51 protein-coding genes and 2 tRNA genes (2 of these 53 only partly in view) are annotated in these 57,182 nt (G+C 64.4%); 29 read left to right on the forward strand and 24 right to left on the reverse strand.

Features of this window, described 5'->3' with window-relative positions:
* Together clpX and SJY12_RS07815 are read right to left on the reverse strand one after the other, a co-directional pair.
* Positions 1-732 carry the 5' portion of an ATP-dependent Clp protease ATP-binding subunit ClpX gene (gene clpX, locus SJY12_RS07810; RefSeq protein ID WP_050600838.1) on the reverse strand. 540 nt of this gene lie to the left of the window's left edge, so only the first 732 of its 1,272 coding nucleotides appear in the window; its start codon is at positions 730-732; its stop codon lies beyond the left edge, outside the window.
* A 187-nt stretch (positions 733-919) separates the two neighbouring features.
* Positions 920-1,615, reverse strand: coding sequence for an ATP-dependent Clp protease proteolytic subunit (locus tag SJY12_RS07815; protein ID WP_050600839.1), 696 nt, complete (start codon positions 1,613-1,615; stop codon positions 920-922).
* Between the two features lie 298 nt (positions 1,616-1,913).
* On the opposite strand from SJY12_RS07815, the gene SJY12_RS07820 reads away from it, so the two are divergent.
* Both SJY12_RS07820 and SJY12_RS07825 read left to right on the forward strand, forming a co-directional pair.
* The gene (locus tag SJY12_RS07820) at positions 1,914-3,980 is read left to right on the forward strand and encodes a TonB-dependent receptor plug domain-containing protein (RefSeq protein WP_397506670.1); all 2,067 of its coding nucleotides are present in this window, start codon (positions 1,914-1,916) and stop codon (positions 3,978-3,980) included.
* Between the two features lie 53 nt (positions 3,981-4,033).
* The gene (locus SJY12_RS07825) at positions 4,034-5,389 is read left to right on the forward strand and encodes a sodium:proton antiporter (protein WP_348346231.1); all 1,356 of its coding nucleotides are present in this window, start codon (positions 4,034-4,036) and stop codon (positions 5,387-5,389) included.
* Between the two features lie 81 nt (positions 5,390-5,470).
* Here the strand turns inward: SJY12_RS07825 and tig are convergent, their stop codons facing one another.
* Both tig and SJY12_RS07835 read right to left on the reverse strand, forming a co-directional pair.
* Positions 5,471-7,036: a trigger factor gene (gene tig, locus SJY12_RS07830; protein ID WP_397504982.1), complete on the reverse strand. Its 1,566-nt coding sequence runs from the start codon at positions 7,034-7,036 to the stop codon at positions 5,471-5,473.
* Between the two features lie 63 nt (positions 7,037-7,099).
* Positions 7,100-7,184 (reverse strand) — tRNA-Leu (locus SJY12_RS07835).
* 131 nt (positions 7,185-7,315) lie between these two features.
* On the opposite strand from SJY12_RS07835, the gene SJY12_RS07840 reads away from it, so the two are divergent.
* From SJY12_RS07840 to SJY12_RS07850, 3 genes are read left to right on the forward strand one after another with little or no spacing between them, the layout of a single operon-like run.
* A complete protein-coding gene (locus SJY12_RS07840) occupies positions 7,316-7,549 on the forward strand; it encodes a hypothetical protein (protein ID WP_397504983.1) in 234 nt (77 codons plus the stop codon).
* An 11-nt stretch (positions 7,550-7,560) separates the two neighbouring features.
* A complete protein-coding gene (locus SJY12_RS07845; protein WP_050600843.1) occupies positions 7,561-7,740 on the forward strand; it encodes a hypothetical protein in 180 nt (59 codons plus the stop codon).
* 59 nt (positions 7,741-7,799) lie between these two features.
* Positions 7,800-8,084, forward strand: coding sequence for a DUF3297 family protein (locus SJY12_RS07850; protein WP_050600844.1), 285 nt, complete (start codon positions 7,800-7,802; stop codon positions 8,082-8,084).
* Here the strand turns inward: SJY12_RS07850 and SJY12_RS07855 are convergent, their stop codons facing one another.
* Positions 8,085-8,822 (reverse strand): CHAP domain-containing protein, encoded by a 738-nt coding sequence (locus SJY12_RS07855; protein WP_397504984.1) that lies wholly within the window; start codon positions 8,820-8,822, stop codon positions 8,085-8,087.
* On the opposite strand from SJY12_RS07855, the gene der reads away from it, so the two are divergent.
* Both der and SJY12_RS07865 read left to right on the forward strand, forming a co-directional pair.
* A complete protein-coding gene (gene der / locus SJY12_RS07860) occupies positions 8,785-10,185 on the forward strand; it encodes a ribosome biogenesis GTPase Der (RefSeq protein ID WP_397504985.1) in 1,401 nt (466 codons plus the stop codon). The genes SJY12_RS07855 and der overlap by 38 nt on opposite strands.
* Positions 10,186-10,190: 5 nt before the next feature.
* Entirely contained in the window at positions 10,191-10,688 is a 498-nt protein-coding gene (locus tag SJY12_RS07865) for a DUF2721 domain-containing protein (RefSeq protein WP_050600846.1), read from the forward strand.
* A 57-nt stretch (positions 10,689-10,745) separates the two neighbouring features.
* Here SJY12_RS07865 and bfr read toward each other — a convergent pair whose 3' ends face one another.
* The 4 genes from bfr to SJY12_RS07885 all read right to left on the reverse strand — a co-directional run bounded on the left by bfr (position 10,746) and on the right by SJY12_RS07885 (position 14,119).
* The gene (bfr, locus tag SJY12_RS07870; RefSeq protein ID WP_397504986.1) at positions 10,746-11,237 is read right to left on the reverse strand and encodes a bacterioferritin; all 492 of its coding nucleotides are present in this window, start codon (positions 11,235-11,237) and stop codon (positions 10,746-10,748) included.
* A 125-nt stretch (positions 11,238-11,362) separates the two neighbouring features.
* Positions 11,363-11,551, reverse strand: coding sequence for a bacterioferritin-associated ferredoxin (locus SJY12_RS07875; protein ID WP_063511470.1), 189 nt, complete (start codon positions 11,549-11,551; stop codon positions 11,363-11,365).
* Between the two features lie 70 nt (positions 11,552-11,621).
* A complete protein-coding gene (locus SJY12_RS07880) occupies positions 11,622-12,902 on the reverse strand; it encodes a DUF418 domain-containing protein (RefSeq protein WP_397504987.1) in 1,281 nt (426 codons plus the stop codon).
* An 89-nt stretch (positions 12,903-12,991) separates the two neighbouring features.
* On the reverse strand, positions 12,992-14,119 hold the full coding sequence (locus SJY12_RS07885) for an SPOR domain-containing protein (protein ID WP_397504988.1): 1,128 nt from the start codon (positions 14,117-14,119) through the stop codon (positions 12,992-12,994).
* Between the two features lie 258 nt (positions 14,120-14,377).
* Between SJY12_RS07885 and SJY12_RS07890 the strand changes: the two genes are divergently transcribed.
* Genes SJY12_RS07890 through SJY12_RS07900 form a run of 3 tightly spaced genes read left to right on the forward strand, consistent with a single transcriptional unit; the run spans position 14,378 to position 17,001 of the window.
* Complete coding sequence (locus SJY12_RS07890; RefSeq protein ID WP_050600850.1) at positions 14,378-15,094, forward strand: ParA family protein; 717 nt, start codon at positions 14,378-14,380, stop codon at positions 15,092-15,094.
* Positions 15,095-15,115: 21 nt separating this feature from the next.
* Positions 15,116-15,652 (forward strand): hypothetical protein, encoded by a 537-nt coding sequence (locus tag SJY12_RS07895; protein WP_341858531.1) that lies wholly within the window; start codon positions 15,116-15,118, stop codon positions 15,650-15,652.
* Positions 15,653-15,690: 38 nt separating this feature from the next.
* Entirely contained in the window at positions 15,691-17,001 is a 1,311-nt protein-coding gene (locus SJY12_RS07900) for an SPOR domain-containing protein (protein ID WP_397504989.1), read from the forward strand.
* A gap of 66 nt (positions 17,002-17,067) precedes the next feature.
* On the opposite strand, the gene SJY12_RS07905 is transcribed toward SJY12_RS07900, so the two are convergent.
* Positions 17,068-18,297, reverse strand: coding sequence for a dihydroorotase family protein (locus tag SJY12_RS07905; RefSeq protein WP_397504990.1), 1,230 nt, complete (start codon positions 18,295-18,297; stop codon positions 17,068-17,070).
* Positions 18,294-19,319: an aspartate carbamoyltransferase catalytic subunit gene (locus tag SJY12_RS07910; protein WP_397504991.1), complete on the reverse strand. Its 1,026-nt coding sequence runs from the start codon at positions 19,317-19,319 to the stop codon at positions 18,294-18,296. The genes SJY12_RS07905 and SJY12_RS07910 overlap by 4 nt, the downstream gene beginning before the upstream one ends.
* A gap of 103 nt (positions 19,320-19,422) precedes the next feature.
* Here SJY12_RS07910 and sppA point away from each other — a divergent pair, with 103 nt between their 5' ends.
* Positions 19,423-21,303, forward strand: coding sequence for a signal peptide peptidase SppA (gene sppA / locus SJY12_RS07915; RefSeq protein WP_397504992.1), 1,881 nt, complete (start codon positions 19,423-19,425; stop codon positions 21,301-21,303).
* Between the two features lie 79 nt (positions 21,304-21,382).
* Positions 21,383-21,457: transfer RNA gene (locus SJY12_RS07920), tRNA-Val, on the forward strand.
* 44 nt (positions 21,458-21,501) lie between these two features.
* Here SJY12_RS07920 and SJY12_RS07925 read toward each other — a convergent pair.
* The 5 genes from SJY12_RS07925 to SJY12_RS07945 form a co-directional block, all read right to left on the reverse strand.
* Positions 21,502-23,466, reverse strand: a complete 1,965-nt coding sequence (locus SJY12_RS07925; RefSeq protein ID WP_397504993.1) for a sulfotransferase — start codon at positions 23,464-23,466, stop codon at positions 21,502-21,504.
* A 79-nt stretch (positions 23,467-23,545) separates the two neighbouring features.
* Positions 23,546-26,194, reverse strand: coding sequence for a TonB-dependent receptor (locus SJY12_RS07930; protein ID WP_397504995.1), 2,649 nt, complete (start codon positions 26,192-26,194; stop codon positions 23,546-23,548).
* A 375-nt stretch (positions 26,195-26,569) separates the two neighbouring features.
* The gene (locus SJY12_RS07935; RefSeq protein WP_050600858.1) at positions 26,570-28,252 is read right to left on the reverse strand and encodes a BCCT family transporter; all 1,683 of its coding nucleotides are present in this window, start codon (positions 28,250-28,252) and stop codon (positions 26,570-26,572) included.
* A gap of 176 nt (positions 28,253-28,428) precedes the next feature.
* Positions 28,429-28,680 (reverse strand): hypothetical protein, encoded by a 252-nt coding sequence (locus SJY12_RS07940; RefSeq protein WP_063506866.1) that lies wholly within the window; start codon positions 28,678-28,680, stop codon positions 28,429-28,431.
* A 60-nt stretch (positions 28,681-28,740) separates the two neighbouring features.
* Complete coding sequence (locus tag SJY12_RS07945; RefSeq protein WP_156488754.1) at positions 28,741-29,352, reverse strand: TetR/AcrR family transcriptional regulator; 612 nt, start codon at positions 29,350-29,352, stop codon at positions 28,741-28,743.
* 127 nt (positions 29,353-29,479) lie between these two features.
* Between SJY12_RS07945 and SJY12_RS07950 the strand changes: the two genes are divergently transcribed.
* Positions 29,480-31,813, forward strand: a complete 2,334-nt coding sequence (locus tag SJY12_RS07950; RefSeq protein ID WP_397504996.1) for a TonB-dependent receptor — start codon at positions 29,480-29,482, stop codon at positions 31,811-31,813.
* A 54-nt stretch (positions 31,814-31,867) separates the two neighbouring features.
* Here the strand turns inward: SJY12_RS07950 and SJY12_RS07955 are convergent, their stop codons facing one another.
* Positions 31,868-33,169 (reverse strand): sulfotransferase family protein, encoded by a 1,302-nt coding sequence (locus SJY12_RS07955; RefSeq protein WP_397504997.1) that lies wholly within the window; start codon positions 33,167-33,169, stop codon positions 31,868-31,870.
* A 131-nt stretch (positions 33,170-33,300) separates the two neighbouring features.
* On the opposite strand from SJY12_RS07955, the gene serS reads away from it, so the two are divergent.
* The 3 genes from serS to SJY12_RS07970 are packed head-to-tail and all read left to right on the forward strand — an operon-like array spanning position 33,301 to position 36,516.
* The gene (gene serS, locus SJY12_RS07960) at positions 33,301-34,581 is read left to right on the forward strand and encodes a serine--tRNA ligase (protein ID WP_397504998.1); all 1,281 of its coding nucleotides are present in this window, start codon (positions 33,301-33,303) and stop codon (positions 34,579-34,581) included.
* Entirely contained in the window at positions 34,581-35,345 is a 765-nt protein-coding gene (gene surE, locus SJY12_RS07965) for a 5'/3'-nucleotidase SurE (protein WP_063506863.1), read from the forward strand. The genes serS and surE overlap by 1 nt, the downstream gene beginning before the upstream one ends.
* Positions 35,346-35,397: 52 nt before the next feature.
* Entirely contained in the window at positions 35,398-36,516 is a 1,119-nt protein-coding gene (locus tag SJY12_RS07970) for a TrkA family potassium uptake protein (RefSeq protein ID WP_348030764.1), read from the forward strand.
* Positions 36,517-36,519: 3 nt separating this feature from the next.
* Here SJY12_RS07970 and SJY12_RS07975 read toward each other — a convergent pair whose 3' ends face one another.
* Positions 36,520-36,918, reverse strand: coding sequence for a DUF1761 domain-containing protein (locus SJY12_RS07975; protein WP_063511433.1), 399 nt, complete (start codon positions 36,916-36,918; stop codon positions 36,520-36,522).
* A gap of 77 nt (positions 36,919-36,995) precedes the next feature.
* On the opposite strand from SJY12_RS07975, the gene rimO reads away from it, so the two are divergent.
* The 8 genes from rimO to SJY12_RS08015 all read left to right on the forward strand — a co-directional run bounded on the left by rimO (position 36,996) and on the right by SJY12_RS08015 (position 46,919).
* Positions 36,996-38,369: a 30S ribosomal protein S12 methylthiotransferase RimO gene (rimO, locus tag SJY12_RS07980; protein ID WP_397504999.1), complete on the forward strand. Its 1,374-nt coding sequence runs from the start codon at positions 36,996-36,998 to the stop codon at positions 38,367-38,369.
* Between the two features lie 240 nt (positions 38,370-38,609).
* Positions 38,610-39,815, forward strand: a complete 1,206-nt coding sequence (locus tag SJY12_RS07985) for a CHASE2 domain-containing protein (RefSeq protein ID WP_397505000.1) — start codon at positions 38,610-38,612, stop codon at positions 39,813-39,815.
* A gap of 12 nt (positions 39,816-39,827) precedes the next feature.
* Positions 39,828-40,976 carry an EAL domain-containing protein gene (locus SJY12_RS07990; RefSeq protein WP_397505001.1) on the forward strand — a complete coding sequence of 383 codons (1,149 nt, stop codon included), beginning with the start codon at positions 39,828-39,830 and terminating at the stop codon, positions 40,974-40,976.
* Between the two features lie 368 nt (positions 40,977-41,344).
* Entirely contained in the window at positions 41,345-42,787 is a 1,443-nt protein-coding gene (gene zwf / locus SJY12_RS07995) for a glucose-6-phosphate dehydrogenase (RefSeq protein WP_397505002.1), read from the forward strand.
* Complete coding sequence (gene edd / locus SJY12_RS08000; RefSeq protein WP_397505004.1) at positions 42,777-44,600, forward strand: phosphogluconate dehydratase; 1,824 nt, start codon at positions 42,777-42,779, stop codon at positions 44,598-44,600. The genes zwf and edd overlap by 11 nt, the downstream gene beginning before the upstream one ends.
* Complete coding sequence (gene glk / locus SJY12_RS08005) at positions 44,597-45,571, forward strand: glucokinase (RefSeq protein WP_397505005.1); 975 nt, start codon at positions 44,597-44,599, stop codon at positions 45,569-45,571. Before edd ends, glk begins: the two co-directional genes overlap by 4 nt.
* A complete protein-coding gene (gene eda, locus SJY12_RS08010) occupies positions 45,568-46,179 on the forward strand; it encodes a bifunctional 4-hydroxy-2-oxoglutarate aldolase/2-dehydro-3-deoxy-phosphogluconate aldolase (RefSeq protein WP_397505006.1) in 612 nt (203 codons plus the stop codon). Before glk ends, eda begins: the two co-directional genes overlap by 4 nt.
* An 83-nt stretch (positions 46,180-46,262) precedes the next feature.
* Positions 46,263-46,919: a L,D-transpeptidase family protein gene (locus SJY12_RS08015; protein WP_160765919.1), complete on the forward strand. Its 657-nt coding sequence runs from the start codon at positions 46,263-46,265 to the stop codon at positions 46,917-46,919.
* A gap of 5 nt (positions 46,920-46,924) precedes the next feature.
* Here SJY12_RS08015 and tilS read toward each other — a convergent pair whose 3' ends face one another.
* The 5 genes from tilS to SJY12_RS08040 all read right to left on the reverse strand — a co-directional run bounded on the left by tilS (position 46,925) and on the right by SJY12_RS08040 (position 52,355).
* Positions 46,925-47,869, reverse strand: coding sequence for a tRNA lysidine(34) synthetase TilS (gene tilS / locus SJY12_RS08020; protein ID WP_397506672.1), 945 nt, complete (start codon positions 47,867-47,869; stop codon positions 46,925-46,927).
* Positions 47,865-48,776 carry a tol-pal system YbgF family protein gene (locus SJY12_RS08025; RefSeq protein WP_230832532.1) on the reverse strand — a complete coding sequence of 304 codons (912 nt, stop codon included), beginning with the start codon at positions 48,774-48,776 and terminating at the stop codon, positions 47,865-47,867. The genes tilS and SJY12_RS08025 overlap by 5 nt, the downstream gene beginning before the upstream one ends.
* A gap of 104 nt (positions 48,777-48,880) precedes the next feature.
* Positions 48,881-49,717 (reverse strand): helix-turn-helix domain-containing protein, encoded by an 837-nt coding sequence (locus SJY12_RS08030; protein WP_397505007.1) that lies wholly within the window; start codon positions 49,715-49,717, stop codon positions 48,881-48,883.
* A gap of 140 nt (positions 49,718-49,857) precedes the next feature.
* Positions 49,858-52,128: a phosphoenolpyruvate--protein phosphotransferase gene (gene ptsP / locus SJY12_RS08035; RefSeq protein ID WP_050600875.1), complete on the reverse strand. Its 2,271-nt coding sequence runs from the start codon at positions 52,126-52,128 to the stop codon at positions 49,858-49,860.
* A 71-nt stretch (positions 52,129-52,199) separates the two neighbouring features.
* Positions 52,200-52,355: a YdcH family protein gene (locus SJY12_RS08040; RefSeq protein ID WP_082835760.1), complete on the reverse strand. Its 156-nt coding sequence runs from the start codon at positions 52,353-52,355 to the stop codon at positions 52,200-52,202.
* A gap of 165 nt (positions 52,356-52,520) precedes the next feature.
* Between SJY12_RS08040 and SJY12_RS08045 the strand changes: the two genes are divergently transcribed.
* Entirely contained in the window at positions 52,521-52,730 is a 210-nt protein-coding gene (locus tag SJY12_RS08045; protein WP_050601010.1) for a YdcH family protein, read from the forward strand.
* Positions 52,731-52,820: 90 nt separating this feature from the next.
* A complete protein-coding gene (locus tag SJY12_RS08050) occupies positions 52,821-53,273 on the forward strand; it encodes a DUF1465 family protein (RefSeq protein WP_397505008.1) in 453 nt (150 codons plus the stop codon).
* Here the strand turns inward: SJY12_RS08050 and SJY12_RS08055 are convergent, their stop codons facing one another.
* A complete protein-coding gene (locus SJY12_RS08055) occupies positions 53,274-54,737 on the reverse strand; it encodes a glycerol kinase (RefSeq protein ID WP_397505010.1) in 1,464 nt (487 codons plus the stop codon). It abuts the gene before it with no gap.
* A gap of 62 nt (positions 54,738-54,799) precedes the next feature.
* Here SJY12_RS08055 and SJY12_RS08060 point away from each other — a divergent pair, with 62 nt between their 5' ends.
* From SJY12_RS08060 to nadA, 3 genes are all read left to right on the forward strand, one after another.
* On the forward strand, positions 54,800-55,672 hold the full coding sequence (locus tag SJY12_RS08060) for an MBL fold metallo-hydrolase (RefSeq protein WP_397505011.1): 873 nt from the start codon (positions 54,800-54,802) through the stop codon (positions 55,670-55,672).
* Positions 55,657-56,340, forward strand: a complete 684-nt coding sequence (locus SJY12_RS08065; protein ID WP_397505012.1) for a DUF4230 domain-containing protein — start codon at positions 55,657-55,659, stop codon at positions 56,338-56,340. Before SJY12_RS08060 ends, SJY12_RS08065 begins: the two co-directional genes overlap by 16 nt.
* Positions 56,341-56,408: 68 nt before the next feature.
* A protein-coding gene (gene nadA / locus SJY12_RS08070) for a quinolinate synthase NadA (protein ID WP_063505922.1) crosses the window boundary here: on the forward strand, positions 56,409-57,182 show its 5' portion. 213 nt of this gene lie beyond the right edge of the window; only the first 774 of its 987 coding nucleotides appear in the window; it begins with the start codon at positions 56,409-56,411; its stop codon lies off the right edge, out of view.

A 57,182-nucleotide genomic window follows, 5' to 3' on the forward strand; every position in this document is an offset into this window, starting at 1 on the left:
CAGGATATTGGTCGTGTCCACCTGCAGGAATTCCTGCTGAGGGTGCTTGCGCCCGCCCTGCGGCGGGACCGAAGCGGTGGTCCCTTCCATCAGCTTGAGCAGCGCCTGCTGGACACCCTCGCCCGATACGTCGCGCGTGATCGAGGGGTTTTCCGCCTTGCGCGTGATCTTGTCGATCTCGTCGATGTAGACGATGCCGTGCTGGGCTTTCTCGACATTGTAGTCGCTGGCCTGAAGCAGCTTGAGAATGATGTTCTCGACATCTTCGCCCACGTAACCCGCTTCGGTCAGCGTGGTGGCGTCGGCCATGGTGAACGGCACGTCGAAGGTGCGCGCCAGCGTCTGCGCCAGCAGCGTCTTGCCCGAGCCGGTCGGGCCAACCAGCAGGATGTTCGACTTCGCCAGTTCGACATCGCCGGCCTTCGCGCCGTGCTTCAGGCGCTTGTAGTGATTGTGGACCGCGACCGAGAGCACGCGCTTGGCGCGATCCTGCCCGATCACGTAATCGGCGAGCGTGGCGCAGATTTCGGCCGGCGTGGGAACGTCGCCTTCCTTCTTGCCGGTCAGTCCCGCCTTGGTTTCCTCGCGGATGATGTCATTGCACAGTTCGACGCACTCATCGCAGATGAACACCGTCGGGCCCGCGATGAGCTTCCTCACCTCGTGCTGCGACTTGCCGCAAAAGCTGCAATAAAGGGTCGATTTGCTGTCGGTTCCGCTCAACTTGGTCATATCCTAACGTCTTTCCCACGCCCCGCCGGCCGAAGGCCGACTGTAGGGACCATGGGATTTGGGTCAATATCGTAGGTACCACACTGCCCTTGCTACAGGCTGAAGTGTCAGGGTTGCCAAAACCCTACGACATTCTCGCACCATTCCCGCACGCGCATCGTGCCCGTGCGGGGATTTGCCACCCGAATTACTCGGGCGCGCCGCCCGAACCTTCGGCATCGCCGCCGTCGTTTTCGGGCCGGGTTTCGAATACCTTGTCGACGATGCCGAACTTCATCGCTTCATCGGCTTCAAGGAAGGTATCGCGGTCCATCGCCTTCTCGATATCGTCGAGGCTCTGGCCGGTATATTTCACATACAGATCGTTCATGCGCTTCTTGATGCGCAGGATCTCGCGGGCCTGGATCTCGATGTCCGAGGCCATGCCGCGTGCGCCGCCCGAAGGCTGGTGCACCATGATCCGGGCATTCGGCAGCGCGATGCGCATGCCGGGTTCGCCTGCCGCCAGCAGGAAGCTGCCCATCGAGGCGGCCTGGCCCATGCAGACGGTCGAGACGCGCGGCTTGATGTACTGCATCGTGTCGTGGATCGCCATGCCGGCAGTCACCACGCCGCCGGGCGAGTTGATATACATGCTGATCGGCTTCGAGGGATTTTCGCTTTCGAGGAACAGCAGCTGCGCGGTGATCAGCGAAGCCATGCCGTCTTCGACCTGCCCCGTCACGAACACGATGCGTTCGCGCAGCAGGCGGCTGAAGATGTCGAAGCTGCGCTCGCCGCGGCTGGTCTGTTCCACCACGACCGGCACCAGCGCGCCGGTAAGCGGATCGCGGGTGAACTGGCCCTGGGTGCCGTGGGCGTCGCTGCCGAGCAGGTCGATCATGAGTATTCCTCTTGTCGGGTGAATCGGTCGCCTATGTCGCCATGGTGCGAGCGATGTTCAAGGGCCTTAACCCACGAAAGGCACGGATATGTGGCCCTTGCCCAAGAACGGGGCGCTTTCCTCCGCGCTTCCCCCCGCCCCGGCCCAGAGCCGACACGGAAGATTCCGTTTGTCGGCTGCCGAACGACGCCGGTCGAGCGTCCGTTGGCCTGGACGGTTACAAACGTAGACGAAGTGCCGGAAAGCAAGAACAGGACAGTGGGAGGCTGCCGTTTTCAAGTCATCGACATCAAGGCTTCTGGGCGCTTCGCTCGCGGCGTTATGCGCTTGGGTCCATGCCCCGGCGCAGGCGCAGGATGCCGCGGCACCCGCAGCCACACCGCCCGCTGTCACCGCAGGGGCGCAGGTTTTCGAACCACCCTATTTCGCGCAGTTCGCACCCCGCAACGCGCTCGACATGGTCGACCGGATTCCCGGATTCTCGATCAGCGGTGGAAATAACCAGGGCCAGCGCGGACTGGGACAGGCAACGCAGAATGTGATCGTCAATGGCGAACGCCTGTCGAGCAAGTCGGAAAGCGTCAGCGACCAATTGCGGCGTATCCCGGCCACCGATGTCGTGCGGATCGAAATCCTCGATGGCAATGCGACCAGTATTCCTGGCCTCACTGGCCAGGTTGCGAATGTCGTCTACACAAGCACCGGAGCATCCGGCCAGTTCAGTTGGACCGCCGGGTTCCGCCCGCACAATACTGCGGCACAGCTTTATGGCGGCGAGATATCCGTTATCGGCAGCAGCGGCGCACTGGATTACACCGTGTCGCTTTCGAACGACAACGATCGCTTCGGTGCCGATGGGCCCGTGGCGATCGCCAATCGCGAAGGTATTCCGCTCGAGCAGCAGTACAGCAAGTTTTCGGGCAAGTTCGACAACCCGCGCCTGTCGACCGCTTTCGCCTACGATTTCGGCGGGAATGTCGTCGGTAACCTCAATCTCAGCTACGGCGAAGACTTCTACGTCCGCCGCGAACCCGAAACCGCCACGCGGGCGCAGGGCCCGGTGCGGTTTCGTGATGTCCGGGTCGACGAGGACGGCCCCGAATACGAACTGGGCGGTGATATCCAGTTTCCCTTGGGACCAGGCAGGCTCAAGCTGATCGGTCTCGAACGGTTCGAGCGCGACAATTACACGTCCACGCTGATCGACAGCTTTTCCGACCACAGCATTCCGACCGGATCGCGCTTCCAGCAGACCAATGCCGCCGGCGAGCGGATCGGGCGGTTCGAATACGACTGGAAGCTGTGGAATGCCGATTGGCAGCTGTCGGGAGAAGCGGCCTTCAACCGGCTCGAACGGCGCTCGCGCCTGTTCGAGCTCGCGCCCGCGGGCGAGTTCGTCCAGCTGTCCTTCCCGCAGGGCAATGGCGAAGTCCGCGAAGACCGCTACGAAACCAGCCTGAGCATGTCGCGCTCGCTATCGCGCACCCTGTCGCTCCAGCTGATCGGGGCGATGGAATTCTCCACCATCGAGCAGACCGGCTTCGCAGCCAATTCGCGCAGCTTCAAGCGGCCGAAAGGTTCGTTTGCTGCAACCTGGAAACCGCGCGAGGATTTCGACATCTCGATTACCTTCGCCAAACGCGTCAGCCAGCTTTCCTTCGGCAACTTTCTCGCCTCGGTTTCGCTAAACGACGACAACCAGAACGGCGGCAACAACGAACTGGTCCCCTACCAGAGCTGGAACATCGAGCTCGAGGCCAACAAGACCCTGGGACCATGGGGATCGATCCAGCTGCAGGCGAAGCGTGCCTGGTTCGAGGATTTCATCGACTGGTTCCCGCTCGCCAATGGCGGCGAGGCCCGCGGCAATATCGGCGATGCCGAACGGTTGCACCTGCAGGCCAATGCCACGCTCAATCTCGATCCGTTCGGGTTCGCGGGCGCGCGCCTCGACGTGGAAGTGGTCAAGCGGTTCATGGATGTGACCGATCCCTTCACCGGGCTGTCCCGGCCGTTCTCTTACGATTCCGAGGGCAGCTTCGACATCGACTTCCGCCATGACATTCCCGCGACCGACTGGGCCTGGGGCGTCAATCTGAACCATTTCGACCAGGCGCCGTATTCGCGCCGCTACGAGAACGGGCGCGAGTGGGAAGGGACGGTGTTCGGTGCGGTGTTCGTCGAGCACAAGGATCTCTTCGGCCTCACCATCCAGGCACAGGCGAGAAACCTGCTGGGGGCACGCGATTACTTCCGGCGGACGGTCTATGACGGACCGCGCCCCGACGCCGGCATCCGCTTCACCGAATTCCGTGATCGGCGGATCGGGCCGATCTTCCGGTTGGTCGTCAGCGGAGATTTCTGACCCGCGCGGACCCGCACCCGCGCTTGCGCGTTAGGCAAGCGAGGGAGATCACCTTGGAATTCGATCCGCGTATCCTGATGTTCGTCGTCTTCGGCGCGGGGCTGACGCTTGCCGTCACGCTCGAACGCTGGCTGGCCCGCTACTGGCTGTCGCTGCCGATCCTCTATGTGGCCGTCGGTTTTGCCGTTTGGTCGCTGCCGCTGGGCCTGCCGCACTTCAATCCGACCGTCGACGGCTTCGATGCCATCACGCTCGAATATGCCACCGAATTCATTGTCATCGCCTCGTTGATGGCTGCGGGGATTGCGATCGATCGCCCGGTTAGCTGGGCCAATTGGCGGCAGATCTGGCCACTGCTGCTGATCGCCATGCCGCTGACCATCGCCGCAGTCGCGCTGCTCGGCTGGTGGGCTCTGGGTCTCGCACCGGCCAGCGCCATCCTGCTGGGTGCCGCATTGGCTCCGACCGATCCGGTCCTCGCGCGCAGCGTCCAGGTTGGCCCGCCCGGGGAAGACCAGCGACACGACGTGCGCTTCAGCCTGACGGTCGAGGCCGGGCTCAACGACGGCTTCGCCTTTCCCTTCACCTATCTCGCGATCGCCGCGGTCGGGATGACCGCTCTGGGTGACTGGACACTGGAATGGGCGGCGCTGGACCTCGTCTGGCGGATCGTCGCCGGCTGCGCCGTCGGCTATGCGGTTGGCCGCATCGGGGCATGGTATGTCTTCGAACGCGAAGCCGACGCGCCGATCGAGGACATCGATGAGGCCAGCGACGAGGCGGAGAACCCCAGCTATTCGACCAGCGAAGGCCTGATCGTGCTGGGTACGCTGTTGCTCGCGTACGGACTTGCCGAATTGGCCGAGGGCTATGGATTCCTGGCGGTGTTCGTCGGGGCAGTGACCGCGCGGCAACGCGAAAACCGCAGCCGCTATCACAAGATCAGCCACCATTTCATCGATCAGATCGAGCAGATCGTACTGGTGGCGGTCCTGTTCGGCTTCGGCGCGATGCTTGCCAGCGGCGTGCTCTCGGCACTCACCTGGCCGGCGGCGCTGGTGGGACTGGCGCTGATCTTCGTCATCCGCCCGATTTCGGGCTTGCTCGCGGAGGCCAATTGCGACCTGCCGATGATCGGCAAGCTCGCCGTTGCCTTCCTGGGCGTGCGCGGGATGGGATCGATCTATTATCTTGCCTATGGCCAGAACAACGCCGATTTCGCGCAGATCGACCTGCTATGGGCGACCGTGAGTTTCGCGATCCTGGTTTCCATCATCGTGCACGGCGTGGTTTCGGGCCCGCTCATCCGCCATGTCGAAGACCGCCGTGCGCATGTCCACGCCGGGCAGGATACCAGCATGGCCGCGCTATCGCCCGATGCCCCGAGGCGGCGCTCGAAGACGGACTGAAACGCCGCGGAACGGCGCCCCAAACGACAAGGGGCGGCGAACCATAGTCCGCCGCCCCTCATGCGATCCGTATGAACGGACTTACTTCTTGGGCGCGGCCTTCTTGGCAGCAGGCTTCTTGGCTGCCGGCTTCTTCGCCGTAGCCTTGTCGTCGGCCTGCTTGTCATCGGCCTTCTTGGCGGCAGGCTTCTTCGCTGCGGCTTTCTTGGCCGGCGCCTTCTTGGCTGCGGGCTTGTCGTCCGCATCCTTATCGGCCGCCTTCTTGGCAGGAGCCTTTTTCTTGGCTGCCGCCTTCTTCTTCGGCTTTTCCTCGGTGCTTTCTTCCGCCTCGATCGCGGCTTCGAGCTCTTCACGCGTCACTTCGCGGTCGGTAATCTCGGCCTTGTCGAACAGGAAGTCGACGACCTTATCCTCATACAGGGGCGCGCGCAGCTGGGCGGCGGCCATGGGTTCGGACTGGACATACTGGACGAACCGCTCGCGGTCCTCGGCACGATACTGCTGGGCTGCCTGCTGGATGAGCATGTTCATCTCGTTGGCATTGACCTCGACACCGTTCTTCTGGCCGATTTCGGACAGCAGCAGGCCCAAGCGGACGCGGCGTTCGGCGATCTTGCGATAATCGTCCTTCTCGTCGTCCATTTCCTTGAGCATGGCTTCGGCATCGTCCGACTGCGCGGCTTCCTGCTGCAGCTGGCCCCAGATCTGTTCGAACTCGGCATCGACCATGCCCTGCGGCACGGCGAAGTCGTGACCGGCTGCCAGCGTGTCGAGCAGCTGGCGCTTCATCTGCGTGCGGGTCAGGCCCGCGGTTTCCTGCTCGAGCTGGCCGCGCAGCAGTTCCTTGAGCTTGTCGAGGTTCTCGAGGCCGAGATTCTTGGCGAACTCGTCGTCGATCGCGGTGTCGGTGGGGACCTTTACCTGCTGGACCGTGACGTCGAATTCCGCGTCCTTGCCCTTCAGGTTTTCAGCCGGATAATCTTCGGGGAAGGTCACGGTGATGGTCTTTTCATCGCCGGTCTTCACGCCCGTCAGCTGTTCTTCAAAGCCGGGAATGAACTGGCCCGAACCGATGACCAGCGGCGTGTTCTCCGCCTTGCCGCCCTCGAATTCGACGCCGTCGACGCGGCCGACGAAATCGATGATCAGCTGGTCGCCATCGCCAGCCTTCTTGGTCTTGGCGGCGTCCTTGTAGCTCTTGTTGTTCGACGCGATGCGCTCGACCGCTTCGTCCACCTGTTCGTCGGTCACCGGAACGGTCAGGCGTTCGAGCTTGAGGCCCTCCACTTCGGGCGCTTCGATTTCGGGCAGGATCTCGACGTCGACGTTCAGCGTCGCGTCCTTACCTTCTTCATAGCCTTCGTCGAGCTCGACCTTGGGCTGCATCGCAGGACGCAGCTTGTTCTCTGCCATGACCTTGTCGACCAATTCGCGGATCAAGTCGTTGACCGTCTGCGCGTGGACCTGCTCGCCGTGCATCTTGCGCACGAGGTTGGCGGGCACCTTGCCGGGGCGGAAGCCGGGCATTTTCACCTGCGGAGCGATCTTCTTCACTTCGCCGGTAACGCGCTCGTCGATTTCCTTGGCGGGAATCGTGATGGTGTAGGCGCGCTTGAGGCCCTCGTTGGCGGTCTCTTTGATCTGCATGGGTTGAAACTCGTAACTTTCCAAAAGCGATAGGTGCAGGGGGTATCACGACGGCGGCGGCACTGGTGCGGGCGAAGGGACTCGAACCCCCACATCTTTCGATACTGGTACCTAAAACCAGCGCGTCTACCAGTTCCGCCACGCCCGCTAACCCGAACGAAGCTGCGCGAGGCGCTAGTCCTTCGCGTATAGGCGCGTGCCTCTAGTCGGATGCGACCAATTGCGCAAGCGTGGCGACCGATGAAGGAACGCTGCGGGGTGTTGGCCCGTTCAACAGGCATGCGTGACTACGACACCCCGAAGAAACCCGAAGACACTCCGCCCGTGATCAATCCCGGTACCAAACAGGAAAATTCGCACGATTCCGGCCAGGACGACAGCGAGGAAGCACCATCAGGCAACCGGCCGGCCGGCAGCCCGCCCAATGCTGCAGAACAGGCACTGGCGCCGGCACAGGAGGGTGGCCGCGACGGAGCGGGCGAGGCCGCGCTCGATCACCCCTCCCGCGACTGAGGAACATTACCATGGCGACCCAACCCGATCCCAATCCCGATACGATCAATCCCGGTTCTCCCGACGAAATGCCCCCGGCAAGTCCGCCGAACGAGGCGCCGATGGAAGAACCGCCGGGCTTCGAACCGCCGCAGCCCGACATCGACACCCCCGATCGCGGCCCGCTGGAAACGCCGCCTCCTCCCGATTGATCTTGCCCGTAGCCGATTGATCTTGCCCGTGGGCGCGCCGCGCAGTATCGGCGCGCGCCATGAGCGAAGAAACCACCAGCCAGACCCCGCCCGACCATCTTTCGGTCAACCCCAAGAGCGAGCACTTCCAGGTGGATGTGCTCAAGCGCGGAGTGGGTATCCGTTTCAAGGGCAAACAGCGCACCGATATCGAGGAATATTCGATCTCGGGCGGCTGGGTGCGGGTTCAGGCGGGCAAGACCGTCGATCGCAAGGGCAATCCGCTGACCATCAAGCTGAATGGCCCGGTCGAAGCCTGGTACGAAGATCTCGGCGAGGATGCGCCGGTCGCCAAGGCCGACTGATCAGTCGGAGAAATTGGCAAAGGCGCTGAGAAAGCGCTTCGAGGTCTGTTTGCGCGCCGGCGCCATGGCAAGCTGCTGGCGCGCCTGCGGCCGGCGCTCTCCATAGATGAAGCCTGCAACCGGCCAAGCGGTCGTGCCGACTTCCCCGAGCGGGGCGTACCACACGCGCACTGCGCTCCAGTCGTTGGCCGGCGATACGTCAATTGCCAGCACGTCCTTTTCGACCTGCCCCCGGCGCCCGTTGATCGGCAACCAGTTGGCATGATCGAGCAAGACGCGCCGCGTGTCGAGAACGCGGCTCACCGTCGCCACATGACCCAATTGCATGCTGCGATGCGGACGGAAGGCCATGACGGCCCCCGGACGCGGCGCCGTACCGGTGGCATAGCGCCCCTGCGCCTGCTCCCACCAGGTATGGGCATCGCCGTAGATCTGGATCCCCGACACTTCTCGTGCGTAGGGTACGCACTGGAGATAAGCATCCAGTTCGGCACCCCGATTATCGAACGCACCGAAATCGTCCGCCGCGGCGGGCGTGGCACAGGCAAGCAGGGCGAAAGCGGCAAGTTTTTTCCTCATGCCGGCAGAGGTATGCCGCTTATCCTTGCCGACATCCTTCGCGTTAAGGTTAACCGATATTAACCCTCGCCTGCGCCGGAGCTTGCAAAGCGGAGCGCAAAGCGCCACTTCCCGCGCCATCATGGTGCCCAATTCCTCGAAGCCCACGGTGATCATCATCGGGCGGCCCAACGTCGGCAAATCGACTTTGTTCAACCGGTTGGTCGGCAAGCGCCTTGCGCTGGTCGACGACCAGCCCGGAGTCACGCGCGACCGCCGCTTCGGCAACGCGGAGATAGCGGGGCTCGAATTCCAGGTGGTCGATACGGCCGGTTGGGAAGATGAGGACGCGGCCAGCCTGCCCGGCCGGATGCGCATGCAGACAGAAGTCAGCCTCGAGGGCGCCGATGCGGCGATGTTCGTGTTCGACGCACGCGTCGGGCTGACTCCGCTCGATGAGGAAATCGCCCGCTGGCTCCGTGGACAGGCCGTGCCCGTGGTCCTGGTCGCCAACAAGGCCGAAGGCAAACAGGGCGATGCCGGGATCTACGAGAGCTTTTCCCTCGGTTTCGGCGAACCGGCCGGAATCAGCGCCGAACATGGCGAAGGGATCGGCAACCTGTTCGAACGCCTCTGGCCGATCATAGGCGAGAAGGCAGAAGCTGCGGCCGAAACCCTCGAACTGAGCGAGGAAGATGAAGAGGCGCTGCTCGCCGGGCCGCTGAAACTGGCCATTGTCGGCCGGCCAAACGCCGGCAAGTCGACGCTGATCAACCGCATGCTGGGCGAAGACCGGCTGCTGACCGGTCCCGAAGCCGGGATTACACGCGATTCGATCGCGGTCGATTGGGAATGGCGCGACCCGCGCAGCGGGGAAGAGCGGGAAATCCGGCTGATCGACACGGCCGGAATGCGCAAGAAGGCGCAGGTCGTCGACAAGCTCGAACGGCTTTCGGTGGCCGATGCGCGCCGCGCGGTCGATTTCGCCGAAGTCGTGGTGCTCCTGCTGGACGCCACCCGCGGGCTCGAATCGCAGGATCTCAAGATTGCCAGCATGGTGCTCGAGGAAGGGCGCGCGCTGATGATCGCGATCAACAAGTGGGATGTCGCCGAAGGTGCCAGCGCGCTGTTCAACGGTATCCGCGAAGCGCTCAACGAGGGTCTCGCCCAGGTTCGCGGAGTGCCGCTGTTCGCAGTAAGCGCGAAAACCGGCAAGGGGATCGACCAGATGCTGGGGGCGGCGTTCGACCTGCGCGAAGCATGGAGCCGCCGCGTGCCCACCGCCGCGCTCAACCGCTGGTTCGACGATGCGCTCGAAGCCAATCCGCCGCCCGCCCCCAAGGGCAAGCGGATCAAGCTGCGCTATATCACCCAGGCCAGCATCCGTCCGCCGCGTTTCGTGGTGTTCGGCACCCGGCTCGACATGCTGCCCAAGAGCTATGAACGTTATCTGGTGAACGGCATTCGCGACAAGCTGGGGTTCGATGCAGTGCCGGTGCGCGTGGTGCTGAAGAGTCCCAAGAACCCCTTCCAGAAGGAGTAACACCGGTGACGCTCGATCTCCTGGCAGGCATCGGCGCCTTCGACCTCATCGAGCGGACCAGTTCGACCCTGCGCGTGCAGCAGGTCGTCCAGCTCAGCCTCGCCCCGGCCTTCCTGCTTGCGGGGATCGGCGCGGTCATGAATGTCATGACCAACCGGCTGATCTGGGTTGCCAACAAGATCGAGCGTATCCTCAACGCTGGGGAAGATGGCGATGTCAAAGCCATGCGGGCCGAGTTGCCCGCGCTCGAAATGCGGCGCATCTACGCGCAGCGCGCGGTCATGTTCAGTACCGCGTCGGCGCTTGCCATCAGTGTCGTAATCGTACTGCTGTTCATCAGCGCATTTGTCAGGACCGCACTGGGCACTCTGGTCGCGACGACATGGGTGATCTGCATGGGACTGCTGGTCGCAGGGCTCGGTTCGTTTCTGATGGAAACCCGCACCGCGGCAAAGCGCAACCGCGAACGCATGCGCGAACGCCGGAACGCCGCATCGGACTGAAGCCGATCATGCTCGCTTAGCATCGCAGAGCCGCCCGCAGGCGGCTCCACAACGCGGTCAGCCGCCCTCGCCTTCGCCTGCCGGCTTGCTGTTGAGCTGGACATAGTTTTCCAGCCCCATGCGCGCGATCATGTCGAACTGGGTTTCGAGGAAGTCGACATGCTCTTCCTCGCTCGCCAGGATGTCTTCGAAGATCTGCCCGGTGGCGAAGTCGCGAACGCTCTGGCAATATTCCGCGGCTTCCTTGAGCAGAGGGATCGCCTCCATCTCCATCGCCAGGTCGGCCTTGAGGATTTCCTCAACCGTCTCGCCCACCTTCAGCTTGTGGATCGCCTGGAAGTTGGGAAGTCCGTTCAGAAACAGGATGCGCTCGGCGAGGATGTCGGCGTGCTTCATCTCGTCGATCAATTCGTGCCGCTCGTATTCGGCCAGACGGCTGACGCCCCAATCGGCAAGCACCCGGTAATGGAGCCAGTACTGGTTGATTGCGGTCAATTCGTTGGTGAGCGCCTTGTTAAGGAACTCGATGACCTTCGGATCGCCTTTCATGGCGCTGCCTCCTTGCCTGCTGAACGGCGCTTCCTATGCGCCCGAGGCGGGGCTTATGGCAAGGGTAGAAAGGGATAAAATCGGCGGAATTCCGCCAGTTGCAAGCGATTTGCGTTAGCCGGCGATCACGCCGCGGCGGCCACGCATCCCATCTCGCGTTCTTCCTGGAGGATCTCGTCAGCCTCATCGAGGCAGGTGCCGCAGCAAGCCGGCTTGCCAAGCGCGGCATAGCAAGTTTCGGCATCGCCCGAGACATGGCGCGCTGCGCGCCGCAGGTCGCTTTCCCGGATTGCGTTACAGATGCAGACGTACACTCGAACACTCCTGCGATTGACTCGCAGGAGCACCTCTAGTGAGAGTCGTTCTCAGTAGCAACCCCTCTCGTCACCGCCGCAGGGGGAACAGCCGCCAATAGGTCAGGCACCGCCAGAGCCATTCGAGCGGACCGAAGCGGAACCGGTCGAGCCAGGGCTTCGACCAGGCGAGCATGACGAGCCAGCTTGCCGCCATGACGAGGTACAGCTCGGCACGCCCCAGAGCGCCGAACAATCCGCCGCCCCAACCGTGGAAGACAAACAGCATCAGCACCGATGTGCCGAGGTAATTGGTGAAAGCGGCCCGCCCCGCAGCGGAAACCCGCTCCGCCAGCCAGCCCGAGGCACGCGCACCGACCACCGCCAGGACCGCTGCCAGCCCGAGCACCACGGGCAGGCGGGGCAGTGCCGACAGGCTCATGAATGCAGCCAGCGTGCTCCAATAGGAAAATCCCGCATCCCTCACCCACAGCGCCAGCAGCAGGGTAACCCCGCTGGCGATAACAATACCCGCACTGCCCCAGCGCAGCATCCTGCCGGTATCCAAAGCGCCGCTGAACAGGCCGAACCGGTACAGCGCCATGCCGATCAGCATCAGCGGCAGCGTTTCGAACCCGAATACGAAAATATTGAACGGCAGGTCGCCCTTATGGTCGATCACGTTGTGCGCGACGAAATCGCCATAGGAACCCTCGGAGATGATCCGGTATTCGACCATTTCGTGGTCGAGTGCACGGCCCTTGTCGGCTGCCAGCTGTTCGCGCATTTCGGAATAGGCCGGCTGCTCGCCGAATTCTGTCTCGGCGATCACATAGGGCGACAGCATAAAGCTGCCGACCAGCACCATGCCGGCGGCATAGCCGAGCAGCCCAACGACCAGCTGCGTTTTGGCCGCCCAGCGGATCGCGGCGAGGGAGACAAGACCGAACAGTGCATAGAAAGTGAGGATATCTCCGCGCCAGATAAGGAAGAAATGCCCGAGGCCGAACAGCAGCAGCCAGCCCAGCCGGCGCGCCTGCAATGCCCGCCCCTCTCCGCGCGACCAAGCCTTTTCCATGAACAGATACAGGCCGGCGCCGAACAGCAGCGTGAACAGGCCGCGCATCTTGCCGTCGATCAGCACGAATTGCGCGATCCACATCCATTGCTCGGCCTCGCTGTGCGGCACGAGGAAGGCGTCGGGATACATATAGGCGGCGAAAGGCTGGCCGAAGGCGATGATATTGGCGGCGAGAATTCCCATCACCGCGATGCCGCGAATGAAATCGAGGCTGGCGATCCGGTTTCCTGCCATCGCGCGCGGCACCGCCTGGTCGGGCGCAGCGTCGCTGCGAGTGTCGATCGGATCCATGCATTCCCCCTTGGCCGCCCTTAATATGGGCCGTGGGGGCGAGCGTCTATCGCGGTGCGGTGGCCGGGGGAAGCGCGATCACGGAATGGCTAGCGCGTGACGAGACATTCCTGCCCGCTGCGCTTGAGCGAGGCGCAGGCCACGGCGGCGTCGCCGCGCGTGGCATATCCGGCCGCCAGCAGGCGCGTGAGATTGCCCGATTTGAGCAGTATCTGCTCGCGCCCGGCGATCTCCGACCGGCCCGCAAGCTGGCCCCACAAGCGCTGCGCATTGCCGGGTACGCCGAAGGCGCCAAGCTGGACTTTCCACGGGCCCGTTGCGGCCGGCGCGACGCGCGTCGCGCTTGTCAGGGTGGGCGTGGAAGAAGGTACGGCGGCAGGGGCGCTCGATGCTGCGGGCGGCACCGCCGGACTGGCAGCCACCGCCACCGCTTCGCGGGATAGCGCCTCGTCCTCTTGCCGCGCGACCACGGTGGGCGCGGGTGCAGCGGGCAGTGTGTAATCCGCGCCTGCAGTCTGCGAGGCGGGCGCTTCAGCAGTCGCCGGCGGCAGGGGGACCGGACGCGCTGCCGCGGTCTGGGGAACGCTGGCCGTGACCACGGGTCCGCTGGGCGCATCGGTTGCCAGTCCGAGGTCTGCTGCAGCAAGCTGACGCGAACGCGCCGCCTCGGCTTCGGCCTTGAGCGAGGCGGCCAGCGGCTGCGCTGCCTGGCGGTCTTCGATCGAGATATACTGGTCCATCTGCGCCAGGGCGCCGCGCGCCTGCGGCAGGCCCGAGGAATTCGCCAGCGTCAGCAGCGCATAGGCGCGGCGCCAGTCCTTCTTGACCAGATCGCCGTTGAAATGGGCGATTCCCAGCAAGTACTGGGCGCGGGGATCGCCGCGCATCGACGCGGCGGAGATATAGGGCAAGGCTTCCTCGCGGGCGCCGCGCTGGAACAGCAGCAGGCCATAATTGTCCGCCGCCTTCACGTGGCCCTGCGCCGCAGCCTTGGCATAGAGCGCTTCGGCCTGTTCGACATCGGTCTCGACCCCACGGCCAAGCCGGTAGGCCTGCCCCATGTTGAATTGCGCGTCGGGATCACCCTGTGCGGCGGGCCCGGCCCACTCGCGCACGGCCCCGGCAAAGTCTCCTGCGGTCCAGGCATCGACCCCGGCCTTGACGTCGGCATGGGCAGGCACCGCGGCCAGGCCCGCCAGCGTCAGCATTCCGGCCATCCAAGCTGCTTTTGCCGAATGTCGCATCCTATCCCTTTCGCATTGCGGGGCCCGCGAAACGCGCCCGATTGGCGACATCCTATAGTAAATCGACCGTTAGCAAAGTGTTGCCAGGGATTTTGCGGCCTTGGGCCCATGTCAAACCGCCATCCGGTTAACCCAAAATTAGGGGTAGTCTGCGATCTCCATGACAAGATCGCTGCGGACGATTGCAGCACGAGTGAGTAGATTACAGGCGCAACCCAGGGGGACCAAGTCTTGCGTGTACTGGCATTGGCATCGCAGAAGGGCGGATCGGGCAAGACCACCCTCTCGGGACATATGGCCGTTCAGGCGCAGCGCGCCGGTGCGGGTCCTGTCGTCCTGATCGACATCGATCCGCAAGGATCGCTTGCCGATTGGTGGAACGAGCGCGCCGACGAATATCCCGCCTTCGCCCAGACCACCGTTGCACGGCTGGCCACCGATCTGGCGATCCTGCGACAGCAGGGGTTCAAGCTGGCGGTGATCGATACCCCGCCCGCGATCACCATGGCGATCCAGTCGGTGATCTCGGTCGCCGAACTGATTGTCGTCCCGACTCGCCCCAGCCCGCATGACCTGCGCGCCGTGGGCGCCACCGTCGACCTGTGCGAACGTGCGGGCAAGCCGCTGGTCTTCGTCGTCAACGCGGCGACCCCGAAAGCCAAGATCACGTCCGAAGCCGCCGTTGCACTGTCGCAGCACGGCACTGTGGCGCCGATCACGCTGCACCACCGCACCGACTTTGCCGCCTCGATGATCGACGGCCGCACGGTCATGGAAGTGGACCCCGAAAGCCGGTCCGCTGCCGAAGTCACCGCGCTGTGGAAATACATCGCCGACCGACTGGAAAAGAACTTCCGGCGCACGGTCTTCGCCGCGCCCAATTCGCAGTCCGCGATGTCCGGCGTTCATCGTCCCGCCGGCGGCTTCGGCCGCCGTGTGGCCCAGTAGTAGCGGAAGGCGGGCTGCCGAATGTCTGACGCCAACTTCGCCTCTCTTTCGTCCACCCTGCTTGCACGCAAGGGTGGAGCGAAACCGGCCATGCGCCCGCAATCGGGCATCGTCGGACCGGTCGATGGCAAGGAAGCCGCGGCCAATCTCGAGGATCTCGGCTGGAACGACATGGGCGACAGCGCCAGTGATGAAACCGATGCGCGGCCCCGGCCGCGGCTGGAGCCGGTGCCGGAGAACGTCGTGCCGCTATCGCCTCAAGCGGCGAAGGAAACCGATGCACCCAACCAGGTGCGCGCTTCGCTGAACAAGATCCAGGCGCAGCTCGACGAACCCGCTCCGCGCAAGCCGATCGTACGGCGCCCTGCCACAGCGCAGGGCAAGCGGGCCGCATTCACGCTGCGGCTCGACCAGGAACGCCATCTCATGCTGCGCCTTGCCTGTACCGTTCGCGGACGCAGCGCACAGCAACTGGTGACCGACGCGCTCGACGCGTTGCTCGCCGAAATGCCCGAAATCGCAAGCCTCGCTGCCCAGGTGCAGCGCAGCGAAAAATGAACTCGAACGACGCGGAATCGCCTTCAAAGGGGGGAAGAATGAGCATCGAGACGAAAGCCAGGAACAAGCGGTTCGTCCAGCTCGCCGTCACCACGGCGCTGGCGACCACTGCGCTTACGGCGTGTACGGGCAAGACTGCCCCCAGCCATTCCTATTCGGCCGCGCATGCCGAACAGGCGCTGACCAAGGGGAACGCTTCGAAAGCCGTGCGCCATGCCGAAGCCGCCGTACTGGCCAGCCCGCGCGACGCTTATACGCGCACGCTGCTCGCCAACGCCTATCTGACCGATGGGCGTTTCGCGTCAGCCGCGACGACCTTTGCCGAAGCGATCGAACTGGGTGATACCGCCCCGCGAACAGTGATCAGCCATGCCCTCGCGCAGGTAGCGATAGGCGACCAGATGGGCGCGCTGGGCACGCTCAGCCGCTTCGAAGACAAGCTCGATGCAGCCGATTACGGGCTCGCCGTGGCGCTGGCCGGCCGGCCCGACCACGGCGTCAATGTCCTCGGCAACGCGCTGCGCGGCGGGCAGAACACGCCCAAGGTGCGGCAGAACCTCGCCTATGCCTATGCCATGCAGGGCAACTGGCGCGCCGCTCGCCTCATGGCCGCGGAAGATGTCCCCGCGGGCGAGGTCGGCGACCGCATGGCCGAATGGGCGGCCCTGGCGCGCCCCGAAGCCTTCACCGGACGCGTCGCCACCGTTCTGGGGGTCCAGCCGCAGGCCGATCCCGGCCAGCCGCAGATGCTGGCCCTGTCCAATCATCCCAGTGTCGATATGCTTGCAGCGAGCGGCGAAGCCGAACCGGTCGCAGCACCGCGCGGCGACTTTGCTTTCGCCGAAGAACTGCCGCCGGTCAAAGCCGCGCCCGCGGTAGACGATGGCGCCGATGTCGCATTGGCCGACGCCGGGCTTGCCCCGGCAGGCGGCATCCGCTTCGTCGGTCGCGAAGTGGTGCAGGATACGCCGATCCAGGCTGCCAGGCCGGCTGCTCCGCGCAACGCCCGCGCAGCCGCTCCGGCGAGCGCCGCTCCGCGCAGCAGCAGCGGCGATTACAATGTCCAGCTCGGCTCGTTCTTCTCGATGTCGGATGCCAATGAGGCGTGGAAGCAGTTCCAGAAACGCTATCCCGAACTCGCCAGTTCCGAGCGCGTGATCACCAAGGCCCGCGTCAATGGCAAGATCTATTATCGCGTTGCGGCTGCCGGCTTCGCCAAGGCCTCGGCCAATTCGATGTGCCGGACGGTCAAGGGCCGCGGCGACGGCTGCATAGCCTACGCTGCCAGCCGCAAGCTTCCGGGAGCAATCGCCGTGGTCGATGCGGGCGTTCGGGTCGCTTCCCGCTAATCCATCAGTTTACCAAACCACCGAGAGGCCCCGTCCGGACAAGATCCGGGCGGGGTTTTCGCTGACCTAGTGCCTGATCGGCACACCGCCCTTGTAGAGATGCAGCACCCGCCCCTGCGTCGGCTGGCCGTCGAACGGCGTATTGCCCGCAGTGGCTTCCATCTTCGCGCTCTGGATGATCCACGGCCTGTCCGGATCGATGATGGCGACATCGGCTTCGAGCCCGGGAGCAATCGCGCCCGCCGGGACGCCCAGGATTTCAGCGGGCTTCGTCGCGACCAGTTCGAACGCGCGCCCGATGTCGATGACCTCGTCGCGCACCAGCGACAGGGTCATCGCGAGCAGCGTTTCCGCCCCCGCCATGCCCGGTTCCGCATCGGAGAAGGGGAGCCGCTTGTCTTCGGGCCCGCGTGGATCGTGGCCGCTCGCGATCACGTCCACAGTGCCGTCGCCGATCGCCTCGCGGACCGCCTGGCGGTCGTCTTCGCTGCGCAGCGGCGGCGACAGGCGGGCAAAGGTGCGAAAATCGACCGTGGCCAGATCGGACAGCATGAAATGGGCCGGAGTCACCCCGCAGGTCACCGACACGCCGCGCGCCTTGGCCCGGCGCACAATATCGAGCCCGGCGCGGGTGGTCACCTGACGGAAGTGGATCCGCGCGCCGGCCATTTCCGCCAGTGCGATATCGCGGGTCAGCGCGATGGATTCGGCTTCGGCAGGGGCGCTGGGCAAGCCGCGGCGGGTGGCCACTTCGCCTGCCGTGGCGACAGCGTTGCCGACCAGCGCGGCGTCCTCGGGATGCGCGACCACCACCAGGTCGAGCATGGCGGCATATTGCAGCAATCGCAGCATGGTGCCCGAATTCGCGATCCACTGCCGGCCGGTTGCCACGCCGCGCGCCCCGGCTTCGCGCATCAGGCCCAGTTCGGCGATTTCGGCCCCGGCCAGATCACGCGTGGCGGCGGCGAGCGGGTGGACCCAGAAATCGGGCTTGCCGCTCTTGGCAATATAGGAAACGCGGCTCGGCAGATCGAGGCGCGGTGATTGATCGGGCATCAACGCAGCGCGGGTAATCCCGCCGAAATGAAAGGCCGGCTTGTCGATCGCAAAGACGCCGAGATCGACCAGCCCGGGAGCGACCAGTGCGCCCCCCGCATCGATCACTTCGTCACCGTCCTGCGCGGCCGTGCCGATGCCGTCGATGCAACCGTCGACCAGCCGCAGCGCGCCGCCCTGCACGCCAGCGGGCGTGACCAGCTGGCCACCTTCTATCGTCAGCGGTCGTTGCTGCTTCATGCCGCGTCTCCCCACCCGGTGACACCGCGTGAACGGCGTGTCAGCACGTCGAGCGCAGCCATGCGGATCGCGACACCCATTTCCACCTGCCGGGTGATGATCGAGCGGTCGATCATGTCGGCCACCTCGCTGTCGATCTCCACCCCGCGGTTCATCGGCCCCGGATGCATGACCAGCGCGTCTTGCGATGCCTGCCTGAGCCGGGTCTTCGTTAGCCCGTAGAGATGGTGGTATTCGCGCGCGGAAGGAATGAACTGGCCGCTCATCCTTTCGTTCTGGAGGCGCAGCATCATGACCACATCGGCACCGTCCAGCGCCGCATCGAAATCGTGATACACCTCGGCGCCCATCGCTTCGATGCCGGCGGGCATGAGCGCCGGCGGGGCGCATAGCCGCACGGTGGCCCCCAGCGCCTGCAGGCACAGCAGGTTGGAGCGCGCGACCCGGCTGTGCAGGATGTTGCCGCAGATCACGATCTTCAGTCCGGTGAAATCGTCCGCCGCCTCGCCCCTGTCGCGCAGCGCATGGCGCAGCGCCAGCGCATCGAGCAACGCCTGGGTCGGATGCTCGTGCTGCCCGTCGCCCGCGTTGAGCACGGGGCAGCCGACCTTGTCGGCGATCAGTTGGGTCGCCCCGCTCGAACCGTGGCGGATGACGATCGCGTCGGCGCGCATCGCGTTGAGCGTGATCGCGGTATCGATCAGCGTCTCGCCCTTTTTCACCGACGACTGGGCAGCGTGCATGTTGACGACATCCGCCCCCAGCCGCTTGCCCGCGATCTCGAAGCTCAGCAGCGTGCGCGTGGAATTCTCGAAGAAGGCGTTGATCACCGTCAGCCCGGCCAGCCGGTTCTCGCGCTTGGTCGCCTGCCGGTTGAGCGCGACCCACTGCTCCGCCTCGTCGAGCAGGAACAGGATCTCGTGCCGTTCGAGCTGGCCGATCCCGATCAGGTCGCGATGCGGGAAAGCGAGCCCGCCCGCGGGATAGCGGGCGGCGTGAGGCGAGGTTTCCATCGATGTCATTGAGACCACGCCCTTAGTCGAGCTGCGTGGGGCGCTCAAGCGCTTTCCAGTGGCGTTGGCCGCAGCGCTGCCCTAGTTCGATTTCCAACAGGAGATTTGACGCATGCAGTTTGCTGGTAAGGTCTGGCGGCTTTTGGTTGGCATCAAGGACGGGCTGGTGCTCGTCTTCATGCTGCTGTTCTTTACCGCCCTGTTTGCCGTGCTGACTGCGCGCCCCAGCCCGGCCGCCGTGCGCGATGGCGCCTTGCTGCTCGATCTGAGCGGCGTCGTCGTCGAGGAGCGGACCGAGATCGACCCGATCGCCGCCCTGCTTTCGGGCACCGCGCCGGTCGGCGAATACCAGGCCCGCGACGTGATCCACGCGCTTGACGAAGCTGCCGGAGACGAACGCATTTCGGCCGTGGTGCTCGATCTCGACCGTTTCCTCGGCGGCGGACAGGTGCATATGCAGGCGATCGGCGAAGCGCTCGACCGGGTGCGCGCCGCGGAAAAGCCAGTGCTGGCCTATGCCACCGCCTATACCGACGACGGCATGCTGCTCGCTGCGCATGCCAGCGAGGTTTGGGTCAACCCTCTGGGCGGCGCAGTGATTGCCGGCCCCGGGGGCGAGCGGCTCTATTATGCGGGCCTGCTTGACAAGCTCAAGGTGAACGCACGCGTCTACAAGGTCGGCGAATACAAGAGCGCGGTCGAACCCTACAGCCGGGCCGGCATGTCCGACCCCGCGCGCGAGAATGCCCGAGCGCTGTATGAGACGCTGTGGGAAGAATACCGCGCCAATCTCAAGAAGGCCCGCCCCGCCGCCGATGTCGCGCGGATCACCGACCAGCCGGTCGCGTGGATCGAAGCGGCGGGCGGCGATCTGGCTACCGCCGCCTTGCAGGCGGGGCTTGTCGACAAACTTGGCACTCGCGCCGATTTCGAACAACGTGTGGTCGAACTCGTCGGCGAAGACGACTGGGCGGAGGGTCCCAACGCCTACCCCCACACCGAACTCAACGCCTGGCTCGAGGACAATCCGCTGCCCGATGCCGGGCGGCCCATCGGGGTGATCACGGTGGCGGGCGAAATCGTCGATGGCGATGCAGGACCTGGCACCGCGGGCGGCGACCGGATCGCCGGGCTGCTCGACGACGCGCTCGAGCAGGAGCTTGCCGGGCTGGTCGTGCGGGTCGATTCGCCGGGCGGTTCGGTGCTCGCCAGCGAGCTGATCCGCGATGCGATCCTGCGGCACAAGGCGCGCGACATTCCCATCGCGGTGTCGATGGCCAATGTGGCAGCCAGCGGCGGTTACTGGGTGTCCACGCCCGCCGATCGCATTTTCGCCGAACCCGAGACCATTACCGGTTCGATCGGCATTTTCGCAGTGATCCCGACGTTCGAGGAAACCGCTGCAATGGCGGGTGTCACCAGCGATGGCGTGCGCACCACGCCGCTGTCGGGCCAGCCCGATCTGATCGCCGGGTTCACCCCTGAAACCGATGCTATCCTGCAGGCCTTCATCGAAGACGGTTACGAGGATTTCCTCGACCGCGTGGGCGAGGCGCGCGGCCTGACGCGCGAACAGGCCGATGCGGTCGGCCAGGGCCGGGTATGGGATGGCGGTACCGCCCGGCAGCTACGGCTGGTCGACGAATATGGCGGCATCGAGGAAGCACTGGCATGGACCGCCGAACGCGCCGAACTCGGCAGCGACTGGCACGTGCTCTATCTTGGCGAAGCGCCGTCGACCTACGACACGCTGCTCCGGCAATGGCTGATCGGCGACGGGGAAGAGGCCGGCTCGGGCGGCGATGTGATTGCCCGCATGACGCAGAGGCGGTCGGCGTTTGTCGCCCACATCGCGGCGGATGCGGATCGCTTGCTGGGAACGCGGGGCGTCCAGGCCTATTGCCTTGCCTGCCCCGCCCCGCAGCCCGCTGCAGCGCAGGACAGGGCCGCCACCGGCTGGCTCGCGCGGATTGTGCAGCTGGTGATCGGCTAGGGCGCTTGCCACGCGGCGATTCGCACAGTAAAGGCGCGCCCCTGCCCTTCCGCTGCGAACGCCGCGGACAGGACCGGGCGGGCGCGTAGCTCAGTGGTAGAGCACACCCTTCACACGGGTGGGGTCGCAAGTTCAATCCTTGCCGCGCCCACCATTTCCGCCAGACGCTCTCGGATCGATCCCCGCCGCAAATCCGGCTCAGCCGTGCTGGCCCAGCGCTTCGCGTAGCGGTGCGAGCCATGGATCGTAGGGCTTCCAGGCGTCCTGCCCGCTGCGGTTGATGGGTCGGCGGACCTGTTCGCTGCTTGCAGTGCGCACTGCCCGGCGGGTCTTGTGGAACTCGAGACACTGCTCCTCGAACGGCAGGCCGAGGTAATCGAGCATCCGCCTTGTCTGGCCTTCGAGGTCATCGAGCACGTCTTCGTGCTGCACCCTCAGCACCTTTCCCGGCAGCACCGTGTCCCAGTGATCCATCAGATCGACATAATCGGCGTAATAGCGTCCCACCTCGGCGAGGCCGTAGGTGAACTCCTGCCCCTCGGCGAAGAGTTGCTTGAAGCCCGAGAAACAGCAGTCGAGCGGCGCGCGGCGCGCGTCGATGATCTTGGCATTGGGGAGGATCAGATGGATCAGGCCGATGTGGCGGAAATTGTTCGGCATCTTGTCGATGAAGAACGGCGCGTTCTGCCGGTGAACCTGCGTATCCTCGATGAACTTCGCGCCAAAGGCAGCGAGCTGGTCGCTGCCGAGCTCATGCAGGATTTCGGGATAGCGTGACTGGCCGGCCTTGCGCCCGCGCAGGCGGTGCGCCAGCGCGAGGATATTGGGCAGTTCCAGCGTACCGTCCACCTGGCTGTGACTGGCGAGGATCTGTTCGAGCAAGGTCGATCCCGCGCGTGGAAGACCCACGATGAAGATCGGATCGGGCGCATCGTGCCCACTGCCGGCATGCCTGGCGAAGAGATCGGCAGTGCACAGCTCGCGCTGCTTCGCCAGCTCCGCTGTCATGGCGTCGGCGCTGTACCGGGTCTGCGCCCGTTTCAGCGTATTGCCGCGTTCATAATGCGCGAAACTGTCGGCGTAGTCGGCACGATCTTCCAGCGCCTTGCCCAGCGCGAAAGACAGGTGGACGCGGTCCATGAAGGCAAGGTCGGGTCGCCCGGCCTGTTCGCGCATGCGCACGATTTCATCGTCGGTGAAGCGATAGGTCTTGAGGTTCGCCAGTGCGTACCACGCATCGCCATGGTCGGGCTTGGCAGCAATGGCGGCCTGATAGCTGGCCACCGCGTCATCCTGCGCCCCGGTGGTCTTGAGCGCGTGGCCCTTGCTGGTGAGCGTCGCCGGATCGCCGGGTAGCTTGGCAAGGATGGCATCGAACAATTCGAAGGCCCGGTCGTAGTCGCTCGTCTGCATGCTCTCGATCGCCAGATGCGACTGGAACAGCGGGTTTTCGGGATCGCGCGCATGAAGGGCTTCGGCCTCGGTCCGCGCCTGGGCAAATTTCTGGCGGCGCCGCAGCGCGTCGATATAGTCGAGCCGGACCTGGATGTTGTCGGGCTCGAAAGCCCTGGCGCTGTCGAGCAGGAATTCGGCGTCATCGAGAATGCCCAGCTTGATGCCGATCTGGGCTAGCAATCGCATGCCTTCGACATTGCGCGGATTGGCGCGCAGGAAATGGCGGCAGATCTCCTCCGCGCGCAGCAATCGGCCCTCGTGAAGATGGTGCATCACCGCGACCAGTTCGCGCGGCAGGCGGGCGACACGCTCGGCCTGTGCGCGCGCCGCTTCGGCGGCGGTTGGGCGACCGGCCGCCTGTTCCAGCTCGGCCAGCGCGCGCCAGCTGGCTTCGAGCGCGGGATTGAACCGTGTGGCACGGCCGAAGGCCGCAATTGCAGCGGCCCTGTCGCCCTGCGCACGGGCGAGATGCCCTGCCTCCTGCCATGCGCGCCCGTATTCGGGCATCGCCGCGTGCAACGCCGCAAGGTGCCGTTCGGCCTCGACGAAGCGCTTGAGATAGCGCGCAGCGACGGCGGCCATGTAGAGCGCTTCGCTGTCGCCCGGATCCTCGTCCACCAGCGCGGCAGCGAGCGCCATTCCTTTCTCGAAGTCGCCGGCCTGCAGCGCCTTCTGCGCCTGCGCCAATCTGTCGTCGCGTGTCGTCATTGCCTGCGACCCTTACAAAGAGAAACGGCGGAGGCGAACCCGTGTTCGCCCCCGCCGTCCTGTTTCCCGGTGAACCGGATCAGTAGTCGTAGCCGACCCGGAAACCGACCGTCAGCGGACGGTTGGTGGTGATCCGCGCACGGTCGTTGACGTAATTGCCCGAGATCTGCGCGCGCTCGTCGAACAGATTGTCGCCGAAGACTTCGAACTTCCAGTTGTTCGACATGACACCGGCCGCGAAATCCACGACGGTGTAGCTGTCGAGCTCGAGCTTGTTGATTTCGACCACATCGGTGAATTTCGACGCCGAATAGCTGACCTGCGGCTGGACATAGGCTTCCAGCGTATCGGACAGGTCCCATTCGTAGCGTACGCGCAAATTGCCCTGGAAGGACGGGGCGAATGCGAGGTCCGAACCCGCGACGACGTCGTTGGTCGGGATCAGCACTTCGGTGATCTCGGTGTCGAGGATCGAGAATGCCCCTGCAACGGTCAGACCCGGCGCCGAATAGGGCGCGAAGGTGAAGTCCGCTTCCACGCCCTTGATCTCTGCATCCGCGGCGTTGGCCGAGAAGAACAGATTGGTGATCGAGGGGTCGAAGATGGTGGTCTGCAGTCGGCTGATGTCGACATAGAAGGCGCTGCCGTTGAAACGCACCTGACCATCGGCGAGATCGAGCTTCCAGCCCAGTTCGTAGTTCTTGACCTCGTCGGTCTCGAGTTCGAACGGGACGGTGAAGCCGGCACCATTGGTCGCGCCGCCCGGACGGTTGAGCAGGCCCGGACGGAAACCTTCCGAATAGGTCGCGTAGAACAGCAGGTCCTGCGTCGGGGTCACGGTAACCGTGCCCTTGTAGATGAACCCGTCGGTCTTCGCCGCATCGGGAGCGCGCACTGCGTTGAAGACCTGCTGCGCCTGCATGGGGGTCAAGCCCGCAGCCTGGATATCGGCCAGGCTGTCGTTCAGGTCAAAGGTCTGGCGCAGCGAAGCGTCGCACGAACCGATAAAGGTGTATTCGCCGTCACCGTCGTACAGATCGTTGAGATCGGTACCGAAGGCGTTGGCATCGGTAGCCGCGCCGCTGTTGCAGAAGCTGCCGTTCGCGCTGCCTTCGAAATCGACTTCGATGTCGTAATACCGCGCGCCGAGCGTGACTGTCAGCAAGTCGGGTACGATGTCGAAGCTGGCTTCGCCGAAAATGCCGAACTGTTCATCGGTACGACGGATGTCGTTGCGGAAGATCGTGTCGGCCGGGAACGGACCCGGGGCGCTGGTGAAGCCGTCCTGCGGGAAGTTCGGCGCAAACGGGCCGAAGGGCTGCGCGAGGACATTGCCCGGATAAGCGAAGTCGTTGCGTTCCTGCAGTTCGAGATCCGAGTAGAAGCCGCCTGCGGTCACGCGCCAGCGGTTTTCCGCCGGCGTGCTGAAGCGCAGTTCCTGCGTGAACACGGTCGTCTTGCTGGCCGAGGTCACATAGAGATTGGGTGCCTGGCAGGTGCCGCTGGGATCGTTGCCGGCACCCGGATAGCTGACGCTGCCGTCGCAGATGTAATACGGCAGGTACTGGCCGACGAAGAGATAGTCGGAATAGTCGACGCGCTGTTCGGTCTCGCGATCGGTGTAGGCGCCGGTATAGACGACATCGAGCATCGCCAGGCGGCCTTCGACCGTCCAGCTGGTGTTCGAGAAATCGTCTTCGAGGCGGTCTTCCTCGTAGCGCTGGATCTCTAGGTCATCGAGGCCACCGAGTTCGGGATCGGCGAAGAACACGCCGTCGCTTTCGACGCTCTGGCGCGAATGCGCGACGGTCACCGTCCAGTCGGGCGTGACTTCCCACAGCGCGGTCGCACGGAAGCCGGCATATTGCGTGTCGTTGAAATCGTCTTCGACCATGCCGGCGTTGTCGGCATTGATGAAGTTCACGTTCGACAGGTCGGCGCCGGCCTGGAAGCCGCCGCGCAGCGGGCTGACGGGCACGCCGTTCGAACGGACGGTCCCGGCCGGGCGGAAGCGCGCGCTTTCGCTGGCGTTGCGGGTGCCGGCGACATTGTCGATGTAACCGCCCTGGTCGTCGAGATAGAAGACCCCGCGCAGACCGAATGTGTCGGTGACCGGCACGTTGATCATCGCATCGGCCTTGTAGCTGGTTTCGCCGCCCTTGGTGAAGGACACGCCGGCATTCACGCCCGCATCGAAGCCGCCGAGATCGGGCTTGTTGGTGATCAGGCGAACGACGCCCGCTTGCGAACTGGCACCGAACAGCGTACCCTGCGGTCCCGACAGCACTTCGATCCGCGCAAGGTCGGCGGCATAGACGTCGAGGTTGCGGCCCGGCTGTGCGAGCGGCTGTTCGTCGAGATACATCGCGACGTTGGGCGCGAGGCCGGCGACACCGGCGGTGGTTAGATTGGGCGTGGTCGAGGCCAGGCCGCGGATGTAGATGGTGTTCTGGCCCGGCCCGCTGCCGCCTGCTGTCACGGTCGGCAGCTGTTCGAGGTAATCCTCGAAGGTGTCGATGGCGAGCTCTTCGAGCCCTTCTTCACCGATCGCCGAAACCGACACGGGAACATCCTGCAGGTCTTCGCTGCGCTTTTGCGCGGTCACGATGATGACGTTGACGCCGCCCTGCCGCTGTTCGGCTGCAGGAGCCACGTCCTGCGCGGCCACGGGCGCTGCGGTTGCGATAGCCAGCGCGCCAAGCGACGCGCCGCTGACGAGATATTTCATGTCGGGGATTCCCTCATTCTCGATTAATGCTCGGGTGCCGGCTCACAGACCAGGGTCCGGCTGGCAAAAAGACGGGCGCGAATTCACTGGAGAACCGTCGCCTCGGGAGCCAATAACAAGGCAAAGGAAAGGCGGCCACCGTCCAGCGGGCCGCTGCGCAAGATCAACCGCAGGGCTGTTGCATCAAAACAACATTCAAATCTTCGTCCCGCGTTACTTTGAGAACAGTCCATGTATGAAGCAAATATTCATTTTTTGGACTTGTTCTATTCAAATGCAGTTCTCACGGTACTATTGGATGACCAAGTGCAATTCAAATGACGGCCAGACTGCACTGCTGGGCTCCGCCAAGAAGGCGGCGCATTAGTGCTCGCGTTACTTGCCCTCGGCCGCTTCCGCGCATCCCTGGGCCGTGGTCGGCACGCCATGGTGCTTGCGGAACAGGTCGTAAATCACCGCCTTGAGGATCGCGACCCCCATGATGGCGACGACAAAGCTGAATGGCAGCGCCCCGATGATCATTGTTATGCGGATCGCATCGATGCCCCCGAGGATCAGCATGCTGCCGACGACGAAGGCCAGCGCCACGCCCCAAAACAGGATGTGATGGTTGCGTTCGCTTTCGCTTTCCCCCGCCCCATTGATCGTGTTGACGATGAGGATCGCGCTGTCGGCGGAGGTGATGAGATAGGTCATCAACAGAAGGACGACGAGGCCCGACACGACTGCGGCGACAGCCGGATCGAGCAGGACTGCCAGCGTCGCGAAGAGCTGGTCCGACATCGCTGCGTTGACGATGCTCCCCTGCGCTGCGCCGCTTAGCTCGAGATCGATCGCGGTTCCCCCGACCATGGCCATCCAGAAGAAACACATCAGCGACGGCACCAGCACCACGCCGAACACATATTCGCGGATGGTGCGCCCGCGCGAAATGCGCGCGATGAACATGCCGACGAAGGGGGCGAAGGCAATCCACCAAGCCCAGTAGAACACCGACCAGTCGAGCTGCCATTGCACCAGCGCATCCCCGAATTCGCCGCCTGCGTCGAACAGCGTCAGCGAGTTGGGCACCAGCGTGCGCAGGTAATCCCACACGCCCACACCCAGCAACTTGAGGCCGCCGAACGCCGAGCCGACGATTGCGAACAGGGCAAGCAAGGCGAAAGACAGCCCCATATTTAGGTTCGAGAGCCATTTGATCCCGCGGCCCACGCCCGAAAGCGCGCTTATCGTCGAAGCCCCGACGAGAACCAGCAGCGACAGGATGACCGCCGCGATCGAGGAAGAACCGTCCGGATCCAGCAGCCAGTCGCCCACACCCAGCCGGGCGAGACCCATGACGAACTGCTCCACGCCGATCCCCATGGTAACCGCGACGCCCAGGATCGTCGCCACTACGGCCACGATATCGACCAGATGTCCCCAGACGCCCGACAGGCGCAGGCCGAACAGCGGCGCGAGCGCCGAACGGATCGTCAGCGGCAGATTGCGGCGATAGGCGACATAGCCAATCGCCAGGCCGACCAGCGCATAGGTGCCCCAGGCTGCAAAGCCCCAGTGGAGAAAGGTGTAGATATAGGCCGGACGCACCGCTTCGGCGGTCCGCGCGTCCACCAAGCCGCGGATGATGTCCGGATTGTTCGAGAAGTGCGCCAGCGGTTCGCCGGTCGAATAGGTGAGCATGCCGATCCCGATGCCCGCGCCGAACAGCATGGCAAACCAGGAGAAGCGACCGAACTCGGGCTTTTCACCCGGATTGCCTATCCGCAGCGTACCCGATTGAGGGAACAGCGCGAGCACGAAGCAGGTGAACATCAGGAAAGCGACGAGGTAAACGTACCAGCCGGAGAAGGTGGCGATGATGCTCGAATTGGCCGCAGACAGCGTTTCGCTGGCGCTGACCGGGAAGAAGATCGCCCACATGATCAGCAGGGAGACGATCACCTTCGACGGGATCGTGACCTCGCGGCTGAAGCCGTCGTAAAAGCCGCGCGACGCGGTCTTGATGGGTAAGTCTATCAGCGGAGGATCGATTGGGTGATCGGGCTCTGCTGGCATGTCGTCTCCTGCGCAAGCGCACCGGGGTGCGGCGCGATTTTGTCTGACTTTTTTGGGGGAATCCCTGGACCGACCATAGAAAGGGTTCGGCGATATGCAAACCCGTTGTTCCCCTGATAGCAAAAGGGCTGCCCCTTGCGGGACAGCCCTTTTGCGCGCTTCGCTGCGACCTTGGCCTAGGCGGCCTTGGTCGCCGGAGCCGTCGAAGTCTTAGGCGGGGAAGCACTGTCGCTGCCCTCCTCGCGCTTGTCGAGGACGCGCTTGGCGACATAGCCGCCGACGCCCAGGGCCAGCATTGCGGGCAGGCTCATGCGCCGCAGAACTGTCGTGGCGACGACACCCAGTGCCGCGCCGCTGGCGCCGCCAATGCCGCCGGTCTGCTTGGCGAGCCTGTCGCCGACGAATGCTCCGATTACCTTGCCGATCATATTGTATCTCCTTTGCCAGACCAACGGCCCCGCACGCCCGCGGTTCCGCGATCGCAGGAGCTAGCTGGCGATGCCCCGGGTCAGCAACATGTTGGCCCGGCGCGCGATTTCTTCGAAGTCCGGATCGCCTTCGCGGCCCCAGATGACGTAGCGCAGGCCCAGGAAAACGTTCATGCCCATCACGGCCCAGGCCTCGGGCGCCCCCAGCCCCGGCGCGAACTCGCCGCTCTCACCGCCCAGCTTCAGGCGCTCTTCGATCCTCGAGCCAATGGTCTCGTAATGCGCGCGGTAGCTGTCCGGATCGACGAATTCGGCCTCGTCGATAATCCGGTAGATCTCCTTATGCTCGGCAGCGAACTCGAGAAAGGCGCGCAGTGCCACTCGCTCGATCTCCAGCGCCCCCATCGATGGGTCGAGCGCCTCGCGCGCAGCCTTCCCGACACCCGCGCTCATATCCGATACGAGCGCACGGAAGACTGCATCCTTGCTGTCGAAATAGGTATAGAAAGTGCCAAGGGCGACGCCTGCACTGCGGGTTATTCCGCTGATCGAGGCTTCGTGAAATCCCTTCTCGGCGAATTCGGTCGCAGCCGCATCGAGCAGTTTGCGCAAGGTCTTTCGGCCCCGCTCGGTACGCGGCGTCTTGTCGCCCTGGCTGTGCGTTGCGGCCACTGTTCGCCCCCTTCGAATAGACTGCCTGCCTAGCAAATTGCATCCTCCGCGCAACAACAAACTTGAAAGGTGGTTCAGGTTTCAGTATCAGCTTGCTGCATAAGACAATCGGGAGGGAGAAAGCGAAATGCGTCCGACACAGATTCTTACCGCCAGCCTGCTGTGCGGCGCGGCGACCGCGGCACTTGCCGCGGCTCCTGCGCAGGCTCAGTCCGCCGACACGGAGCCGCTGGAGGCTGCGCCGACGACGGCTGCAGAGGATGTCATCATCGTCACCGCACGCCGGCGTGAGGAGCGACTGGTCGAGGTGCCGGTGGCGGTCACCGCGATCAGCGGCGAAGAGCTTTCACGGCGCGGCGCGCTCGACATCACCGATGTCGGGCAGAGCGTACCCAACGTTACGCTGGAAGCCAGCCGAGCCACCAATTCGACGCTGTCGGCCTTTATCCGCGGCATCGGCCAACAGGACCCCGTTTCGGGGTTCGAGCAGGGCGTCGGCATCTATCTCGACGACGTCTATCTCAACCGGCCGCAGGCTGCGGTGCTGGATATCTACGATGTCGAGCGCATCGAGGTGCTGCGCGGGCCGCAGGGCACGCTCTATGGCCGCAACACGATCGGCGGGGCCGTAAAATACGTCACGCGCCGCCTGCCGCAGGATCCCTCGGTGCGCGTTCGCGCTACCTACGGCACTTACGACCAGGCGGAAGGCGTGATCACCGCTTCGGCACCGATCAGCGACCTGGTCCGCGTCGGCGGCTCGGTTGCGCGGCTTTCGCGGGGCGGTTTCGGCGACAATCTCACCACGGGCCTCGAAAACTACAACAAGGATATCTGGGGCGGCCGCATGAGCCTGGAGGTGGGCGGCTATGGCGAACCTGCCTTCGTCCGGATCCAGGGGGACTATACCAAGGACAGCAGCGATCCGCGTGGTGGCCATCGGTTGATCCCCGGGCTGGTATCCGGCGCGCCCGTGCTCGACAATGTCTTCGACACGCGCGGAGCGCTCAACGATCCCGAACAGGAAGTGGAATCCTACGGCCTGGCGATGCACGCAGAAGTCGAGCTGAGCAGCGCGCTGACGCTGCGATCGATATCCGCCTGGCGCAAGGACGACAGCTATTCGCCGATTGATTTCGATGCGCTTCCGGCGGTCGATCTCGATGTGCCCGGCGCTTACCTCAACGAGCAGATCAGCCAAGAATTTCAGCTGCTGTGGGACGATGGCGGCGCGTTCGCCGGCCTGCTCGGATTCTACTATCTCGACGCGAAGGCGGACACTCTGTTCGATGTCCGCATCTTCACCACTTTCGCCGGGCTGACCGCGTTCACACAGGCGAATGTCGACACCGAAACCTACGCCATTTTCGGCGATCTCACCTACGATCTGACCGATCGGCTCAGCCTGTCTCTCGGCGGTCGTTACACTTGGGATGAACGCAGCGCCGAAATCCTGCGGCAGAACTATCTCGGCGGCGGTTCGCCCGAATTCGGCGGCGCGGGTGTGCCCTTCGGAGCGGCGAGCACCGATTTTCAGGGTAGCCGGCAGTTCAAGAAATTCACCCCGCGGGCTTCGCTCAGTTTCATGCCGACGCCCGACCACAATATCTACGCCAGCTATTCGAAGGGCTTCAAGGGCGGCGGCTTCGACCCCCGCGGGGTCGGCACCAACGCCCCGGCAGCCACACCGGGCGCACCAACCGATGCGGAAGTCGCCGCCTTCCTCAGCTTCGCCCCCGAAGAGGTCGACAGCTACGAGATCGGCTACAAGGGCAATCTCGGCATTTTCAACATCGCTGCCGCAGCCTTCTATGCCGACTACACCGACGTACAGATTCCGGGTTCCGTCGCGTGCGAAGTGGGCGGCCTGCCCAGCTTCTGCGGCGTGGTGTCGAATGCCGGCAAGGCGACGTTCAAGGGGCTCGAACTGGAAGCCAGCGCCCGTTTCGGCGGCGGCTTCGGCCTTGCCGGTTCGCTGGGCTATATCGATGCGCAATACGACGAATACATCACCAATATCGGCAACACCCCGACCGATGTCGCCGCATTCCGCGTCGTCCAGAACACGCCAGAGGTAACCGGCAGCATCACGGCCAGCTACGATACGCCCGTGGGACCGGGCGATCTCTATCTGGGAACGACGCTGTCCTATCGCAGCAAGACCAGCCAGTTCGAAATCCCCAACCCCTATCTCGACCAGGGCGGCTACGCGCTGCTCGATGCGAGCATCGTCTACAGTGCCCCCGGCGATCGCTGGAGCGTGGGCGTTTACGGGAAGAACCTGCTCGACAAGGAATACAAGACCAGCGGCTATACCTTCGTCGCGACCGACCCGGTCACCGGCGACATCGTCAATGGCGCCAACGGTTTTCCCGTCCCGACGCTCGGGCCAGAAGGCACGCTGACGGCATTCTACGGCAACCCGCGGCAGGTCTTCGCCACGCTCACCTTCAGCTACTGAGCGGCCGCAATTCCAAGAGGGGCGGGGTCTGCGTACCCCGCCCCTTTCGCATGGCTATTTGGCGAGCCGCGTGCGCGCCGCCGCGGTGGGTGCGCCGACCGGTATGCCGAAGGTTTCCGTGTAATCGGCGAACCGTTCGTTCACCTCGTCTTCGCGCAGGCCGAACTCGGCCAGGCTGTAGCGATGCGGGTGCCGCTTGAGCCGGGCCGAACGGTCGAGATAGTCTTCCATCCCCGCGACCGCGGGCTCCATCTCGAGATCGAGGAAGCGGTAGACGCGCTCCATCGTGCCGCGCCAGTCGGTTTCCATGTCTTCGTACTGGACATCGATCATCCTCTCGCGCGGGATCGCGTCGCGCGCCGCGCGCATCCGGGCGATCATGGTCGCGGTCTTGCCCAGCCAGTCGCGGCCGGTCTGCGCGGGATCGTTGTGATCCGAATAGATAATGGTCTGGTTCCAGGCGAGCGAGGCAGCGCTGCCGACCACCTGCTTGGGATCGCGGTGGGTGAAGATCAGCCGCGCGTCAGGAAAGACTTCGAGCAGCGCGGGCAGGTCGAGCATGTGCTGCGGCGTCTTGAGGATCCACGGGCGCAGCGAACTTTCCTGCTGCGACCAGCCGATCAGGCGCAGCAGGTTGGCCATGTGCCGATAGGCGGGAATGGCGCTCTCCTCGTGGCACCATTCGGCGTAGGACGGCACATTCCACTGCGCTTCCCACTTCATGCCGTACATCGACGCGGCAACGAGGCCGAGTTCCTCCTCCGGTTCGTAGGCGCCGGTCGGATGGATCGACAGCGTGCGCGGATTGGCCAGCCGCGCGACCTTGAGGATGCGCGCGGCCAGCTTGGGCCGGAAGTCCTCCGCCTCGCCGGCTAGGACCTGCTCGAACTCGGGCCGCGGCACCGGGCTGATGGTTTCGAAACTGCGCAGGTGGGCAAAGCGCTGGTCGGCCGCGAGCAGGCGGTGAAGCCGCGTGGTACCCGACCGCATCGGGCCGACGATAACCACCGGGTTCTTGAGCGGCCGGGCGAGAATTTCCGGGTGCCGGCCGAACCACATCTGCGTGTAGAGCCGGTCGCGCAGCACGTGGTGAAACATCTTCGTGGCGGAAAATTCGCCCGCCGCGTTGAGCTGCGCTTCGTGCTTCACGCTGTCGAGCAGCACCTCGAAGGGCTTTTCGAACCAGCGGTCGCCGAAATCGTTGAGCCCCGTGGCCGCTGCCGCTTCTTCCAGCAGGGCATCCTTGTCGAGGCGCGGAGGGCCGAACACCCCCAGCTTGCGTCCGCCCCGGATCGCCCCGTCCGCAATATCGATAAAGCGCGTGCGGCGCGGCGGCTGGATCAGCTGGTCGTTCAAGCTGGCAGCCCTTTCAAGCTCTTCGATGTCCCCCTGAACGTCCGGGGCCTAATGCGGTGCCCGCAAAAGGACAAGGTCGCCCCGCGGGAAGTGGCTGGCCAAGCGGGAAGCGAAAAGGCATAGGCCGCGCCATGCACGACATCGCTTACATCCGCAGCAATCCGCAGGAATTCGACGCCGCCCTCGCCCGCCGCGGGGCCGAACCGGTGGCCGACCGCATCGTTGCGCTCGACGCGCACAAGCGCGAGGCGACGACCAGGGTCCAGCAGGCGCAGAGCCGCCGCAACGAAGCGTCCAAAGCGATCGGCCAGGCGATGGGTCAGGGCGACAAGGACAAGGCCGAAGCGCTTAAGGCCGAAGTCGCCGAGATCAAAGCGTCGATGCCCGAGTGGGAAGAGGCCGAACGCGCTGCGGCGGCAGAGCTCGACCATCTGCTGGCCACTTTACCCAACCTTCCCGCGGAGGATGTGCCCGACGGCGCGGACGAGAACGACAATGTCGAATTGGCGCAATGGGGCGAGAAGCGCAGCTTCGATTTCGAACCCCGCGAACACGCCGATATCGGCCCCGCGCTGGGAATGGATTTCGAGACCGGCACCAAGCTGTCTGGCGCGCGCTTCACCTTCCTGCGCGGCGACATCGCGCGGCTGCATCGCGCACTGGCGCAGTTCATGCTCGACAAGCAGACGCGCGAGAACGGCTATACCGAATGCAACCCGCCCGTGCTGGTGGGTGACGAGGCGATGTACGGCACCGACAAGCTGCCGAAGTTCGCCGAGGACAGTTTCCGTACCACCGATGATCGCTGGCTGGTCCCGACCTCCGAAGTCCCGCTGACCTATTCGGTCGCAGGCGACATCCTGCCCGACCTCGCGCAGCCGATCCGGCTGACCGCGCATACGCTGTGCTTTCGCTCCGAAGCGGGATCGGCGGGCCGCGACACGCGCGGCTTTATCCGCCAGCACCAGTTCGAGAAGGTCGAGATGGTCAGCATCTGCCGCCCCGAGGACAGCGATGCGGAGCATGAGCGCATGACCAAATGCGCCGAGGGCATCCTCGAGGCGCTGGACCTGCCCTATCGCCGCATGCTGCTGTGCACGGGCGACATGGGCTTCGGCGCGCGCAAGACCTACGACCTCGAAGTCTGGCTGCCCGGCCAGGGTGCCTATCGCGAGATTTCCTCCTGCTCTAACACGGGCGATTTCCAGGCCCGCCGGATGAATGCGCGCTATCGCCCCGAAGGTGAGAAGAAGACCGCCTTCGTCCATACGCTCAACGGCTCCGGGCTCGCGGTCGGCCGGACGCTGGTGGCGGTGATGGAAAACTACCAGCAGGCCGATGGCAGCGTCGCCGTGCCCGAAGCGCTGGCCCCCTATATGGGCGGTGTCACCAAACTGGAGCCTGCAGCCTGATGCGTATCCTTCTGACCAATGACGACGGCATCCACGCGCCGGGTCTCGCGGTGCTCGAGAAAATCGCGCGGCAGTTCTCCGACGACATCTGGATCTGCGCGCCCGACGAGGAACAGTCGGGCATGGGCCATGCGCTCACCCTCACCCGCCCGGTGCGGCTGCGCAAACATGGCGAACGCCGCTTCTCGGTGACCGGCACGCCGACCGATGCAGTAACCATGGGCCTGCGCAAGGTGATCGAGGCGCAGCCCGACGTGATCCTGTCCGGCGTCAATCGCGGCGCGAACCTGGCCGACGACATTACCTATTCGGGCACGGTCTCGGCGGCGATCGAGGGTGCGTTGGCGGGGGTGCGCTCGATCGCGATGAGCCAGGTCTATACCAAGGAAACCCGCAACAGCGACTCCGCCTTCGCCGCTGCGACCGAATGGGGCGCCAAGGTGCTGGGCCCGCTGCTCGACACGCCGCTGCCCAAGCGCACGCTGGTCAATGTGAACTTCCCCCCGATCGCGCCCGATGCGGTCAAGGGTATCCGCGCGGTGCGGCAGGGCTTTCACGACTATTCGCGCGGCACGGTCGTCGAAGGCCGCGACCCGCGCGGCTTCCAGTATTACTGGTTCGGGCTCGAGGCGATCGAACATACGCTCGACCATGGCACCGATCTCGAAGCGATCGACGATGGCTATATCGCAGTGACCCCACTCCAGCTCGACCTGACCCACCATTCGTCGCTGGGCGCGCTGGCAGCCCGGTACGAGAGCTGAGTGCACGCTATGCTATTGACCCTGCGGATTTCCGCGCGCACCTAGGCCGGGCATGAGGAGCGACAAACAGGTCGACCGGATCGCCGCAAGCACGCGGGTGCGGACTTATCGGGGGCCCCGTTTCCAGCCCCTTCGCCGTGCAGTGAAACTGCCCGTATGGGGCGATCTCGGCATCCGGCTGGGCGCGGCGCTGTTCCTCATCTTCATCGTGATCATGGTCCATTGGTGGGACCGCGAAGGGCTGGTCGACAATCTCGACGGCGAGGTCAGCTTCCTCGACGTGGTCTATTTCACCATGATCTCGATCACCACCACGGGGTTCGGCGACATCGCCCCGATTTCGGATCGCGCACGGCTGGTCGAAGCAGTGATCGTGACACCGATCCGGTTTGCGGTGTTCTTCATTTTCGTCGGCACGGCCTATAACTTCATCATCAAGCGCAGCTGGGAGAAATGGCGGATGGCCCGCATCCAGGAACAGCTATCGGATCACATCGTGGTCCTCGGCTACGGCATCTCCGGCTCGGAAGCGGTCGGCGAGCTGATCGAACGCGGCACCGACCCGAGCTGCATCGTCGTGATCGACCCCAGCGAGGACCGGTTGCACGAGGCCGAAGCGCTCGGCTGCAACATCATGGCCGCGGACGCCACCCGCGACCAGACGCTGAAGGCGGTTCGCATCGCCAAGGCACAGAACGTGCTGGTGTCCGCAGGACGCGACGATACCACGATCCTGATCACGCTGACCGTGCGCGCGCTCGCACCGCATGTTCCGATCAGCGCGGTGGTCCGCGCCGACGACAACGAATCGCTCGCGCGGCAGGCGGGCGCGAACAATGTCATCAACCCGGTCCGCTTTACCGGGCTGCTGCTTGCCGGCAGCGCCAAGGGCGAACATATCGCCGACTACCTCGCCGACCTTGCCAGCGTATCGGGCCGCGTCCAGCTGGTCGAGCGCGAGGTCACCGCGGCCGAGTGCGGTAAGGCGATCGGCGAGCTGAACACGGGCGGGCGCGGCCTGCGCGTCTATCGCGACGGCAAGGCGCTGGGGTTCTGGGAAGCCGAATGCCAGAAACTGCAGACCGGCGACATCGTGGTAGAAATCGTGCCGACCACCAATGGCGAAACCAAGGGCGATGGCCACGACCGGGACGACCAGAGCGACGACTGAGCCCTAGCGGAAGAGCAGGAACACCCCGCCCATCGCTGCCATCCCGACGATGAAATGGCCCGCGTCGATCAGGAAGTGGCGCAGCGTCTTGCGCAAGTAGAGGTAATTGATCCCCAGCGCCGGGGCCATGACCGTGGCGCCGAAGCCGATCGCCATCATCATCACGGCCCGGTCGCTTGCGCCGCTGCGCGCGATCCCGTGCCACAGCGTCAATGCTATCACCAGTTCGGCAAGGAAGGTCAGCCCGAAGATCAGCGGGAGATTGCCGCTGCGGATCTTTTCGTCGCTGAGGCCGGCAGCCTTTTGCCAGGCCTTGGCGAACAGCACCCCGTACCAGAGCGCGCCGACCGCGAAGAATGCGAGCGTCCCAAGCAGAACCGCCAACCAGTTGATTTCGCCCATGTCCCGTACCCCTCGCGCCTTTCGATGCGCAGGAAGCTAGCGTAAATCGCCTTACGCGTGTAGGGGCGCGCGCAATCATGAACACGACCACCACCGCAATCCCTGACCAGAAGAAGGTCGGCATGGTATCCCTCGGCTGTCCCAAGGCACTGGTCGACAGCGAACGCATCCTCACGCGGTTGCGCGCCGACGGCTATGCGATGAGCGCCGATTATGCCGGGGCCGACGTGGTGCTGGTCAACACCTGCGGCTTCCTCGATTCCGCCAAGGAAGAGAGCCTGCAGGCGATCGGCGAGGCGATCGCGGAGAACGGCCGCGTCATCGTGACCGGCTGCATGGGCGAAGAAGCCGACGCGATCCGCGCCGCGCATCCGCAGGTGCTGGCAGTGACCGGCGCGCATCAGTACGAACAGGTCGTCGATGCAGTGCATACGCACGCCCCGCCCAGCCAGGGGCCCTATGTCGACCTGATCCCGCAGCCCGACATCAAGCTGACCCCGCGCCACTACAGCTATCTGAAGATTTCGGAGGGCTGCAACCATTCCTGCGCCTTCTGCATCATTCCCGATCTGCGCGGAAAGCTGGCCAGCCGCCGGATCGACGCAGTGCTGCGCGAAGCCGAGAAACTCGTTGCCGCGGGCACGAAGGAACTGCTGGTCATCAGCCAGGACACCAGCGCCTACGGTGTCGATACGCGGCACGAGGAACGGCTGTGGAAGGGCCACCCCGTCCGCGCGCATATGACCGACCTCGCGCGCGAACTGGGCCAGCTCGACATCGGCGGCGGCACCCCGCCCTGGGTGCGGCTGCACTATGTCTATCCCTATCCGCATGTCGACGCGGTCATCCCGTTGATGGCAGAAGGCCTGCTGACGCCCTATCTCGACATTCCCTTCCAGCACGCGAGCCCCAAGGTGCTGCGCGCGATGCGGCGCCCCGCAAACGAAGCCAAGGTGCTCGAACGGCTGAAGGGCTGGCGCGAGATCTGTCCCGAGATCGCGATCCGCTCCAGCTTCGTAGTCGGCTTCCCCGGCGAGACCGAGGACGATTTCAAATATCTGCTCGACTGGCTCGAAGAGGCGCAGCTCGACCGGGTTGGCGCGTTCCGCTTCGAACCGGTCGAAGGCGCGCGGGCCAACACCCTGCCCGACCCGGTGCCCGAGGCCGTCAAGGAAGAGCGTTACGCAAGGGTAATGGAAGTTACCGAGCGGATCAGCGCTGCCAAGCTGGCCGCCAAGGTCGGGACGCGCATTCCCGTGATTATCGACGAAGTCGGCGAACCCGACGAGGATGGCGATATCGGGGCAACCGGCCGCAGCCAGGCGGACGCCCCCGAGATCGATGGCGCGGTCTATTTGCGCAACGTCCCGCAGAGCCTCGCGGCTGGCGATATTGCAACTGTCTCAATTGAGGACAGTGACGCGCACGACCTGTTCGGCGCGGTAGCCTGATAACGCGGCGGCGCCGCTAGACGCGCGTGCTTCTGCGCGGCGGCAAGCGCGGAAACCTTTCGGATTAAACGATAAGTTCTGCGCGCGCGGGCTGACGACGGCTTATTGCCCCGCCAAGCGTTAACGGCGCTCGTTCGAGTTTCATTTACTTTCGCAACCGGCTGGCAAGCTGGCTTGCCGTGGTTTCGCGGCTGCGGCATCAAATCTTTCTTAAACCTAAGAGCGGCATAAGGGCGCTCAATGGGTGAAACACGCATCTCAAGACTGGCAGCGCCAGTGCTCGTCCGCGGACGATCGCTTTTCAGCGGTCGCTTGTTCGAGCGCTTGCGTCACGTCCTGTGGGCGGCGCTGATCAGTCTGGCGCTCTACGCTGTGTTTCTGCTCCAACCAATCGACCAGTTTTTATGGCTTTTCCAATCTCGCGTAGCGGACCGGAACCCAACTGGCGACGTTGTCTTCGTTTCTTCGAATGAAGCCCTGAACGATACCGACAACCCGCAGACGCGTTTTCGGGTCGCAGCAGCTTTGGACGAACTCGATCGCCAGGGCGTGGGGAAAGTCTTTCTCGACATTCCATTCTCCACTTCAGAAAACGCGGCCGCCGACGCTCGCTTGGCTCGAGCGATTGCAGATTTGGGTCCTCGGATATCCCTCGTCGATCGGATACTAGAGGGCCCGACCGGCGAGAGAATTCGTCGTACTACTTCACCGACAATCGCTGGCCCCGCGACCCGAGTAGTCTCTGACCAAACCGATCGCGACTGGTACGGTTTCGCATGGCGACTGCATTATGCGTATCAAAACGACGGGCGGGTAACACGATCCCTTGGGGCCGCTATCGCAGGGGTGGAAGGCAACCCGAATGAAACATTCTCGGTGGACTACGGGTTCGCTGTCGATCGCATCCCCACGCTTCAACTCGATGAGCTGTCGGGTAACGCTAGAAGCCTGTCAGAGCTCGCCGCAGAAGTTACTGGAAAAACTGTCGTAATCGGACACTCAGGCTTGGTGGCTGGTAGCCAGCAGCCAATGCCCCGCAAGATGGATGCGGCCGTCAGTTACGTTGACATATACGCGGGCGAATCGCTTAAGGCAGGACATACCGGAAGCTTGAGAGGGCCTATCGTACTCTCTTTCTTCGCGGCACTTCTATTGATTTCAATAGTCTTTAGCCGAGCTCGGAGACAGCGTTGGGTCGCCTATTCCGCGACCGTGCTCGTTGCCCCAGCCCTTTTGTACGCGGCAGCGAAGATCGGCATTCGTCTCGAGCTTTCGTACGCGCTGACTTTTCTGGCGATCTATGCAGCTTTGCGCTCGAGAATGCGATGGAAACGTCGGGTCGAAATGGTCAATCAGGAAACCGGGCTGGCGAAGCTGCGCGCTTTGGAAGCCCGGCTCATTCGTGACTCGGTGACCAATGGCCACATCGTCATCGCCAAGATTTAGAACTACGAGCGCGTGCTTAAGACACTGAGGGCCGATGACAAGGGCAGCTACGTGCTCAAACTCGTCGATCGGCTGCGCGCTGCCGATAGCAATTTGGTCGTTTACAGCGACGGCCACCATCTCGGCTGGCATGTCGCAAACGACGACACCGATGCAGTGGTCGAGCACCTCGAAGGGCTTCGCGCCATATTTGCCGCCCCGATCCAGGTAGGTGGATTTTCCGTCGATGTCGGCATCACATTCGGCATCGCCGGTGTCGAAGGCGACCCTTCTGCCCGATTGGCGGCTGCGGTTGCTGCAGCAGAGGAAACCTCCGAAGCGCACAATCCGATTGCGATTGCCGAAACCGGTTCGCAAACCGACCTGCTGTGGGACATTTCGCTGCGGGCGCGCATCGACGATGCGATGGAAGCAGGCGAGATTTACTGCGTCTATCAGCCCAAGATCGACCTTCAGTCAAACGCAGTCGTCGGGGTGGAGGCACTGGTCCGCTGGCACGATCCGGCACGCGGCTTTATCTCGCCAATGCATTTCATTCAGCAGTGCGAAAAAGCTGGACGGATGGAACATCTCACGCGCTACGTGCTGCAGAGCGCATGTTCCGCCGGACAACTCCTGCATTTCCGCGGGCATATGATTTCCATGTCGGTCAATATTTCGGCCACCCTGCTCAGCGACATGCGAGTGGTCGGCCTCGTGCGAAATGTGCTGCAGGCCACCCGTTTCGATCCCTGTTTCCTGACATTGGAAATTACCGAGACCGCGCGTATTTCGGACCATGAAGTAGCTGCGACCATTCTCAACGAATTGCGCTCTATCGGCGTGCGGATCTCGATGGATGATTTTGGCGTTGGAGCCGCGAATTACGAAGCCTTTTACGAGTTGCCGTTCGACGAGATCAAGATCGACCGCATGTTCGTCGCGAATATTGCGAAGGATCCCAAGGCCCGCGCTATCGTGGCCAGTATCGCTGCCATGGGGCGCGGAGCCCGAATCACTGTCGTCGCCGAAGGGCTCGAGAACCCGCAGGATATCCCAATGTTGCAGGAAGCCGGTTGCCAACAGGTTCAGGGGTTCGCGTTCTCGCGCCCCCTCTCATTATCCAATTTGCTTGAATATCAGGAGCTTGCCCCCGAGCAAACGTTATCAAACATAGTTTAGACTTTACAAACATACATGGTTAATGGCACTTAACTCTTGAGCAATCAGGAGTTGTGATCATGTGGAATATCTGGGAATGGCTGTTCGACGGTTGATCGAACACGACTAGAATTACGAAGGGCCCCTTTCCGGGGCCCTTTTTCGTGGTCGCGCCGCAGCGGCTTGCTCGTGGAAACGAAGCTCCCGGCAGCTCGTTGATTGATAATGCCGCCGCCAATCCGCCCCTGTGCTTCGCTGTTCTGCCTTGGTGGAAACACTCGTACGATCTTTACTCCGAAGAATAGGAATGCAGCCGACTGGCATGCCGGCTCCTGCGCTGATAACCGCTGCAGCCATGGATATCGCTGCATGATCCCCCGGTCCTTCGCATGAACCTGCCTGCAGATCGCTTGCTGCTCTTCGGCGCCACCGGGGACCTCGCCCAGCGCATGCTGCTCCCCTCGCTCTGTGCGCTCGACGCTGACGGCTTGCTCGACAACGATCTCAAGATCGTCGCCACGGCACGTTCCGAAATGTCGACACGCGACTATCGCGACTTTGCGCGCGCCGCGCTGGAGAAATACCTTCCCGATCACCGCCGCGGCGGGGTTGCCGAATTCCTCAACCGCCTGAGCTATGTCCCCGTCGATGCCACCACGCGCGAGGGATACGATGCCCTGGCGACCGAAGTCGGCGCATATGACAAGGGACTGGCCATCTTCCTTTCGACCGCGCCCAGCCTGTTCGAACCCACGATCGAGGGTCTCGTCCACGCTGGCCTGACGCAGGGCAATGTTCGCATCGGGCTCGAAAAACCGCTGGGAACCGACCTCGCCTCGAGCGAGGAGATCAACGACGCCGTCGCCAAGGCGTTCAGCGAAGACCGCATTTTCCGTATCGACCATTACCTCGGCAAGGAAACGGTCCAGAACCTGCTCGCCCTGCGCTTTGCCAACATGCTGTTCGAGCCGGTCTGGAATGCGACCTATATCGATCATGTGCAGATCACCGTTGCCGAGACGGTCGGCCTGGAATCGCGGGTGGCCTATTACGACGACAGCGGCGCGCTGCGTGACATGGTGCAGAACCACATGCTGCAACTGCTGGCGCTTGTCGCGATGGAACCGCCGACCAGCTTCGATGCAACGGCGGTCCGCGACGAGAAGGTAAAGGTGCTGCGCGCGCTGCGCCCGATCGCACGGGAAGAGACCGTTACCGGGCAATACCGCGCCGGTGCCGTCGAAGGCTCTGCCGTGCCCGGCTACGACCAGGAACTTGGCAAGGACAGCGATACCGAGACCTTTGTGGCCTTGAAGGTGCATGTCGACAACTGGCGCTGGAAGGGCGTTCCCTTCTACCTGCGGACGGGCAAACGGCTGCCCGAGCGCGTGACCGAAATCGTCGTCCAGTTCCGCTGCGTTCCGCATTCCATATTCGAAGGACGCGGCGCCAGCACCAAGCCCAATCGGCTGGTGATCGGGATTCAGCCCGAAGAGAATGTCCAGCTGTCGATGATGGCCAAGGTCCCCGGGCTGGACCGCGACGGGATCCGGCTGCGGCAGATCCCTCTCGATATCGCCATGCCCGACGCGTTTTCGGGTACGGTCCGCAGGATCGCCTACGAACGGTTGCTGCTCGACCTGATCGAGGGCGACCAGACGCTGTTCGTGCGCCGCGACGAGGTCGAAGCGCAATGGGAATGGATCGACGCCATTCGCACCCTGTGGGAGCGCGAGGACATCAAGCCGAAAGCCTATGGTGCGGGCAGCTGGGGGCCCAGCGCCGCCATCGCCCTTGCCGAACGCGACGGAGTAAGCTGGCATGACGAATAAGCCGCTCAACGACACGATCCACCGCGTGACCCAGCGCGTCATCGCAAATTCGCGCGACAGCCGCGCCGCCTATCTCGACCTGATGGACCGCGAGAGCGAGCGGCAGGTCGACCGGACGTCGCTGTCCTGCTCCAACCTCGCCCACGCATTTGCCGGGGCCGAGGAAGACCAGGCGGCCATCATGGCAGCCAAGGGCCCGAACCTGGGTATTGTCACCGCCTACAACGACATGCTGTCGGCGCATCAGCCCTATCACCGCTATCCCGAACGCATGAAGATCTGGGCGCGCGAAGTCGGCGCCACAGCGCAGGTCGCCGGCGGCACGCCGGCCATGTGCGACGGCGTGACGCAGGGCGAAGCCGGCATGGAATTGTCGCTGTTCAGCCGCGACACGATTGCCCTGTCGACCACTGTAGCGCTCAGCCATGCGATGTACGATGGGGTCGCGCTGCTCGGCATCTGCGACAAGATCGTCCCCGGCCTGCTGATGGGCGCGCTGCGCTTTGGCCACCTGCCGGCCATTTTCGTGCCCTCGGGCCCGATGGGGACGGGTATCTCGAACAAGGAAAAGCAGCGCGTGCGCCAGCTTTATGCCGAGGGCAAGGCGACGCGCGAGGAATTGCTTGCCAGCGAAATGGGCAGCTACCATTCGCCCGGCACATGCACTTTCTACGGCACTGCCAATTCCAACCAGATGATGATGGAGATGATGGGTCTCCATGTCCCTGGAGCGGCGTTCGTCCAGCCGGGAGCGAAACTGCGGCAGCAACTCAGCCGCGCTGCCACGCATCGGCTGGCCGCCATCGGCCAGGCGGGCGATGATTTTCGTCCGCTGAGCCGCGTGGTCGATGAAAAGGCGATCGTGAATGCGGCGGTCGGCTTGCTGGCCACGGGCGGGTCGACCAATCACGCGATCCACATCCCGGCCATGGCGCGGGCGGCGGGCATTCGTTTCGACTGGACCGACCTGTCGGAACTGTCGTCTGCAGTCCCGCTGGTTGCGCGCGTCTATCCCAATGGCGCGGGCGATGTGAATCACTTCCACGAAGCCGGGGGGATGGGTTTCGTCGTCGGCACGCTGCTCGAGGAAGGACTGGCGCATGCGGATATCCTCACCGTGTGGGATGGCGGATTCGAAAGCTACAGCCGCGAACCGGGCGTTGATGGCGACGGCAACACACTGGTCTGGCGCGACCCCGGGCCGTCCGGCGACAGCGACATGCTTCGCCCGGCCTCGGCACCGTTCCAGGCCGACGGCGGGATGCGGCTGGTCGAAGGCACGCTGGGCCGCGCCTGTTTCAAGTCCTCGGCCGTCGAACGCGAACGGTGGACCATCGAGGCGCCGTGCCGCGTGTTCGACACCCAGCGCGCCGTCAATGAGGCCTTCACGAGAGGTGAACTCGATCGCGACGTGATCGTCGTGGTCCGCTTCCAGGGGCCGCGCGCCAATGGCATGCCCGAGCTGCACAAGCTGACCCCCGCGCTCGGCGTGTTGCAGGATCGCGGCTACCGCGTCGCCCTGGTCACCGATGGCCGCATGTCGGGGGCATCGGGCAAGGTGCCGGCGGCCATCCATTGCACTCCCGAAGCGCTTGGCGGCGAGCCGCTCGCCAAATTGCGGGACGAAGATGTCATCCGCATCTGCGCCGCTACCGGCGAGCTGTCGACCACCGCCGATCTCTCCAGCCGCGAGCCTGCCGAGGCACCGCCGCCCGAGACCGGTATGGGCCGCGAATTGTTCGCCATGTTCCGTGCCGGCGCCGACGGCGCCGAACAGGGGGCTTCGGCCATGCTGGCGATGGCGGGCCTGTGAGCACCGACCTCGTCACTGTCGATATCGGCGGAACGCATGCGCGCTTCGCTATCGCCACGATCGGGGAAGATGGCGCGATCACGCTGGGCGAGCCCGAGACGCTGCACACCGATGACCATGCCAGCTTCCAGACCGCGTGGGAGGACTTTCGCAAGCGGATGGGCGGGACGCTGCCGCCGCGCATCGCCATGGCGATTGCCGGCCCGGTCGGTGATGATGTCATTCGGTTCACCAACAATCCATGGATCATCCGCCCGGCGCTGGTCCGCCAGAAACTGGGCGTGGACGATTACTGCATCGTCAACGATTTCGAAGCGGTGGCCCATGCAGTCGCGCGCGCGCCCGAGGACCAGTTCCTTCACCTCGCGGGCCCCGACCAGCCATTGACGGACGACGGCACGATCAGCGTCATGGGCCCGGGTACCGGGCTCGGCGTCGCGCATCTCTGGCGGTCATCTGGCGAATACCGCGTCCAGGCGACCGAGGGCGGCCATATCGATTTCGCCCCGCTCGACACTATCGAGGACGCGATCCTCGCGCGGCTGCGCAAACGCCACCGGCGGGTGTCGGTCGAACGCGTCGTTTCTGGTCCGGCCATTGTCGACATCTACGAAACGCTTGCGGCGATGGAAAATCGCAAGACGCGCGAAGAGGACGACATTGCGATCTGGACCCGCGCCCTGGAGGATGGCGAAGGTCTGGCCGCAGCGGCGCTCGACCGGTTCTGCCTGTCGCTGGGTAGCGTGGCCGGCGATATCGCGCTGGCACAGGGCGGTTTCGGGGGCGTCGTGATCGCCGGCGGTCTTGGGTATCGCCTGCGCGACCATCTGCCCAAATCCGGCTTCGCCCAGCGGTTTCGCGCCAAGGGCCGGTTCGGAGAACTCATGGCGACCATTCCCGTAAAATTGATCACCCACCCCCAGCCGGGCCTGTTTGGCGCGGCAGCTGCCTTTGCCAGGAACCTGCGATGACCATTGCCGAAATCATGCAGACTGCACCGGTCATTCCGGTGATCGTCGTCGACGAAATCGAGCAGGCACAACCGCTTGCGCGCGCGCTTGTCGCGGGCGGGCTGCGCGTGCTCGAAGTCACGCTGCGCACCCCGGCAGCGCTCGACGCTATCAGCGCCATGCGCGAAGTCGACGGCGCGATCGTCGGCGCCGGTACGGTGACCAACCAGCAGGAGCTGGCCGACGCGATCGCGGCAGGGAGCGAATTCATCGTATCGCCCGGACTGACCGAACCGCTGGGCAAGGCCGCGATTCGCGAAGACATTCCCTTCCTGCCCGGCGTAGCGACTGCGGGCGACGTCATGCGCGGGCTCGATCTCGGCCTGACCCACTTCAAGTTCTTTCCCGCGATGGCCGCTGGCGGCCTGCCCGCGCTCAAGGCGCTGGCAGCTCCCTTCGGCCAGTGCCGCTTCTGCCCGACCGGAGGGATCACACTCGCCAATGCGCCCGAATGGCTGGCGTTCGATCCGGTGCTGTGTGTCGGGGGCAGCTGGGTCGCCCCGCGGGGGCCGGTGGACGAAACGAATGTATCCCACCTCGCCCGCGAAGCTGCCGACCTCTCGCGTTAAGGGTTCGGTGCCGAGTGTGCGAAAACGGCACGCGGCGGCAGGCATAGGTGGAAAATTCACCTCTTTATGCGCATAAGGTGCGCATGGATGTCATTCTGAAATGGATCGGCGGGGGCACAGTCGCGGCTGCGCTGGTGCTCTCCGGCATCGCCATCGGCGGCAGCGCGACCGCGGAGAGCGAGGTCGTGACGACCGAACGGGCTGCGCCGCAGCCTGTCGCCAAGCCGCTTGCCCCGCATGGCGCGATTGCAGCCAAGGCGGTCGCCGATGCGAAACGCCTCTACACCGTGCGCCGGGTGCTGCCGATCGACGGTCCGATCCGCTATGGCGAGTGGCACTGGGACGACGAAGGCGTGCCCGAAGGCCCGCTGCTGGTGACGGTCGACCTGCAGGCGCGGGTTATTTCGATCTTCCGTGGCGGCTACGAAATCGGTGCCGCCGCCGTGCTGCTGGGTACCGATGAACATCCCACGCCCACCGGTGTCTTCCCGATCCTGTGGAAGCAGCGCCACAACGTGTCGGAGAAATACGGCAACGCACCGATGCCCTGGAGCATGTTCCTGACGAGCGACGGCGTGGCTATCCACGGCGGCAGCGAAGTCGAGAACGGATACGCCAGCCACGGATGCATCGGCGTGCCCGATCCCATCGCCGAGCGGCTTTTCGCGATTGCGAAAGAGGGCGACAAGATCGTGATCACCGACGGCGCACGGCTGGGCCTGGGCGACGCCATCATCTGATCGCGCTACCCGCCGCGACGCGGCGGCTCGGGGGTACAGACGTACCGGCCCGAGCGTCGTTCGATCAGCACGCCGCCGATGTTGCCGCGCGTACCCATCGTTTTGAGGAACGCCTGCGCCTCCCCCTTGGAAACCGTCCCGCCCAGGGTCCGCACTGCCCTTGCGATCAGCCTCGCGGCAAGATCGGGCTGTGACGGGACTCGAATTTCGACCTTCTGCCCGCTTTCGACAGCCGCGGCATTCCAGAGTTCTTCGGCCAGTGACTCCAGGGTCTGCTCCGCTTCGGACAGGTGTGCGGCGCTGCGGGCAAATGCCTTGCAGTCGATCCAGTCCACTCCGGCGATCTGTTGCCGGATCCGCACCCGGTCGTATCGGTCATCGCGATTGCTCGGGTCCTGAACCACGGGCAGGCTTAGACAGCCTACGACGGTTTGCAGCTCACCCTTCGTGAAGCCCAGCAGTGGGCGCAAGACGGGGACGGGACAGCCCTCGATTTCCGCTCGCGCGCGAATGCCCGCGAGCCCGGCCAGCCCGCTACCCCGGTTGAGCCGCATCAACAGCGTTTCGACCTGGTCGTCTGCATGATGCGCGGTCGCGATGGCAGCAAGGCCGCGTTGGCCCGCCCAGCGGCCCAGCGCTGCGTAACGCGCCGCGCGCGCGCGGTCCTGGCGATTGCCTTCTGCCACAGTGATTCGCAGCGTCGTGCACGGGATCGACCGCTCTGCGCATACGCGCTCGACCAGCGCACACTCCTCGGCAGCCTCTTTCCGCAGGCCGTGATCCACGGTCGCGACCTCGACCGCCCCATCGAAGCTCGCGGCTGCAAGACCCAGCAAGGCCATGCTGTCGGGACCACCGGACACCGCCAGCCCCAGTTTGCCTTCCGGGCGAATGGCGGCAAGATCGGCCCTGAAGCGCGCTAGCAGTGGTGGGTCGATCGCCGGGTCAATCGCAGGTCACCTTGGCGCGATTGGCTTCGTACTGCCCCTGCAGCCGTCCGGCGGCCAGTGCAGGATAGGTTTCGGAAAATTCGGCCAGCGCGATGCAGGCCCGGCGGGTGTCGTCGAGCGCGATCATCGCCTCGGCCAGATACAGCAGGCTGTCACCGGCACGGGCGCCCGTCTTGTCTTCCTGATAGTTCTTGAGGAACCAGGGCGCGGCTTCCTTGGCCTTGCCGTCGTCCAGATAGGCGCGCCCGAGCAGGTTGCGGCCATAGGTCGTGCGCCAGTGATCCGGGTGCTGTTCGACGAACATGGTCAGCTGCTGCTGCGCTTCGGGGAAGAAGCCGGCATCCCACAGACGGAAACCGTAGGAGTATTCGTCGTCTGCCGGATCCTCGGTCTGCGGCTTGGCAATCGCCTGCACTGCGGCCAGCCGTTCCGCACTGGGGCCCGACGCCTGTGTCGCCGCGACCGTTCGCGCGGCGCCAGCGCTGCCCGTCGTCGCGGACATGCCACCGGCCGGTGCGCTTGCCGTGGTACGGGTACCCGAGGCTTCCAGAGCGTCGATGCGTTCGGTCAACTGACGCAGCGCATTGGAGTTTTCCTCGTTCTGCGCGGTCTGCCGCTGGAGCTGCGCTTCGAGCGCGTCGAGCCGGGCGAGGATATCGGTCACTGCAGTGGTCGATGCCCCGGTGGTGCTTGGGCGGGTCGCCGGCTGGGCGCTGATCTCGGGTTCGAAGAAACGGCCGTCGCCGCCCGGGAATACCGTGCGCTGCAGGGCGCGCACTTCGGCTTCCAGCCGGCGCAGGCGCGCTTCGTCGTTGCCGTCCTGCGGCAAGGCGGGTGTGGCCGTGGCAAGCAGGGCGAAACCGGCGCCGAAGAACGACAGGTTACGGGCGAGCGATGCGAAAGTCATCGAGGGCTCCTGGTGGAAAATCGGTAGCGGAAGAAAACTGCCCTAGCGCCGCGTCGCTGTCGAGGGCGCGAGGCGCGCTTATCCCCTTAACAAAGCAGGGTTCGTTAACCCTCGCCAGCCGCGGCTGCGGCGGGCTGCGCGGGTGCAGCACCGTCTGGGCCACGTGCCAGCAGCGCTTCGGCGGTGATCGGTGCGTCCTTGATCACTTCGTCCTCTTCGGAAAGCTTGGGCACCGACCGGCCGCCGACCGTGATCGCCAGGGCATAGGGACGCCCCGTCCACACTTGCGGCCCTTCGGCATCGCTGGGCACCGTGAAGCTGTCGCCGGCATCCATCTGCGCTTCGTAGAGACGTTCTCCGTTGGCATCGTAGAACTTGACCCAGGTCCCGTCCATTTCGCTGGTGAAGACGACCGGGCCCGATGCAGCGGGCGCTGCCGCTTGGCGCGGCGCAGCATCATTCTCTTGTGCGGCCGATGCTGTGCGGTCTTCGGGCGCCTCGAGGGGTGCCGGGCCGAGGCCCGGAGCGAAATAACTGCTGTAGAAGGCGTATATCCCGCCAATCAGCAGGATCCCCGCGAACAGCGCGAACCACGCCAGCCCCCGGCCCGGCACCCGTGCCGGATCGCCCGGCTCGAACTTGTCTGGCGAAGCGGTGCGTTCTTCGTCTTCGGCGAGTTCCATGCGCGCCTGATCGACGATCTCGCGTTCATCGAGCCCGACGAGCCGCGCATAAGTGCGCGAAAAACCGACGGCGTAGGTGCGCGCGGGCAAGTCCGACAGCGCACCATTTTCGATGGTGAGCAGGTGGCGTTGCGGAATCCGGGTCTCCGCGGCAACCTGCGTCAGATCGAGCCCCCGCTCTTCGCGCGCGGCCTTGAGCCGTGCGCCGACACCGGTGTGCGTAACCACTTCCTCTTCAAGGTATTCTTCGTCGCTCATGCGATCCCCGATAATGCGAACCTGCGGTTTACCCGCATGTTGTCTTGACGCAGGCAAAGCGAAGCGCGGGCAGCCCTGTCAAGCACGCATCATAGCACAGATGCGCACGACCGACGAAAAGAGCCGCTTTCGCGGTGAAATCATTCAACCTCGATATCCCGTTCACCGGCCCATTGCTGCAAGGCGCCGCGCATATCCGGCGGCGGGGCGGCAAGCCAGCGGCTCATCTGCGCAGTAAGCTCGCCCAGATCGACCTTGCGCACCAGTTCCTTGATCGGACCGACCGCGGCCGGAGTGATCGAAAGCCGGCGATAGCCGATACCCAGCAGCGCCAGCGCTTCGAGCCGGCGTCCGCCCATCTCGCCGCACACGCCAAGCTGGACATCGTGGCCGACGAAGGATCGCGACACCCGGGCAAGAAAGCGCAGGATCGCCGGACTCAGCCAGTCGTAACGCTCCGCCAGCTTGGGATTGGCGCGATCCGCCGCAAAGAGGAACTGCGTCAGGTCGTTGGTGCCCACCGACACGAAGGACAGCTTCGGCAGCAGCACGTCGAGCATATCGGCCAGCGCCGGCACCTCGAGCATGCAGCCATAGCGAATCGTTTCGGGGACCTGCCTGCGCCTGTCGCGCTGGAACGCGAGCTGGTCTTCGAACACTTTCTTGCCCGCATCGAATTCCCACGGTTCGCTGACCATCGGGAACATCACCGACAGCGACCGCCCCGCCGCAGCTTCGAGCAGCGCGCGGGCCTGGGCCTTGAGCAGGCCCTCGCGCTCGAGCGACAGGCGCAGCGCGCGCCAGCCCATCGCGGGGTTCTCGTCGCGTTCGGCCACCGCCGTGTCGAGATAGGGGACCGCCTTGTCGCCGCCGATATCGACGGTGCGGAAGATCACCGGCTTGTCTCCCGCCGCGTCGAGCACGTCGCGGTAGAGCCGCATCTGGCGGTCGCGCTGCGGCAGCGTGGAGGACACCAGGAACTGGAACTCGGTCCGGAACAGGCCGACCCCGTCGGCCCCGCTCATCGCGAGCGCGCTCATGTCGTCGCGCAGCCCCGCATTCATCATCACAGTGATCCGGGTTCCATCGCGCGTGAAGGGTTCGACATCGCGCAATTCGGCATAGGCGGCCTGCTTCTCGCGCGAGCGGGCGAAGCGCGTTTCGAACGCCTCGAGCACCTGCTGGTTGGGCCTCAGCGTGACCGTCCCGTGATCGGCATCGAGGATCACCTCGTCGCCTTCGGCCACGCGGGTGCGCAGTCCCGATACGCGGCCGAGCACGGGCACCCCCATCGCACGCGCCACGATCACGACATGCGCGGTGAGCGAACCTTCCTCCAGCACCACGCCCTTGAGCCGGCGCCGGTCATATTCGAGCAGTTCCGCAGGCCCCAGATTGCGTGCGAACAGCACCGTGTCGCGCCGCAGACCCTGCGTCGCCGCCGTGCCCAGCTGTCCCGAGACGATCCGCAGCAACCGGTTGGACAGATCCTCGAGATCGTGCATGCGATCGGCCAGCAGCGGATCGTCGATCTCGCGCATGCGCATCCGCGTACGCTGCTGTACCCGTTCGATTGCCGCCTCGGCTGTCAGCCCGCTGTCGATCGCCTCGTTGATGCGCCGGCTCCAACCCTCGTCATAGGCGAACATCTTGTAGGTCTCGAGCACCTCGACATGTTCGCCGCCCTTGCCGAATTCGGGCTCGCGCGCCAGCGCATCGATCTGGTCGCGCATCTTGTCGAAGGCGCGGTACACACGCTGGCGTTCCGCCTCGACATCTTCCGCCACGACCTGGTCGATCTCGATCCGCGGCTGGTGAAACACCGCCTGCCCCGCCGCGAGCCCTTTGACCAGCGGCAGTCCTTCGAGGATGTCGTTTTCGACATGCGAGATCTCGAGGTCGATCACGCTTTCGCCGTCGACCAGTTCCTTGTGTGCGATCAGTTCCGACAGCACCATTGCGGTGGTCTGCAGAGCTTCGATCTCGACATCTTCATAGCGCCGCGGATCGACATGCTGGACGCACAGGACACCGACCGCCCGTTCGCGGTAGACGATCGGGACACCCGCGAAGGAGTGGAACTGTTCCTCGCCCGTTTCGGGGCGGTAGGCGAAATCGGGATGCGCCTTGGCCTCGGCCAGGTTGAGCGTCTCGATATTGTTCGCGATCGTGCCGGTAAGCCCCTCGCCCACGGCCAGCCGCGTCACATGCACTGCTTCGGGATTGAGGCCCTGCGTCGCATAGAGCTCCAGCGCACCTTCGCGCAGCAGGTAGATCGAGCAGACCTCGCTCGACAGGCTTTCGGCGATGATCTCGACCACCCGGTCGAGCTTGTACTGCGCATGCGTGCGCCCGGCCATCACCTCGTGCAGGCGGGTAAGGATCTGGCGGGCGGAGGCTGCAGCTGTCATGGCTGCAGCCTATAGCAAATTGATGGGAGGGCGGAAGCGGGATGCCAATCCCCGCTTCCCGAAAGATCCGATCAGCTCGACGCGATCTCTTCCTTGATCCGCAGCTTCTGCTTCTTGATCTGGCGGATCATCGCAATGTCAGGCGCAGGCCGGATTTCTTCTTCGTGCAGGCGAGCCTCGAGCCCGGCATGCTTGGCTTTGAGCGCGTCGACATGGGATGAGTGCATCGAATTGTCTCCTAGACGGTTGTGCGACCTCTGGAGCAACTCGTGCGCTTGCGCGGCACGCGCCGCAGGGGAGTATCAAACCACAGGATTGCCGATTTACAAAACGCAGAGTTGGGGCCATGCGGCGAAACGGTCGCGAAGGGCGATCATCCGGGAAAGGTTCGCGTGAACGAACAGGAACTGCGCAAACGGCTGGCCCTGCTCCGCAGCGAGCACCGCGATCTCGACGTCGCGATTGCGGCGCTGATCCAGACCGGCGCGCAGAGCGGCTTCGTCGACCAGCTGCAAATGGCCCGCCTTAAAAAGCGCAAACTGGCTCTGAGGGACCGCATCGCGGCGATCGAGGACGTGCTGATCCCCGATATAATCGCCTGATCACAACGACTTCGCCGCAAGGCGTCCCATCGCAGGACTGCCATGGTAAACGCAGTGGCGAGCCCCCCGGCCGGGGCGTAGAGTGCATCCATGCCCACACGCGACATCAACTGTGAAATTATCGAAGAACTGTATTCGCAAGCGCTCGTGCTTGCCGATGACGCGCGCACCGTGTTCGATCTGCGGCGGACCGACACCGCGGTCCAGCCCGACGATCTGACGCGCGTCGCGCTGTCGATCGAGGGCCTGCGCACGACCACGCGGTTGATGCATGTGCTTGCCTGGCTGCTCAACCAGCGGGCCTATCGCTCGGGCGAACTGTCTGCAGGCCAGCTGGCCCGCAGCGGGCGGCTGCCCGACGAGCCCCCTGCCGATGCGGACAATCTCGCGCTGCTAGAGCCCGCCACGCGGGCGCTGATCGAAGAGGGCGAGGCGCTGCATGCACGCGTTGCCCAACTCGACCGCGAATGGCGCGCAAACGCCGGGGAGCCGCCAGTGGAAGAACTGCGCGGCCGCATCACCGCGGCCTTCGCGCGCGGCTGATCAGGCCGCGGCCAACGCCTTGGCATAGCGCGCCAGCCGCGCTTCGCGCACATCCTTCGCCATTTCGGCAGCAAAGCACCGCGTGCCGCCGCGCATCGCCGGCGCCGCATCATCGAGCGTGGCGAACAATCCGCAGCCGACCGCTGCAAGGATCGCCGCGCCAAGCGCCGTGGTCTCGACGAAATCGGGCCGTTCGACGGGCAGGTCGAGGATATTCGCCAGGTCCTGCGCCATCCAGTCGTTGACGCTCATGCCGCCATCGATGTTGAGCCGGCACCAGGGCGCCCCATCGGCCGCAAAGGCGCTTGCCAAGTCATGCGTCTGGTGCGCCATCGCCTCGAGCGCCGCGCGCGCGATCTGCGCCCGCCCGCTGGCAAAGCTGAGCCCCGAAATCACGCCGCGCGCATCGGGCTTCCAGTGCGGAGCGCCCAGCCCGGCCAGAGCGGGCACGATCACAACCTCGCCGCTATCCTCGATCGAACGGGCCAGCTCCTCTGTTTCCGCAGCGCTGCCGATCAGCCCGAGCTGGTCGCGCAGGTACTGGACCAGACTGCCCGCGACGAAACACGACCCCTCGATCGCATAGGTCCTTACGCCATCCTGCTGGTAGAGCACGGTACCCAGCAGGCGGTGGTCCGACCGCGGAATCGCCTGCCCCATATTGGTCAGTACGAAAGCGCCGGTGCCGTAGGTAGCCTTGGTTTCGCCGAAACCGAGGCAGCCTTGCCCGATCGTGGCCGCTTGCTGATCGCCCGCCAGGCCGCAGATGGGTATCGCCCTGCCGAGCCATTCGGGCTCGCTCGTCGCCAATGATCCGTGCGTATCGACGACCTCGGGCAGCGCCGCACGCGGCACGCCGAACAGTTCGCACAGATCCTCGTCGAACTGCGCCCCGTCGAGCGCCAGCAACTGCGTGCGGCTGGCATTGCTTGCATCGCTCAGATGCGCGCCGCCCGACAGTTTGTAGACCAGCCAGCTTTCTACCGTGCCGAAGGCGAGCGCCCCGTTCTGCGCCGCGGCCTGGACGGTTTCGTCATGGTCGAGCATCCAGCGCATCTTGGTGCCCGAAAAATAGGGGTCGAGCAGCAGCCCGGTGCGCTGCTGCACGGCAGCTTCATGGCCATAGTCTTTCATGTCGGCGCAGAACTGCGCGGTCCGGCGGTCCTGCCACACGATGGCGCGGGCCAGCGGCTTGCCCGTATGGCGGTCCCACGCAACGACCGTTTCGCGCTGGTTGGTGATTCCGATCGCTGCGATCGCACCGGCCGCCTCGCCAGTGACTTGCCGCGCGCAGGCAAGCGTCTTGGTCCATATCTCGGACGCATCGTGTTCGACCCATGCGGGGCGCGGATAATGCTGGGTCAGCTCCTCCTGGGCGACCGCTTCCATCGTCCCGTCGGGTGCGAAAATCATCGCGCGGGTGGAGGTGGTCCCCGCGTCGAGGACGAGAATGCGATCGGCCATGCTCTCTCCCTTGCGAATGGCGGGTGGTGACATGGCGCAAGCAAACCCCCATATGCAAGGCCATGGCAGGACCTCCTCCCAAACCGTGGCCGACCGGCAAGGCGATGCAACTCGAGCCGCTGGTGCGGCGCGTGCTGGCGCCGAACCCCTCGCCCTATACCTACACTGGGACGCAGTCCTACATCGTCGGTATCGGCGATGGCTGCGCAGTGATCGATCCCGGCCCGGACGAGACCGAGCACTTGCTCGCGCTCGATGCCGCGATCGGCGAGGAACACGTCTGCGCGATCATGTGCACGCATACGCACCGCGACCATTCGCCCGCAGCGAAGACGCTGGCCGCGCGCACGGGTGCGCCGATCGTCGGCTGCGCGCCGCTGGTGCTCGACGATAGCGGCCCGCGCGCCGATGCCTCGTTCGACCGCACCTATGAACCCGACAGGGTCATGGAAGATGGCGAACAGATGACCGGCCCCGGCTGGACGCTGACCGCGGTTGCCACGCCCGGACACGTGTCGAACCACCTCTGCTTCGCGCTGGAGGAAAGCGGCGCGCTGTTCACCGGCGACCATATCATGGGCTGGTCGACCAGCGTCGTGATCCCGCCCGATGGGGACATGGGCGATTACATGAAGAGCCTCGAGCGGCTTTATGCGCGCGAGGACCGGGTGTTCTACCCTGCCCATGGCGAGGCAGTCGACAAGCCGCGCCAGCTCGTGCGCGGGATGATCGGGCACCGCCGCCAGCGCGAGAACCAGATCGTCCGCCTGCTGGGTGAAGGCCCGCACGAAGCCCCCGATTTCGTCGGCAAGATGTACAAGGGTCTCGACCCCAAGCTCCACAAGGCAGCCGAAATGTCGGTAACCGCGCATCTGATCGATCTGGAACAGCGCGGCCTCGTCGCCCGTTCGGGCAAGACATGGCAGACGATCTGAAACGAAGCGAGCGCACGGTCGCACCTGAAGTCCAGCAGGACCGCCCGCTCGCGCGCGTCCAGGCGGTGCCGTGGCTGATCGTCATCGTTCTGCTCGCGGCAGTCGCGTGGCTCGGCTGGCGCGCGTTTTTCTACCAAGAGGAAAGCGACCCGGTGGGAAGCGCCATGCTGGCGTTCGAGAAGCAGAATTCGCTGACCGTCTTTTCCAGCCGCTTCGAGGTTGTTGCCGAAAGCGTCGACCGGCGCGGCGTGCTCAACATCGACCTGCTCGAAAGCCGGCAGGCGGCGATCATTCCCGCCACAGTCGAATACCGGCTCGACCTGTCGAGCATGGACCGCGACCGGTTCGCGTGGGACGCGGGAAGCGAGACCCTTTCGGTGGTGCTGCCGGCGCTGCGCATCTCGCGGCCCAATCTCGATGAGGCGGCGCAGACAACCTTCACCGAAGGCACTTATGTCACTCGCGATGCCAGCACCGACCTCGCGCGCAACAATTCGCAGCAGGCGGAGCGTAAGGCCGCCGCCTTCGCCAAGAACCCCGAAGTCCTCGCGCTGGCACGGCAGGCGGCAAAGGATGCGGTACGGCAGAATCTGACAATCCCGCTGCAGATGGCAGGATATGGCGATGTGACGGTGAACGTCCGCTTCGACGGCGAGCCGCAAGACTGAACGGAACGCCCTCGCCTTACGGACCGTTCGGTCTATAAGCGCCACAAACGCAGCATACGGGACCCCATATGACCGCACAGACCGACCTGCCGACCGGCCAGGACCTGCTCGCCGAGATCAATCGCCTCCGCAAGGAGAAGAACGCGATCATTCTCGCGCATTACTACCAGACTGCCGATATCCAGGACCTTGCCGATTTCGTTGGCGACAGTCTGGAACTGAGCAAGAAGGCCGCCGAAACCGATGCCGATGTCATCGCATTCTGCGGCGTGAAGTTCATGGCCGATACGGCCAAGATCCTGAGCCCCGAAAAGATCGTGGTGCTGCCCGACATGGACGCGGGCTGCAGCCTCGAGGACAGCTGCCCGCCGGAAAAGTTCAAGGCTTTTCGCGAAGCGCATCCCGACCATATCGCGCTGACCTACATCAATTGCTCGACCGAGGTGAAAGCGCTCAGCGACGTGATCGTCACCAGCTCCAGCGCGGAAACGATCATCAGCCAGATCCCCGAGGACCAGAAGATCATCTTCGGCCCCGACCGGCACCTGGGCGGCTACATGAGCCGCAAGTTCAACCGCGAGATGCTGCTGTGGCCGGGCGTGTGCATCGTCCACGAGGCGTTCAGCGAGACCGAGCTTCTGAAGCTCAAGGCGCAGCATCCCGACGCCCCGGTCGCCGCGCACCCCGAGTGTCCGCCGACCATCGTCGATCATGCCGATTATGTCGGTTCGACCAGCGGCATCCTGCAGTTCGCGGAGACCTTCGAGGGCGACACGCTGATCGTGGCGACCGAGCCTCACATCATGCACCAGATGGAAAAGGCGCTGCCCAACAAGACCTTC

This window comes from Qipengyuania sp. R86523 (genome assembly GCF_044596365.1).
GTDB classification, from domain to species: Bacteria; Pseudomonadota; Alphaproteobacteria; order Sphingomonadales; family Sphingomonadaceae; genus Qipengyuania; species Qipengyuania citrea.

Bases quoted from the DNA above. Each gene is read 5' to 3' on its own strand.
- SJY12_RS07815 (WP_050600839.1), bottom strand. From the start codon at position 1,615: ATGATCGACCTGCTCGGCAGCGACGCCCACGGCACCCAGGGCCAGTTC.
- tig (WP_397504982.1), bottom strand. From the start codon at position 7,036: ATGCAGATCAAAGAGACCGCCAACGAGGGCCTCAAGCGCGCCTACACC.
- SJY12_RS07840 (WP_397504983.1), top strand. From the start codon at position 7,316: ATGCGTGACTACGACACCCCGAAGAAACCCGAAGACACTCCGCCCGTG.
- SJY12_RS07845 (WP_050600843.1), top strand. From the start codon at position 7,561: ATGGCGACCCAACCCGATCCCAATCCCGATACGATCAATCCCGGTTCT.
- SJY12_RS07850 (WP_050600844.1), top strand. From the start codon at position 7,800: ATGAGCGAAGAAACCACCAGCCAGACCCCGCCCGACCATCTTTCGGTC.
- der (WP_397504985.1), top strand. From the start codon at position 8,785: ATGGTGCCCAATTCCTCGAAGCCCACGGTGATCATCATCGGGCGGCCC.
- SJY12_RS07855 (WP_397504984.1), bottom strand. From the start codon at position 8,822: ATGATGATCACCGTGGGCTTCGAGGAATTGGGCACCATGATGGCGCGG.
- bfr (WP_397504986.1), bottom strand. From the start codon at position 11,237: ATGAAAGGCGATCCGAAGGTCATCGAGTTCCTTAACAAGGCGCTCACC.
- SJY12_RS07880 (WP_397504987.1), bottom strand. From the start codon at position 12,902: ATGGATCCGATCGACACTCGCAGCGACGCTGCGCCCGACCAGGCGGTG.
- SJY12_RS07885 (WP_397504988.1), bottom strand. From the start codon at position 14,119: ATGGCCGGAATGCTGACGCTGGCGGGCCTGGCCGCGGTGCCTGCCCAT.
- SJY12_RS07895 (WP_341858531.1), top strand. From the start codon at position 15,116: ATGTCTGACGCCAACTTCGCCTCTCTTTCGTCCACCCTGCTTGCACGC.
- SJY12_RS07900 (WP_397504989.1), top strand. From the start codon at position 15,691: ATGAGCATCGAGACGAAAGCCAGGAACAAGCGGTTCGTCCAGCTCGCC.
- SJY12_RS07905 (WP_397504990.1), bottom strand. From the start codon at position 18,297: ATGAAGCAGCAACGACCGCTGACGATAGAAGGTGGCCAGCTGGTCACG.
- SJY12_RS07910 (WP_397504991.1), bottom strand. From the start codon at position 19,319: ATGACATCGATGGAAACCTCGCCTCACGCCGCCCGCTATCCCGCGGGC.
- sppA (WP_397504992.1), top strand. From the start codon at position 19,423: ATGCAGTTTGCTGGTAAGGTCTGGCGGCTTTTGGTTGGCATCAAGGAC.
- SJY12_RS07925 (WP_397504993.1), bottom strand. From the start codon at position 23,466: ATGACGACACGCGACGACAGATTGGCGCAGGCGCAGAAGGCGCTGCAG.
- SJY12_RS07930 (WP_397504995.1), bottom strand. From the start codon at position 26,194: ATGAAATATCTCGTCAGCGGCGCGTCGCTTGGCGCGCTGGCTATCGCA.
- SJY12_RS07935 (WP_050600858.1), bottom strand. From the start codon at position 28,252: ATGCCAGCAGAGCCCGATCACCCAATCGATCCTCCGCTGATAGACTTA.
- SJY12_RS07940 (WP_063506866.1), bottom strand. From the start codon at position 28,680: ATGATCGGCAAGGTAATCGGAGCATTCGTCGGCGACAGGCTCGCCAAG.
- SJY12_RS07950 (WP_397504996.1), top strand. From the start codon at position 29,480: ATGCGTCCGACACAGATTCTTACCGCCAGCCTGCTGTGCGGCGCGGCG.
- serS (WP_397504998.1), top strand. From the start codon at position 33,301: ATGCACGACATCGCTTACATCCGCAGCAATCCGCAGGAATTCGACGCC.
- surE (WP_063506863.1), top strand. From the start codon at position 34,581: ATGCGTATCCTTCTGACCAATGACGACGGCATCCACGCGCCGGGTCTC.
- SJY12_RS07970 (WP_348030764.1), top strand. From the start codon at position 35,398: ATGAGGAGCGACAAACAGGTCGACCGGATCGCCGCAAGCACGCGGGTG.
- SJY12_RS07975 (WP_063511433.1), bottom strand. From the start codon at position 36,918: ATGGGCGAAATCAACTGGTTGGCGGTTCTGCTTGGGACGCTCGCATTC.
- rimO (WP_397504999.1), top strand. From the start codon at position 36,996: ATGAACACGACCACCACCGCAATCCCTGACCAGAAGAAGGTCGGCATG.
- SJY12_RS07985 (WP_397505000.1), top strand. From the start codon at position 38,610: ATGGGTGAAACACGCATCTCAAGACTGGCAGCGCCAGTGCTCGTCCGC.
- zwf (WP_397505002.1), top strand. From the start codon at position 41,345: ATGAACCTGCCTGCAGATCGCTTGCTGCTCTTCGGCGCCACCGGGGAC.
- edd (WP_397505004.1), top strand. From the start codon at position 42,777: ATGACGAATAAGCCGCTCAACGACACGATCCACCGCGTGACCCAGCGC.
- eda (WP_397505006.1), top strand. From the start codon at position 45,568: ATGACCATTGCCGAAATCATGCAGACTGCACCGGTCATTCCGGTGATC.
- SJY12_RS08015 (WP_160765919.1), top strand. From the start codon at position 46,263: ATGGATGTCATTCTGAAATGGATCGGCGGGGGCACAGTCGCGGCTGCG.
- SJY12_RS08025 (WP_230832532.1), bottom strand. From the start codon at position 48,776: ATGACTTTCGCATCGCTCGCCCGTAACCTGTCGTTCTTCGGCGCCGGT.
- SJY12_RS08030 (WP_397505007.1), bottom strand. From the start codon at position 49,717: ATGAGCGACGAAGAATACCTTGAAGAGGAAGTGGTTACGCACACCGGT.
- ptsP (WP_050600875.1), bottom strand. From the start codon at position 52,128: ATGACAGCTGCAGCCTCCGCCCGCCAGATCCTTACCCGCCTGCACGAG.
- SJY12_RS08040 (WP_082835760.1), bottom strand. From the start codon at position 52,355: ATGCACTCATCCCATGTCGACGCGCTCAAAGCCAAGCATGCCGGGCTC.
- SJY12_RS08050 (WP_397505008.1), top strand. From the start codon at position 52,821: ATGCCCACACGCGACATCAACTGTGAAATTATCGAAGAACTGTATTCG.
- SJY12_RS08055 (WP_397505010.1), bottom strand. From the start codon at position 54,737: ATGGCCGATCGCATTCTCGTCCTCGACGCGGGGACCACCTCCACCCGC.
- SJY12_RS08060 (WP_397505011.1), top strand. From the start codon at position 54,800: ATGGCAGGACCTCCTCCCAAACCGTGGCCGACCGGCAAGGCGATGCAA.
- SJY12_RS08065 (WP_397505012.1), top strand. From the start codon at position 55,657: ATGGCAGACGATCTGAAACGAAGCGAGCGCACGGTCGCACCTGAAGTC.